We start from the raw sequence: 57,671 nt of genomic DNA, 5'->3' as shown, positions 1-57,671 counted from the left end.
ATCATCGATCTTTGGCCGTCGCTCGAATGCCCGATCTTCGCGACGCCCTTCACGGCGGGAATGCTGAAGACGAAGGTCGGCGAATATGGCGGCACGCTCTCTCTGCCGATCAAGGAAGTGCCGCTAAGCGGCCGCTTCAATGCCGGCCCCTTCGAAGTTGAATTCGTCAGCGTGACGCATTCGATCCCCGAACCGAATGGTCTCGCGATCCGAACGCCCGCAGGTCTCGTCTTCCATACCGGCGACTGGAAACTCGATCCGACCCCGGTCGTGGGTCGTCCGCACGATGCCGGAAGGCTCGAGGCGCTCGGCGACGAAGGCGTCCTCGCGATGGTCGGCGATTCGACGAACGCGATGCGGGAAGGCCGATCCGCCTCGGAATCTGATGTCGCCAAGACGCTGCACAAACTCATCGCCGACGCGCCGCGCTGTGTCGCCGTCACGCTCTTCGCGTCGAACGTGGCGCGCGTTTCGTCTATCGCGGCGGCTTGCCATGCTGCGGGTCGCACGCTGGTCGTCGCCGGCCGGGCGCTTCATCGCATCATCGAGGTGGCAATCGAAACGGGTTACCTGCCGAAGGGTTTCACGTATCTCGACCAGCAGCGGTTTTCCGATCTGCCGCGAGACAAGGTCGTCGTTCTGTGTACCGGCAGTCAGGGCGAGACGCGCGCCGCAATGGCGCGCATCGCGGAAGACGAACATCCGGACATCTCGCTCGACAAGGGCGATCTCGTCATCTTCTCCTCGCGCACCATTCCCGGGAATGAAAAAGCCGTTTCGCGCATCCAGAACGGGCTGGCCCGGCTCGGCGTCGACATCGTCACCGATGGCGAAGCGCTCGTGCATGTAACCGGTCATCCGCGCCGCGATGAGCTCAAGGATATGTACGGTTGGATCCGCCCGAAGATCGCCATTCCGATGCACGGTGAGGCGCGGCATCTAAGGGAGCACGCGAAGCTCGCTCGCGCGTGCGGTGTCAGCGAAACGTTCACGATCGTCGACGGAGACGTTTTGAAGTTGTGGCCGGGGCCCGCAGCCGTCATCGATCAAGCGCCGGTCGGCCGCCTCTATCGCGACGGCAACCTTATCGTTCCAGACGCCGAAGGACCGGTCAAGAGCCGCCGCAAACTATCGTTCGTCGGCATAGCGGTGGTCGCGATGGCGCTATCGCGGCGCGGCGAAATCATTGGTGAACCGGGCGTCGTCCTCGAGGGCATCCCGGCCGCGGATCGTGACGGCGAATCGATGCGCGAAATCGTGCTCGACGCCATCGACGGAACGCTCCGCTCAATTCCGCCGAAGCGGCGCGGCGACCACGGCATGGTTCAGGACGCAGTGCTCCGTGCAGTGCGGTCCGCCATCAACGAGGCCTGGGGCAAGAAGCCAGTTGTCAAAGTGCTGGTCTCCGTGGTGGATGGCAGAAACTAATCGCCGCAACAATTCGATCGCCCTTGCCGTGCTGGAGACCAGAGCATGATTGGACGCCTTAACCACGTCGCCATAGCCGTCAAAGATCTCGCAAAGGCCTCGGCCGTTTATAAAAACGCTCTCGGAGCGCAGGTGGGTCCGCCGCTTGTCCAACCCGAGCACGGCGTTACCGTCGTTTTCATCGAGCTTCCAAACACCAAGATCGAGCTGCTCGAGCCGCTGGGCGAAGGTTCGCCGATCGCGAAATTCCTCGAAAAATCTCCCGACGGTGGGATTCACCATGTATGCTACGAGGTAGATGATATTATCGCGGCGCGCGACCAGTTGAAGTCTCAGGGGGCTCGCGTGCTTGGCGATGGCACTCCGAAGATCGGTGCACACGGAAAGCCCGTGCTGTTTCTTCATCCGAAGGACTTCTGCGGCACCCTCGTGGAGTTGGAGCAGGTCTGAAGAGGCCCTGGCGAAACCTGGAAAGCAAAGGGCGGTGTAATGCGTACGTCGGTAGCGGTGGCAACGTTCTTTTGCCTTTGGTTCATCACGCTGTTCGCAGTGCTGCCCTTCTTTGCGAAAACTCAGGAGGAGGCGGGCGACGTCATTCCCGGTACTTCTGAAAGTGCGCCTCACAAGATGAACGTCGTCAAGCTTCTGTGGGTCAATACGGTGGTCGCGGCCGTCACGTTCGCAGGTGTCTATGCGGTGATCGCGAATATCTGAGATCGTTCGCGGTCTCGCATTGGGATCCCCGGGGATCGATGCCCACAACTTCAACGCGACCGCCGATTGCCAGTCCAGCACTTACCCGCTATTGCGCCCTGTCGATCTCGCAGGCCCCATGCCGCATGTCTTTAGCAGGTTGATCCCTTCGCGCGCCGGCTTTGCTCCGTTGCAACGCCAGCATGAAAAGGCTATTCGGCTTGGGCTCAATTCCTGACTGCCGAGAGACTTGAGGCGCGGCTCGCCCGCGCGAATTTAACGAGCGAGCTCGCAATGCGAATTTCACATGCCTTCCCGTGCAATCCATCCCACGCGCCGGGGGTAGCACGATGAGCAAACGCGCCCTTTCCGTCACCCGCGAGCAGAACTTCCCGGATTGGTACCAGGCCATCGTTCGCGACGGCGACATGGCCGAGACGAGCCCCGTCCGCGGCTGCATGATCATCAAGCCGTGGGGCTGGGGCGTTTGGGAACGCATCCAGGCCGAACTCGATGCCCGCATCAAGGATACGGGCCACGACAACTGCTATTTCCCGCTCTTCATCCCGATGAGCTTCCTCGCCAAGGAGGCGGAGCACGTCGAGGGGTTCGCCAAGGAAATGGCGGTCGTCACGCACCACCGGCTGAAAAACGAGGGCGGCAAGCTGGTGGTCGATCCCGACGCCAAGCTCGAAGAACCGCTGATCGTGCGCCCGACGTCGGAGACGATCATCGGCGACGCGTTCCAGCGCTGGATCAAGAGCTATCGCGACCTGCCGCTCCTTGTGAATCAGTGGGCCAACGTCGTGCGTTGGGAAATGCGCACGCGTCTGTTCCTGCGCACGACCGAATTTCTTTGGCAGGAAGGCCATACGGCCCATGCCGACCGTGACGACGCGGTAGCCGAGACGCTGAAGATGCTCGAGGTCTATCGCACGTTCGCGGAAGATGTCCTGGCGATGCCCGTCGTCGCGGGCGAGAAGCCGCCCAACGAACGCTTCCCCGGAGCCGACAATACCTATTCGATCGAAGCGATGATGCAGGATGGCAAAGCCCTGCAAGCGGGAACCTCGCATTATCTCGGCACGCACTTCGCCGAAGCGCAGAACATCCAGTTCCAGAATGCGCAAGGCGCGCTCACGCATTGCCACACGACGAGCTGGGGTGTCTCGACGCGGCTGATCGGCGGCGTGATCATGACTCACGGCGACGATGACGGCCTGCGCTTGCCGCCCATGATTGCGCCGCGCCAGATCGTCATCGTGCCGATGCTCCGCGAGAAGCCGGAAGACGCTGAACTGATCGAATATTGCAAGTCGCTCGAGAAAGAACTGAAAGCGGCCGGCATCCGTACCCTCGTGGATTTGAAACTGACGAAATCTGCCGAGAAGCGCTGGAACTGGGTGCGCCGTGGCGCGCCCGTCATTGTCGAGATCGGCGGTCGCGATGCCACCGGCGGCAACGTCACGTTCATGCGCCGCGACCGCTTGCGCGACGGCGATAAAGTCATCTCCAATACCAAGCCGCGCGCCGACTTCGTGGCCGAGGCGCCCGCGCTTCTGAAAGAGATTCAGTCGACGCTCTATAGCGAGGCGAAGGCGCGCCTCGACAGCAACATCATCACGAACATTAAGTCGTTCAAGGAACTCGAAGAGTACTTCGGGCCGGCGGCCGAAGGCGACGACGAGGCCGGAGCATTCAAGGGCTGGGTACGCGTGCCTTGGTCGCGCCCGGAAGGCGCAGCACTCGACGCCATCGCCGATCGGCTGAAGGCATTGAAGCTCACCATCCGCAACGCGCCCCTGGCGCAGGAGGCGGTCGCGGGGACGTGTCTCTTCACGGGTGAAGCGGCCAAGGAATACGTGTTGATCGCACGCGCATACTAAAACGGCTGGAATTCGGTCGATCGGCCTTAACTGCGACACAGGGAGCTGCGATGCGGCGCGCGATTGGGGTAACGGCGGTGAGGCCACGATGACTGTTTCAGGGCACAGCGAAACGGCGGCTGGACTCGGCGGAGAACGGGCGGCGTCCAGCGGGACGAAACCATTCTCGGCCTTCGAATGGATGATCGCCGGCCGCTATCTGCGCGCTAGGCGGAAGGAAGGCTTCATCTCCGTCATTGCCGGGTTCTCGTTTCTCGGCATCATGCTCGGCGTCGCGACGCTGATCATCGTCATGGCGGTGATGAACGGCTTCCGGCACGATCTGTTCGGCAAGATTATGGGCCTTAACGGCCACGTCATCGTCCAGAAGCTCGGCGATCCCTTCACTGACTACACGGATGTCGCCAACACGATTTCGCGCGTGCCCGGCGTCCAGACGGCGATGCCCGTCATCGAAGGCCAGGTGATGGTCTCATCGACATCACAGGCGCTCGGCGGTCTGGTTCGCGGCGTGCGCGAGAACGATTTGAAATCGCTGAAGCTCGTCGCCAGCAACGTCCGCGCCGGCACGCTCGATGGCTTCGACAATCAGACCGGCATCGCGATGGGCGTGCGCCTTGCGAACCAGTTGCGCGTCGGGCTCGGCGATACGGTGACGCTCGTCTCGCCGCGCGGCGCAGCAACCCCGTTCGGCACGGCACCGCGATCTAAAGCCTATCAGGTCACCTCGATTTTCGAATTGGGTATGTCCGAATACGACCGCATGATGATCTTCATGCCGCTCGCCGAAGCCCAGAGATATTTCTCGAAGAACGGCGAAGTCGATGTCGTCGAGGTCGTCGTCGACAATCCGGAAGATGTCGATCGTTATAATAAGCTGATCCAGGATGCGACGGGGCCGTCGACCACCATCAACGATTGGCGTCAGCGTAATGAGACGTTCTTCAACGTGCTCGCGGTCGAACGAAACGTCATGTTTATCATTCTCTCGCTGATCGTGCTCGTCGCGGCGTTGAACATCATTTCCGGCCTGATGATGCTCGTGAAGGACAAGGGCCGCGACATCGCCATCCTGCGGACGATGGGAGCGACCAAGGGGGCCGTGATGCGGATATTCCTGATCACCGGCGCATCCATCGGCATCGTCGGCACGCTTGCCGGATTGGTGCTCGGCGTCGTCTTCTGCTGGAACATCGAGAACATCAAGAACTTCGTATCGTGGGTATCGGGCACGACGGTCTTCGATCCGAGCGTCTATTATCTGACGAAGTTACCTGCTGAGATCGATGTCCATGAAACGGGAGGCATCGTCTTGATGGCACTTGTGCTGTCGGTCATCGCCACGCTCTACCCGTCGTGGAAAGCTTCGAAGCTCGATCCAGTCGAAGCATTGCGGTACGAGTGAGACCCATGGACACCACACCCATTGCTCCGATTTTGCAGCTCGAGAACGTCAGGAGATCCTTTCGCCAAGGCGAGAAGGAGATCACGGTTCTATCGGGCGTCGACGCCGTTCTATGGCCCGGTCAGGCCGTGGCGCTCGTCGGGCCCTCGGGAGCCGGCAAGTCTACGCTTCTGCACATAACGGGATTGCTCGAATCTCCGACGAGCGGGCGCGTCATCATCAACGGCCACGACTGCGCGACACTCACCGAGGCCGAGCGCACGAAGCTCCGGCGCAAAGAGATCGGCTTCGTCTATCAGTTTCATCAGTTGTTGCCGGAATTCAGCGCTCTCGAAAACGTCGTCATTCCTCAGCTCATCCTCGGCACCAGCCGGAAGGCCGCGGACAAACACGCACGCGAGCTTCTTACAACCGTCGGTCTCGCCGGACGAGCCGAGCATCGTCCCGCGGAACTTTCGGGCGGCGAGCAGCAGCGCACCGCAATTTGCCGTGGACTGGCCAACAGCCCGCGGCTTCTGCTCGCCGATGAGCCGACCGGCAACCTCGATCCCCATACGTCCGAACACGTGTTCCGTCAGCTGATCGATGTCATCCGCCGCCAGGGGGTTGCAGCGTTGATCGCCACCCACAATCTTGAGCTTGCAAGCCGCATGGACCGCGTTCTGCAGGTTCATGATGGCCGCCTCGTCGAGATCTCTCTGGCACAAACGCGCTGAAAATCCTCGGATTATTGGTTCCGCGAACGACGGCTCGTTCTGAGCTGTGCGGCGCCGGCGCGTTTAGCTTGCGGCATGCCCTCGTGTACATAACGTAGGCACATGGAACACCCGATTCGGCCACCCGCGCGAAACCCGAAGTTTATTCACCTCAAGGTGCATTCGGCTTACTCGCTGCTCGAAGGCGCGCTTCCGATAACGAAGCTCGCCAAGCTCGCGACAGCGATGAACCTTCCCGCGCTCGGATTGACCGACACGAACAATCTCTTTGGTGCTCTCGAATTTTCCGAGAAGCTGTGGGGTGCGGGCGTCCAGCCGATTTCGGGCACGACGCTGGATATCGATTTCGGCGACAATCGAGACAACGGTACGGCTGTGCTCAAGGCGATGAGCAACGAGCCGCGCGTGAAGCCGGCCGGCAAGCTTGCGCTTCTCGCCATGAACGCCGAGGGTTTCGCCAACCTCATGCGGCTTTCGAAATCCTTGAATTTCGAGCCGTCGGCTGACGAGCCCGCGCACGTGAAAATCGCGCGCCTCGAGGAACTGTCGGAAGGCATCATCGCGCTCACCGGCGGCCCGCAGGGTCCGATCGATGCAGCCCTTCGTGACGGCCAGCACGAGCAGGCTGTCGAACGCCTGAAGACGCTCGAGAAGATTTTCGGCGACCGGCTCTACGTTGAACTCCAACGCCACGGCCTTCCCGAAGAAGCCGAAGTCGAACCGCAGCTCATCGAACTCGCCTATACGCGCAGCCTGCCGATCGTCGCGACGAACGAATGCTATTTCGCGGTGCGCGGCGACTATGAGGCGCACGACGCGCTCCTTTGCATCGCGGACGGCCGCTACGTCGTCGAGGATAATCGCCGCCGTGCGAGCCCCGAGCATTATCTGAAAAGCGAAGACGAGATGGCGGCGCTGTTCGCCGATCTCCCCGAGGCTTTGGCGAACACGGTCGAAATCGCCATCCGCTGCGCCTACCGGCCAGAGGGTCGGAAGCCGATCCTGCCGCGCTTCGTTGTCGCCGACGACAGCTTGAGCGAAAACGAAAACGTCCGCCTCGAAGCCGCCGAACTGAAGAACCAGGCAATCGAAGGCCTGCGGGTTCGGCTGGAAGCGCATGGCCCCGCGCAGGGCTTCACGGTCGAAGATTACGAGAAGCGCCTCGCCTATGAGGTGGACGTCATCACGCAGATGAAGTTCCCCGGCTACTTTCTGATCGTGGCCGACTTCATCAAGTGGTCGAAAGCGAACGGCGTCCCGGTCGGGCCGGGCCGCGGTTCGGGCGCGGGTTCGCTCGTCGCTTACGCTCTGACGATTACCGATCTCGATCCGCTGCGCTTCGGCTTGCTCTTCGAACGCTTTCTCAATCCTGAGCGCGTCTCGATGCCGGACTTCGACATCGACTTCTGCCAGGAAAAGCGCGATCGCGTCATCGACTACGTGCAGAAGAAATACGGTGACGATCGCGTCGCGCAGATCATCACACACGGAAAGCTGCAGGCGCGCGCCGTGCTGCGCGACGTCGGCCGCGTCCTCCAGATGCCGTATGGGCAGGTCGATCGGCTCTGCAAGCTCGTACCGAACAATCCCGCACAGCCGGTGACATTGCGCGAGGCGATCGACGGCGAACCCAAGCTTCAGGAAGAGCGCGACAGCGACCCGCTCGTCGCGCGGTTGCTCGAGATCGCCGAAAAGCTCGAAGGCCTGTATCGCCACGCTTCGACCCACGCCGCCGGTATCGTGATCGGCGACAGGCCGCTCGAAGAGCTCGTGCCGCTCTATCGCGATCCGAAATCCCACTTCCCGATCACCCAATACAACTGGAAAATGGTCGAGGCCGCGGGCCTCGTGAAGTTCGACTTCCTCGGCCTCAAGACGCTGACGGTCCTCGCGAAAGCGCTGGAACTGATCAAGCGCGGCCGCGGAATTGATATCGACCTGGCCGCACTGCCGCTCGACGATAAGCCGGCTTACGACATGCTGGCCAAGGCCGATACGGCCGGCGTGTTCCAGCTCGAAAGTACGGGCATGCGCGAAAGCTTGAAGCGGCTGAAGCCCGACCGCTTCGAGGACATCATCGCCATGGTGGCGCTCTATCGCCCGGGCCCGATGGACAACATCCCGACGTACATCAACCGCAAGCATGGCGAAGAGCCGGTCGACTGCCTGCATCCGATGCTCGAAGGCATCCTGAAGGAGACGTACGGCGTCATCATCTATCAGGAGCAGGTTATTCAGATCGCTCAGGTGATGGGCGGCTACACGCTCGGACAAGCAGACTTGCTGCGCCGTGCCATGGGTAAGAAAGACAAGGCCGAAATGGCGAAGCAGCAAGCGCGCTTCGTCGAAGGTGCGCTTGGCAATGGCGTCAAAAAAGAAGACGCGATCTACATCTTCGAGCTGGTCGATAAATTCGCGGGCTACGGCTTCAACAAATCGCACGCAGCCGCTTACGCGCTCGTCAGCTATCACACCGCCTATTTGAAGGCGAACTTCCGCGAGGAATTCTTCGCAGCATCGATGACGCTCGATATGGGCAATACCGACAAGCTCGCGATGTTTGCGTCCGAAGCGCGAAAGTCCGGAATTAGAATGCTGCCGCCGTGCGTCAATCAGTCGGGCGTCGATTTCGGCGTCGAGCCGCCGGCGGGCGATTCCAAATTGGGCGCTATCCGCTATTCGCTCGCGGCTTTGAAGAACATCGGTTCGGGCGCGGTTGAAACGATCGTCAGCGAGCGGAGTAACGGCGGACCCTACAGTGCGCTCGGCGATTTCGCGGGCCGTGTCGATGCCAAGGCTTTGAATAAGCGCGCCGTTGAAACGATGGCCAAAGCCGGAGCATTCGATTCTCTGAATTCCAACCGTGCTCTTGTTGCCGCGAACGCCGACACCATCCTCGCGTCGGCGCAGCGTCGAACGTCCGATGCAGCGCAGGGCATCACGGATCTTTTCGGCTCGGGCGGAAAGCCTGCCGACCTGGTGCTGCGGGCGACGCCCGCCTGGACCAGCATGGAAAAGCTGTCGGCTGAATTCGAAGCCATCGGCTTCTATCTTTCCGGTCATCCCCTCGATCAATACGACCGCGTTCTAGGCAAGCTCGGCGTCAAGCGGGTGAGCGAGTTCGAGGCGCTGGTGATGCGCGGAGCAAGCGCGGGGCGTCTTGCGGGCATTGTGATCGCGGCCCGCGAGCGGCGCTCCCAGAAAGGCAACAAGTTTGCGTTCGCCACATTCTCCGACGCAACCGGACAATTCGAGGCCATCATTTTCTCGGACACGCTGGCAGCGAGCCGCCATCTTCTCGAGCCTGGAACGCCCGTCATCGTTTCGGTCGAAGCCGAGCGCGATGGCGAGACGATGAAACTGCGTGTGCAGTCGATCGAAGAGCTCGACAAGGCCGCCGCCGCCGTTCCGCGCAATCTGAAGCTCGTGCTTGATCGCCGGTCGGTTGTCGCAAAAGCTGCGCCCGTTTCCGATGTCGCAAAATTTCTGAAGCCGAATGCGCGGGGTGGCGAAATTCGCCTTGTGCTGGCGCTCGATGATCGCAATCGCGAAATGGAATTTGTATTGCCCGGCCGATATGATGTTTCTCCGCGCGAAGCCCTTCGCATTGAAGCGCTGCCAATCGTGTCGGAAATCATCGAAATTTAAAACTAGCGGTTGCGGATCGGCCGTTTTGCTCCGGCCAGAGAATATTTTAATCAAATGAGCGACGGCTTTCTCCTCGGATAGGCGTTAAGGGACCAGACGTGAGAGACGCGTCTAGTTTCGATAGGAGCCTATCAATGAAAAAGAGCTTGATCGCTGCAGCAACGCTCGCAGCCATCACCCTCGGCCTTGCCGGCGGCGCTAACGCCGGCGTTGCCGGCGCCGGCCTGAACGGCATCGGCGCCCATGCTGAGAAGTCTGTTGTCGAACACGTCGACTACAGGAAAAAGCGTTACTACAAGCGGTACCACAAGCGGAACTGGGGTCACCAGAGACACCACAAGAAGTGGGTCTGCCGCTACCGTCATGGTCACCGTCACTGCGCTTGGCGCTAAGCGCCTGTAATGCAAACGAAGGTAGCGCGCCAGCGCTGCCTTCTTCTGACACAGTTTGCGTTCATAGCTCCGCTCCTTTGAGCTAGCCAAATAAGAGGCAAAACATGTCGAAGTTCTCCGCCGCCTTGGTCGCTGCTTTGCTGCTCGCCCCCGCTGCTTATGCCGCCGACCAGAAAATGGCCGCGCCCGATATCAAGAAAAATCTTGAAGCGGCAGCATCCGACCCCGCGAAGGTCAAAGCTTATTGCTCGATGTCGAAAAAGATGGACGAGATCGGCGACGACGAGAAGAAGGCTGAAGCCGCAGGCGACGAAATCGACGGCTACTTCAAAACGCTTGGCGACGATTTCGAGAACGCCTGGGATGCAGGCCAGGACGCTGCCGACGGTTCGCCTGAAGCAACCGCGATGGACGAGTCCGTTGCGGCGCTCGACGCGAAGTGCAAGTAACGGCGAAAGCCGGAAGACGCAGCCGGTAGCGCAGCGGAGCGATCCGCGCCGGTTGATAAAAGACCTGAAAAATCATGAACGCACTGCCATCCGCCCCACGCCGGTCGGTTGCAGTGCGTTCTGCTTTTGGCCGTCGGCCGAAGAGTGGGGCGCTCTGTCCCTCGTAAGGGCATACAGAAGGCGACCCCTCATGGGTTGCGCATTTGGGCAATCCCCCGTATATAGCCGCCATCTCACACGCGAGACGCTCGCGCAATGCGGATGAAAAGCCCCGCATCGCGCTCCGGTGGAGATTAGCTCAAGCCTCTGAAACGGCTGGCAAATCTCTTCTCAAGTCTCGCGGAGGTCTAACCGGAAAAGGAAACGATACGATGGCACTTCCTGCCTTCAACATGCGTCAGCTATTGGAAGCTGGCGTTCACTTCGGCCACCAGGCACACCGCTGGAACCCCAAGATGGCGCCGTTCATCTATGGGTCGCGCAACAAAATCCACATTCTCGATCTGACGCAGACGGTGCCGCTGTTGCATCAGGCGCTGCTCAAGGTCTCCGACACGGTCGCAGGCGGCGGTCGCGTTCTTTTCGTCGCGACGAAGCGCCAGGCTTCTGAGGGCATCGCCGACGCCGCAAAGCGCAGCGCCCAGTACTTCATCAATCACCGTTGGCTCGGCGGCACGCTGACCAACTGGAAGACCGTTTCGCAGTCGATCCGCCGTCTTCGCCAGCTCGACGAGATCCTGGCTGACCCGCAGGGCCGCACGAAGAAGGAAATCCTGAACCTCACGCGCGAACGCGACAAGCTCAACCAGTCGCTCGGCGGCATCAAGGACATGGGCGGCACGCCCGACCTCCTCGTTGTGATCGATACGAACAAGGAAGCGATCGCCATTCAAGAGGCGCGCAAGCTTGGTATCCCGATCGTCGCGATCGTCGATACCAACTGCGATCCGGACGGCGTTGACTATCCGGTTCCGGGCAACGACGACGCGGGCCGCGCGATCACCCTTTATTGCGATCTGATGGCTCGCGCTGCTCTCGATGGTCTCGAGCGTTCGCAGGGCTCGTCTGGCGTCGACATCGGTGCATCCGAGACGCCGCCGGCAGAAGAGCTGCCGAAGGTCGTCTTCAAGGGCATCGAAGCGCCACGCGGCGAAGCTGATGACCTCAAGCGGATCACGGGCATCAACCCGAAGGTCGAGCAGCGCCTTAACGACGCCGGCGTCTACCACTTCTGGCAGATCGCCGACCTCACGCCCGACTATGTTGAGTCGCTCGACCGTCAGCTGAAGCTGAGGGGGCAGATCGCCAAGGAAGACTGGGTCGCCCAGGCCAAGAAGCTCGTTGAAGCAGCCACCGTCTAATTCCGGCGTTGGTGTCCGACATCGAACTGTCGTGCCGTTGAAGCGCGACTGTGAATGAACTGATATGAGGCGCCCATCGTGGCGCCTCGAACCTCATAGGTGACAGAATGACGACGATCACCGCTGCAGATGTGAAGAAGCTGCGCGATATGACCGGCGCCGGCATGATGGATTGCAAAACGGCGCTGACCGAGACGAACGGCGATATCGAAGCAGCTGTCGATTGGCTGCGCAAGAAGGGCCTCTCGAAGGCCGCGAAGAAGTCCGGCCGCGTTGCCGCCGATGGCCTCATCGGTATCGTCGCGAAGGGCCGTGAAGGCGCCGTTGTCGAGGTGAACTCGGAGACGGACTTCGTTGCCCGTAACGAGCAGTTCCAGACGCTCGTCCGCGAGGTCACTGCGCTGGCTCCGGCCGCGAAGGGCGATCTCAAGACGCTTCTGGCTGCAACCTATCCCGGCAGCAAGAACACCGTTGAAACGACGATCCAGGAAGCAGTCGCGACGATCGGCGAGAACATGACCGTTCGCCGGACGGCAGCACTTGCCGTCAAGGAAGGCGTCGTCGCCGACTACGTTCATAACCGCGTGGCCGATGGCCTCGGCAAGATCGGCGTTCTCGTCGCTCTCGAAAGTGCCGGTGACGAGCCGACGCTGTTCGAATTGGCGCGCATGATCGCGATGCACGTCGCAGCCGCAAGCCCCGTCGCACTCGACATTTCCGAAGTGCCGGCCGAAGTGATCGAGCGCGAGAAGGCTATTCTCGCCGACAAGAACCAGGGCAAGAAGCCCGACGTTCTCGAGAAGATCATCTCCGGCGGCATCAAGGCGTTCGGCAAGGAAAACTGCCTGCTCGAGCAGCAGTACATCCACGACACCACCAAGACGGTCGCGCAGGCCGTCAAGGAAGCCGAGGGCAAAGCCGGTGCACCGATCAAGGTCGCAGGCTTCGTCCGCTTCGCGCTCGGTGAAGGCATCGACAAGAAGGAAGAAGACTTCGGCGAGGAAGTCCGCAAGCTCGCAAGCGGCGGCTGAGCGCACGCCGGGCCGAATGGCCCGGCAAACGCTAGCCGGAATCGCTCGAGAGCGTTAGGTATCAGCCGGCCGGTCCTCGCGACCGGCCGTTTTTTGTGCCATCTCAGATTGTCATGCCAATTGAAGTGCCTAGGGGAGTTATGCCGATGCCTGGAGCGCAGGGTCTTAAATACAAGCGGCTGCTGGTGAAGCTTTCCGGCGAAGCTCTGATGGGCTCGCAGCCCTATGGCATCGACATGGGCGTCGCCGACCGCTTGTCGAACGATATCTCCGCCGCCGTGGCCGAAGGCGCCGAGATCGCGATCGTCGTAGGCGGCGGCAACATCTTCCGGGGCCTGAGCGGTGCGGCCAAGGGGATGGACCGCGCCACGGCCGATTACATGGGCATGCTCGCGACCGTGATGAACGCGCTCGCGCTTCAGAATTCGCTCGATCATCGCGGCGTCCAGGCTCGCGTCCTCTCGGCAATTCCGATGCCGACGGTCTGCGAAAGCTACGTTCGCCCGAAGGCCCTGTCGTACCTCGGCCGGGGCAACGTCGTGATATTCGCAGCCGGCACCGGGAACCCCTTTTTCACGACCGATACGGCAGCCGTTCTGCGTGGCATTGAGATGAACTGTAATGCGGTCCTGAAGGCGACGCAGGTCGATGGCGTCTATTCGGCCGACCCGAAGAAGCACAAGGACGCAGTCCGCTACGACCAGCTGACCTATTCGGAGGTTTTGGCCAAGGATCTCAAAGTGATGGATGGTGCGGCCATTGCCCTTGCCCGAGATAACGGACTTCCGCTAATTGTGGTTTCAATCGACGAACCGGGAAATCTCTTGAAAGCTCTGCGCGGAGAAGCTCGCCAGACCCTTATCGAGGGAGCCGGCTGAACGCCGCTGAAAGCCCAATCTTGCGCCGCCTTGTTGACGGCAGCTGCAGTTTGAGGTTTCGCGCGCTGGGAGGAATAGGAAAATGGCATTGGTAGTTCACGACATCAAAGAAATCGAAACGCGCATGCGCGCCTCGATCGACGCATTGAAGCGCGAATTTTCAGGGCTTCGGACAGGACGCGCCAGCGCCAACCTGCTCGACCCTGTCCAGGTGATGGTCTACGGCTCGAGGATGCCGCTCAATCAGGTCGCGACGGTCTCCGTGCCCGAGCCGCGAATGATTAGCGTTCAGGTCTGGGACCGCAGCAACGTCATGGCCGTCGATAAGGCGATCCGTGAAGCCAATCTCGGTCTCAATCCGATTATGGACGGCCAGATTCTTCGCCTTCCGATCCCGTCGCTGACGGCCGATCGCCGCCAGGAATTGGTCAAGCTTGCGCACAAGTATGCCGAGCAGGCCAAGGTCTCGATCCGCAACGTCCGGCGCGAGGCAATGGACGTTCTGAAGAAACTTGAGAAAGACGGCAAAATGAGCCAGGACGACCATCGGGGTAATTCCGATAAGGTCCAGGAGCTGACGGATCGCCTCATCAAGGAGATCGACGCTACTCTCGTCACAAAAGAAGCCGAAATTCAGAAGGTTTGATCTCCCGGCCCCTTCGGGGGCAGTAAGTCGTGTAACTGATTTTGAGATTTTGATTCCAGAGGCCATTCGACAGTGGCGCCAGCAGCTAAGCCTACCGACGATGGGTCCGGCGTACTGGTCCCGCCGCGTCACGTCGCGATCATCATGGACGGAAACGGGCGGTGGGCGCGGGAGCGCGGGCTGCCGAGAGCGTTGGGCCATCGCCAGGGCGTCGAGGCCGTTCGCCGCGCCGTCCGTGCAGCGATCGAACTCAAAATCACTTACCTGACGATCTTCAGCTTCTCCTCCGAGAACTGGAACCGGCCGGTCGAAGAGGTCGACGATCTCATGGGGCTGATGAAGCGCTTCATCCGCCGCGATCTTGCCGAACTGCATGAGGCGGGCGTCTGCATTCGCGTCATCGGCCAGCGGCAGCACGTTGACAACGAGCTGACGACTTTGATCGACGAAGCCGTCGAGCTGACCCGCGGCAACGATGTTTTGACGCTCGTCATCGCCTTCAATTACGGCTCTCGCACCGAGATCGCGGGAGCGGCGCGAAAACTCGCCGAGCAAGTTGCGGCGGGCGAACTCGATCCGTCCGAGATCACCGTCGAGCGCATCGCCAACGCCCTCGATACGTCCGGCATTCCCGATCCCGACCTGTTGATCCGGACGTCGGGCGAAATGCGGCTTTCCAACTTCTTGCTGTGGCAGACGGCGTATTCGGAATTTGTGTTTTTGGACTGCTATTGGCCGGATTTCGACAAGGCCGCGTTCGAAGTCGCCCTCGCAGAATTTCGCTCGCGCGAACGTCGCTTCGGCGGCCTGTCCAAACGCTCGACAGCTTGAAGGTTTGGAAAATGCCGGCCGATAATCCCGACAATCAACGGCCGTTTCTCGGAGCAGTGCTCGATTTCATTCCGCAAGAGTTGAGGCTGCGCATCGCGTCGGGCGCCGCTATCGCTGTCGTTGCATTCGCCATGCTCTATTGGAGCCCCGCCGCCTTCGCCGTGCTGACGTTTCTGATCGCGGCGGCGATGAGCTGGGAGTGGGGCCGGATCGTTCGAGGCGAAATGCCGGACGCCGCACTCGTAGTCCACATGATCGCGGTTTTTATCGTGGCTGTCCTCGTGACCACAGATATGGCCGGCCTGAGTGTCCTGACGGCAGTCCTTGGCGCTGCCGTCGTTGCGGCCCTGGCGATAGGATCCGGCCGGGCGCGGCTCTCTGGTGCCGGCGTGATGTACACGGCGCTGCCGGTCGTTGCGCTCGTTTGGCTGAGATCGGACGAACCTTTGGGATTTCTTGCAACGCTGTTCGTTTTGATCGCCGTCGCGGTGACCGATATCGCAGCCTATGTCTCGGGGCGGACGATCGGCGGACCGAAGCTCTGGCCGGCGATTTCCCCGAACAAGACCTGGTCGGGCCTTCTGGGCGGCATCACGGCCGCGGGGGTTGCTGGCCTGCTTTTTTCGTTTTTCACCGGTTCCGGCACGCCGCTTTGGCTCGCGGGCCTCGGTCTTGCCACAGGATTGGTGGCGCAGTGTGGTGACCTGGCGGAATCGGCCTTGAAGCGGCACTTCGGATTGAAGGACTCGGGCGGCTTGATACCCGGCCACGGCGGGTTCATGGATCGCATGGACGGCATCGTGACCGCGAGCGTCCTTGCGGCCCTGATCGGCCTTGCGATTGATGCCTATGCGCCGGCGCGCGCTCTTCTTTACGGGTCATAAGCGAATGGCAGTGACAACGAGCGTTCCTTACCGGTTGCCTGAGAAAGCGTCAGCGGCTCGTCTTGGTTCGCCCGCCGCGTCCCGGGTTATGCGACTGACAGTTCTGGGCGCCACAGGGTCCATCGGAACGAGCACGCTCGATCTCGTCGGCCGCACGCCCGAGCGCTTCGAGATCGTTGCTCTGACCGCGCAATCGAACGCCCAGGAACTGGCGAACCTCGCCCGACTTCACAAAGCCAAGCTCGCGGTCATCGGCGACGAAAGCCGCTTGGGCGAGCTCAGAGATGCCCTCGCGGGAACCGGCATTCGGACAGCGGGCGGCGCCTCGGCGCTCGTGGAAGCGGCTCTGGAGCCCGCCGATTGCGTCATGGCGGCGATCGTCGGCGCGGCCGGGCTGCAGCCGACATTTGCAGCCGCGTCCCAGGGCTCCCGCGTCGCACTCGCAAACAAGGAATGTCTCGTTTCCGCCGGCCACGTCTTCACTGCGGCGGTCGCGCGCTCCGGCGCTGAGCTTTTGCCCGTCGACAGCGAACATTCCGCAGCCTTCCAGGCGTTGGCCGGAGCCGACCCCGGCTCGATCGAGAAGATCGTTCTGACGGCGTCGGGCGGACCCTTTCGAACGTGGACCCGCGAACAGATCGCGGCGGCAACGCCCGAGCAGGCTCTGAAGCATCCCAACTGGTCGATGGGCGCAAAAATCACGATTGACAGCGCCAGCCTGATGAACAAGGGCCTCGAGCTGATCGAGGCATTTCACCTCTTCCCCGTCTCGGTCGATGCGCTCGATTGCATCGTGCACCCCCAATCGATCGTTCATTGCCTTGTGAGCTACGTCGACGGCTCGGTGCTGGCCCAGATGGCCGCGCCCGACATGCGCACCCCCATCGCCGTCGCATTGGCATGGCCCGACCGGATGATCGCGCCGACTGAAAAGCTCGATCTCGCCCGTCTCGCAACGTTGACGTTCGAGCCACCCGATGAAACCCGTTTTCCGGCGCTCCGCGTCGCCCGCGCAGCGATGCGGCGAGGCGACACGGCCCCCGCGGTACTGAATGCCGCAAACGAGATCGCCGTTAAGGCTTTTCTGGACCGCCGGATCAAGTTTTTGGACATCGCCGCCCTCGTCGAAGAGACGCTCGAGGCGGCGGAGCGGCAGGGTGCCATTTGCCCTGCAGAAACACTGGACGATATACTGGCCGTGGACGAGCTCGCTCGCTATCTGTCGGAAGACAAACTCAGTGGCTATTAGGGCGGCGCGCGCTTAGGCTCGGGCTTTCCGCTGTTCGATTCAGCACTCAAGGGATTTTCAGATGGAATTTTTGACGTCGCTCGCAGGTGGGATCTGGCAATACGGGATCATGTTCCTCCTGGTGCTGACGCTCGTCGTTTTCATCCACGAGCTGGGGCATTTTCTGGTGGCCCGCTGGTGCGGCGTCACTGTTAAAACCTTCTCTATCGGGTTCGGGCCTGAAATCTTTGGCTTTTACGACAAGCACGGAACGCGCTGGCGCTTCGCGTGGATTCCCCTCGGTGGCTACGTCAAGTTCATCGACGACGAAAACGCGTCGTCTTTCGGCGGCGAGAAGCAGCTGAAGCCGGCCGAGCGGGCAGGGGCGTTTCACTCGAAATCCGTTGGCGCACGCGCAGCTGTCGTCGCGGCCGGACCGATCGCCAACTTCCTCCTGGCGATTGTGCTCTATTCGGCAATCAACGCCACGGTCGGCATCCGCATTTTGCCGCCGCTCGTTGACGCCGTCGTCGCCAATTCTCCGGCCGAGCGGGCGGGCTTCAAGTCGGGCGACACGATCCTCGCGATCGACGGAACCAAAATCGATAAGTTCGACGACCTCCAGCGCATCGTGGGCTCGAGCGCCGGCGAAGAACTGAAGTTTACCGTGCAACGCGGCGGCGACACGATTACGCTCAATGCGACGCCAAACGTTGACGAGCAAAAAGATGCGATGGGCCGGACGTTTAGGCGTGGTCTCATCGGCATTCAGCGCGCCATTTCCCCGGACAAGGTCAAAACCGTCCAGGTCAGCCTGCCGGAAGCGGTAGCTCTCGGCGTTTCGGAAACCTATGTCAATTTAACGCAGACGATTGCCGGTCTGCGGGACATCGTCACGCGTCGCCAGTCTGCCGAGCAAATGGGCGGTCCGATCATGATGGCCGAGGTGACGGCCAAGGTCGCCGAGCTTGGAATTGAGCCGATGCTGCGGTGGATCGCCTTCATCTCGGCAAACATTGGCTTCCTGAATCTGCTGCCGATTCCCGTCCTCGACGGTGGTCACCTTATGTTCTACGCGTTCGAGGCGATCCGCAGAAAGCCCGCGAGCGAACGCCTTCAGCAGATGGGCTTCCAGGTCGGTTTGGCGTTGCTGATGATGTTGATGGTTTTCGTCAATTTCAACGACATTTTGAACGTTTGGCGACGTTTGGTCGGCAACGGCTGAACGCCTGCAGATTCCCTGTAGAGTGACGTAAACTTACCACTTTCCGGAGGCTTTCTGAATCGTTAAAAGCGGTATGGTGCGCAGCAGGTTAAGTCTTCGAATCGGGGGGCCGAGTTGAAGTCTTGGATCGGCTGCGGTGGGAACTAAGAGCCTTAACGACCATAAGAAACGACCGACAAGAACAATAAAAACTCTAAAAACAACACTACGCATGAGTGTGACGCTGCCGCCGACAGCGCGCATGTGAAATTGGGGGTCGGCGGCACACGGGGGCTATTCCGCGTATGCAGAAATTTAAGATCATCTTGGCGGGACTGCGCCTTGTTTTGGCGCTTCTAGTTCTCTCGCCGATGGTCGCCATGGGTGATGCCGCCTGGATTTCAGGTGCTGCGTCTGCCCAAAGCGTGATCAAGAACATCGAAGTCGTCGGTAATCGGCGCGTCGAACCTGAAACCGTGCGCTCGTACCTGCAGTTCAGTGCGGGCGATGCATACAATGCCTCCAAGATCGATGCGTCGATCAAGGCCCTGTTCGGGACCGGCCTCTTCGCCGACGTCTCGATGGACTACAAGGGCTCGACCGTCGTCATCACGGTCAAAGAAAATCCGGTCATCAACCAGGTTGCCTTCGAAGGCAACAGCGAGGTCGACACCGCGACCTTGACGGGTGAAGTCCAGCTGAAGCCGCGCTCCGTCTTCACCCGCGCCAAGGCGCAGGGCGACGTGCAGCGTATTCTGGACGTCTACCGCAGGCAGGGCCGCTTCGCTGCCAGCGTCGAGCCGAAAATCATTCAGCTCGAGCAAGACCGCGTGAACCTCGTCTTCGAAATCGACGAAGGCAACGCGACCAAGGTTAAGGGCATCAACTTCGTGGGCAACCACGCATTCTCCGATAGCCAGCTCCGCGACGTCATCTCGACGACGCAGGTCGGCTGGTTCGACTTCCTGAAGGGCACGTCGATCTACGATCCCGATCGTATGAATCTCGATCGCGAGCTCGTCCGTCAGTACTATCTCAAGAACGGCTATCCCGACGCGACCGTCACGGCCGCGAATGCTGAAATCGATCCCGATGGTTCGGGCTTCCTGATCACGTTCGCGATCGACGAAGGCCAGCCATATACCTTCGGTGCGATCAACGTCGAAAGCTCTCTGCCGGATATCGACGGCAGCTCGCTCACGTCAGATCTGCTGACGCAAAGCGGCACGGTCTACGACGCCTCTCAGATCGACAAGACGTCCGAGCGGCTGACGCTCAGCATCGCGGATAAGGGCTATGCCTTTGCGCGCGTTCGTCCGCGCCCGATCCCGGATGCCGCGAGCCACACGATCGCGATCACCTACGTCGTTGACGAAGGCCCGCGCGTTTACATCGAGCGCATCAACGTCATCGGCAACTCGCGTACCAAAGACTTCGTCATCCGTCGCGAATTCCGTTTGGCTGAAGGCGACGCCTTCAACAGCCTCATGGTCGACCGCGCGAAGAAGCGATTGCAGTCGCTCGGCTTGTTCAAGAACGTCGACGTCAAGCGGCGTCCCGGATCGGCACCCGATCGCGTCGTTCTCGACGTGGTTGTTGAAGAACAGTCGACAGGCGAACTCTCGTTCGGCGCCGGCTATTCGACGAGTGAAGGCGTGATCGGCGACGTGTCGATCACCGAGCGCAACCTGTTCGGCAACGGCCAGTTCGTTCGACTGAAACTCGCAGGCTCCTTCGAGCGGTTGCAGGCGGACTTCTCGTTCACCGAGCCGCGCTTCCTCGACCGCAACCTCTCTGCTGGCTTCGATCTCTTCTATAAGCAGCTCGACTACACGCAGCAGTCCGGCTTCGAACAGAAGAAGATGGGCGGCGCTGTCCGTCTCGGCTTCCCGATCGCAGAAAACCTTTGGATGCAGACGGCCTACTCGATCTCGCGCGACGAAATCTTCGACGTCTCCAACGACGCTTCTGCTGCGATCAAGGAAGCTTGCGGCGCGACTAATTTCGCACTTAATACTACTCCCGACTGCAAAGACAGCGGCTACTGGACGTCGCTAATCGGCACCACGATCAGCTACGACAAGCGTAACAACGCGCAGAACCCGAACCGCGGCTATTACATCGAGGTCGCCAACGACTTCGCCGGCCTCGGTGGCGACGCTCAGTACTGGCGCGTCAATGCTGAAGGTCGCTTCTATTACCCCATCACCGACAAGATCACCTTTGTCGGCCGCGCCATCGGCGGCGTGATCCAAGGCTGGGGCGGCGAAGACGTTCGGCTACTGGACACCTTCTTCAAGGGCGGCGAAACGGTCCGCGGCTTTGACCGCTCGGGCTATGGCCCGCGTGACATCGGTCCAGGTTCGCCGAATTCGGATGCGCTTGGCGGCCAGAAGTACTGGGCTGCGACTGCTGAAGTCCGCTTCCCGATCCCTTACGTGCCTGACGATCTCGGCATCAGCGCCGCCGTCTTCGCCGACGCCGGTTCGCTGTGGGACGCGACGGCAGGTGCAAAGCGTGCAATCGCGTCGGTTGGCACGGACACGTTGGCTGACAGCGACTCCGTCCGTTCGTCGGTCGGCGGCAGCTTGATGTGGAACTCGCCCGTCGGCCCGCTGCGTATGGACTTCGCGAAGGTCCTGACGAAGCAGGCTTACGACGAGACGCAGTTCTTCCGCTTCGGCGCCCAGACGAAGTTCTAAAGTCTGAGCCGAACGGTCGAGCGACTTGACTTTTGAAGAGCGGCGTCAAAAGCGCCGCTCTTTTTCATTGAGTTATCACCTACTTGAATGGGCTATTCTCCCCAGGGTCTTGCCAACATCCTTCGGGTCGTTCATTCAACGCTTCCAACATTGACAGATCTGAAACAAAAGCGGACCGGAGGCGGCGTTATGGAGCATCCCGGATTCTTTGAACGTGCCGGGCCGTATGCACTCTCGGAAGTCGCGGCGGCTGCAGGCGCGGAAATCGCGAACGGCGCAGATGCGACGGTCAAAATCGATGACGTGCGCCCGCTGTTCGAAGCGGGTCCGAGCCACATCTCCTTCATCGACAACAAAAAGTATTTGTCCCAGCTCGACGCGACGAAGGCTGGCGCCTGTCTCGTCATTCCGGCGATCGCCGACCGCGTTCCGGCCGGAACGACGGCGCTGATCACCAAGCAGCCCTATCACGGCTTCGCCCGCGCCCTGGCGCTGTTCTATCCCGCCGCCATGCAGCCGCTGGTGACGACTGCCGGCGCGCCGCCCGTCGATCCGACAGCGATCCTTGAAGCTGGCGTCATGATCGAACCTGGCGCCATTATCGGCCGTGAGGCTCAAATCGGGGCCGGAACGCGTATCGCGGCCGGCGCGGTGATCGGGGCGCGTGTCACAATCGGGCGCGGTTGCTTCATCGGCCCGCTGGCGACCGTTACGCACGCGCTCGTCGGCGACCGGGTCATCATCCATTCCGGCGTCCGGATTGGTCAGGACGGCTTCGGCTTCGCCATGGGACGCACGGGCCACCTCAAGGTGCCTCAGATCGGCCGGGTGATCGTCCAGGACGACGTGGAGATTGGGGCAAATACAACCATAGACAGAGGTGCCCTTAAGGATACGATCATCGGCGAGGGCTCGAAAATTGATAATCTCGTCCAGATCGGGCACAACGTCATCATCGGTCGCCATTGCGTGATCGTATCGATGTGCGGCATCTCGGGCTCGACCGAACTTGGCGACTTTGTCGTCATGGGCGGCCAATCGGGAACTGTGGGCCACATCAAGATCGGAAGCGGCGCACAAGTCGGCGGGGCCTCGCACCCGACGCACGACGTGCCGCCGGGCGCCCGTTATTTCGGCACTCCGGCAAAGCCGCTGCGTGAATCCGCCCGTGAACAGGCCATGATCAAGCGGCTCGTCGCGCGCGATAAAGACAGCTATGAGGACGGTACGCCGGAGCCTGAAGAAGGCTGACGCCCGGCAGGCTCGGTCGGCGAGCATAAATTTTTTGGAGCACACGACGATGGAAGGCAAGGCAACGGCGGTCAAATCCCTGGGCACCGCGGATATCAACCGGGTGATGAAGCTTCTGCCGCATCGCTATCCGTTCCTGCTGGTCGACAGGATGTACGACATGGATGGCGACGAGAGCTGCGTCGGCGTCAAGAACGTCACGATCAACGAGCCGTTCTTTCAAGGCCACTTCCCGCAGTTTCCCGTGATGCCGGGCGTGCTCATCATCGAGGGCCTCGCCCAGACGGCAGGCGCGCTCTGCGTTTCGAATGTCGGCCACGATTACAAAGCCGAGCTCGTCTATTTCATGGGCATCGATAACGCCAAGTTTCGCAAACCCGTCCTGCCCGGCGACCAGCTCCACTACCACGTGCGCAAGGTCCGCAATCGTGGCCGCGTGTGGCGCTTCAAGTGCGAAGCGAAGGTCAACGGTAAAACCGTAGCAGAGGCCGAAATCAGCGCCATGCTGGCAGACACCGCCGACGCCCGCGCATTTGCGAGCCAAAATGGCTGAAGTGGAAGTCCATCCGACGGCCGTCGTCGAAGACGGGGCTAAGCTAGCCGCAGGCGTAAAGGTCGGGCCCTTCTGTGTCGTCGGCCGCGATGTAACGCTCGGCGAGCGCGTCGAGCTCGTGAGCCACGTCGTCGTCGCCGGAACGACGGAGATCGGCGCTGGAACGCGCATTTTCCCGTTCGCGTCGATCGGCCATCAGCCGCAGGATTTGAAATACAAGGGCGAGCCCTGCTCGCTGACCGTCGGGTCGGACTGCATCATTCGCGAAGGCGTAACGATGAACCCCGGCACCGCGGGCGGCGGTTCGGTCACGATCGTCGGCAACGGCTGCGCATTCCTTGCGAACAGCCACGTCGGCCACGATTGCCACGTCGGTGACGGGGTGATTTTTTCCAATAACGTCATGCTCGCGGGCCATTGCAACGTCGGCGATTTTGCGATCATCGGCGGCGGCGCCGCGGTCATTCAGTACGCCCGCGTCGGTCATCACGCCTTCGTCGGCGGCATGTCGGGTCTCGAGAACGATCTCATTCCGTACGGCATGGCGATCGGCAATCGCGCCTATCTTTCGGGCCTCAACATTGTCGGCCTGCAGCGGCGTGGTTTTTCCCGCAACGATATTCACGATCTCCGCCGCGCCTACCGGCTGTTGTTCGCCGCTGAAGGCACGCTGAGCGAACGCGTGGAAGATGTCGCCGAAGAGTTCGCGGGCCATGCCTCCGTGCAGGAAATCCTCGCGTTCATTCGCCAGGGCGGCAAGCGTTCGCTGTGCACGCCGAAGAACGGCGAAGAGAGCTGAAAACGCCCATGGACGGTCCGATGAGGCGCATCGGGATCATCGCTGGCGCAGGCTCGCTTCCTCTCGAAGTCGCTCAAAGCGTTACGCGCCGCGGCGGCGAGGTTCACGTCGTCATGGTCGAAGGCGCAGCCGACCCGGCGCTGGCGGCGTTTCAACATACGATCGTCAACTGGGCTCAGCCTGGCCGCGCGATGGCGGCATTCAGACGGGCCGGCATCAGCGATGCGCTGTTGCTCGGCGGTTATCGGCGGCCTTCGTTTCTGACCGCGCGTCCGGATCTCGCATTTCTCCGTCTCGCACCGGCAGTGGTGAAGCTCCTGAAGGCCGGCGGCGATGATGCGGTCCTCAGGGGCGTACTCGCCCAATTCGAAGCGCTCGGCCTTCGCATCGTCGGCGTCGATGAAGTCGCGCCGGAGCTGCTCGTCGGCGGCGGCAACCTGACGAAAGCCTCGGCCTCGGCGGAAAACGCGGCAGACATCGCACGCGGCTTCGATCTCGTCGCCGCTCTCGGCCGGTACGATATCGGTCAAGCGGTGGTCGTCAGCCGCGGCCGCATCGAGGCGATCGAAGGCGCCGAAGGCACCGACCGCATGCTGAAGCGCGTCGCCGAAGCGCGCGCGGCCCGCGGCGATCGCGAACGTTACGGCGTTCTCGTGAAGCGTCCGAAGCCCGGTCAGGATTTGCGGGTTGATCTTCCGGCAATCGGACCGAATACAGTCGCCCTGGCCGACGCAGCCGGGCTTTGCGGCATCGCCGTCATGGCCGATCACGTCCTCGCCGCCAACCGTTCTGAGATGATCGCGCTCGCCGATGAGCGGGGGTTGTTCGTCGCCGGTATCAAGGCCGGGGAAAGCCAAACGGAACCGGCACGCGCTCCGAATATCCAAACACGGACCTTGGGCGATTTTCCAATGAACCCCTCGGCCGAAGCCGATATCGCACGAGCGACTGGCGTCTTATCGGCGCTCTCATCGTTCGGCGGCGGCTCGGCTGTAGTCATCGACGGCGGGCGCGTCTTCGCAGTCGGCTCCTCGGAAGAACCCATCGCCGTCGCAGAACGCGTGCGGACGCTTCGCGGTAAAAATACGCGTCGCCGTGGCGTCTTGGTCGTCGGACCGGGTTACCGGCTCGACGAAGCTCTGATCAGTGCAGCTCAAAACGCTCACCTGATCGGCGTCGCAATCACGGCGAACGGCTCCAGTCTCGCAAAATCCTCCCCAGTCATTCAGTTGGCAAACCGATCCGCGATGTTTGTCGCGGCGCCTGAGGGTTCGAAGCCTAGCGAGGCGTTGGCAGAGGGACCAAAGCCATTGAAAATATTCCTGGTGGCCGGTGAGCACTCGGGCGACGCGCTCGGCGGCAAACTGATCAAGGCCCTCGCGAACCTGCATCCCGAGCCGATCGTCTTCTCCGGTGTCGGCGGCGAGGAGATGGCGCACGAAGGCTTTCGCTCGCTCTTTCCCATCGAAGACGTGGCAGTCATGGGCCCGCTGTCCATATTGCCGAAGCTTCCGCGTATCCTGCGCCGCGTCTATCAGACCGTCGATGCAGCCGTCGCTTTCGCACCCGACGTCGTCGTCATCATCGACAGCCCTGAATTTACGCACCCGATTGCGAAGCGCATCAGGAAGCGCGCGCCGCATATTCCGATCGTCGATTATGTGAGCCCGAGCGTCTGGGCCTGGCGTCCAGGACGCGCCAAGAGAATGCGGCCCTACGTCGATCATATCTTAGCGCTTCTGCCGTTCGAGCCGGAAGCGCACGCGCGTCTCGGCGGCCCGCCGTGCACCTACGTCGGTCATCCGCTGATCGAGAAGCTCGACGACATCCAAAATGCGGATGCGAGCGGCCTCGCTGCGCGCCTCGGTATCGCACCGGATCGCCCGGTTCTTCTCGTCTTGCCCGGAAGCCGGACGTCGGAGGTCGAGCGGCTGATCGATGTGTTCGGCGAGGCGGTCGCGCGCGTCTCATCGGCCAAGGGCCCGATTGAGGTCGTCATTCCGGCGGTCCGCCACTTGCGAGACCGCATCGCCGCCAAGACGGCGGCATGGACGCCGAAACCGCGCATCGTCGACACGGACGATAAGTACGCCGCCATGCGTCTTGCGCGCGCCGCGCTTGCGGCATCGGGCACCGTAACGCTTGAGCTTGCGCTCGCGGGCACGCCGTCCGTCGTTGCCTACAAGGTCGACGCGGTAATGGCGAACCTGCGGTTCCTGCTGAAGGTGCCGAGCGTCGTGCTGGCCAACCTCGTGATCGGCAAGAACGTCTATCCGGAATATCTGCAGGAAGCGTGCACGGCCGAAAATCTCGCGAACGCCATCGAGCCGCTTCTGGGCGATACGGCTGCCCGCTCGGCGCAACTCGATGGCCTTACCCTGGCGCCGGAAAAGCTTCGCCTCACCGCCTCGAGCCCGAGCGAGGCTGCGGCAAATGTCGTTTTATCGGTCGTCGCGGGTCAGGCGGCCGGGAAATCGCGCCGCGGCGGTCCGATGTAGAGCTGGCGCGGGCGGCCGATGCGCTGCTCCGGATCCTCGATCATTTCCTTCCACTGCGCAATCCATCCGACCGTGCGCGCGACTGCGAACAGCACAGTGAACATATCGACCGGGAAGCCCATCGCTCTGAGCGTGATGCCCGAATAGAAGTCGATATTCGGGTAGAGCTTCTTCTCGATGAAGTATTCGTCCTGAAGCGCAATGCGCTCGAGCTCCAACGCGACCTTTAGCAGAGGATCGTCGCCGTGGCCGAGTGCATCGAGCACTTCGTGACAGGTCTTCTGCATCACCTTGGCGCGCGGATCGTAGTTCTTGTAGACGCGATGGCCGAAGCCCATCAGCCGGAAGCCGGACGACTTGTCCTTGGCGCGCTTTACGAATTCAGGAACGCGATCGACGGTGCCGATTTCCTTCAGCATGTTCAGCGCAGCTTCGTTGGCGCCGCCGTGCGCGGGACCCCAAAGGCAAGCGATGCCGGCCGAGATGCACGCGAAAGGATTGGCTCCCGATGAGCCTGCCAGACGCACCGTTGAGGTGGAGGCATTCTGCTCGTGATCGGCGTGCAGGATGAAGATGCGATCCAGCGCCCGCGAAATAATCGGATTGACGATGTAGGGCTCGCACGGAACGGCGAAGCACATCTGAAGGAAATTGGACGTGTAGTCGAGATCGTTGCGAGGATAGATGAAAGGCTGACCCATCGAATATTTGTAGGCCATTGCCGCGATCGTCGGCATCTTGGCGATCATGCGCTGGCTCGCGACCTCGCGCTGCGCCGTATCGTTGATGTCCGTCGAGTCGTGATAGAACGATGACAACGCACCGACCGTGCCCACCATGACCGCCATCGGATGCGCGTCACGCCGGTAGCCGGTGAAGAACCGCGTCATCTGCTCGTGAACCATCGTATGGTTCGTGATGGTCTTGCGGAAATTGATGAACTCGCCGTTTGTCGGCAACTCGCCGTAAAGCAGCAGATAGCAGACGGCCAAGAAATTGGTATTTTCCGCAAGCTGATCGATCGGATAGCCGCGATAGAGAAGTTCGCCCTTATCGCCGTCGATATAGGTGATCGAGCTCTTGCAGTTCGCCGTTGAGGTGAATCCGGGATCGTACGTGAAGCAGCCGGTATCTTTGTATAGATTGGCGACGTCGATCACGTCAGGGCCAATGCTGCCGGAACGCACCGAAAGCTGGACCTGCTTGTTGTCGACGGTCAACGTCGCGCTCGGCTTGGTCCCGCCCTTGGAAGCTTTGTCGTGAATGTTCATGTTCGCCACCTTCGCCCCGGAAGACACTGCCGACGCCTGAAGTTAACTTTCGCAATTCCCGTCGCAATAGACTAGGACGTCGGCGGCCCGGAGAACTGTCGGCGGCCTTCAAAAAGCAGTCGGCTATTGAAGGATTTAACGGATTTTTTGCGGTGCGGCAAGAGATCGTTAAGCCATCGATATTCCGGATTATCCCGCTGCATCTCCGATACGGCCGAGGCTCTCGTCACGGCCAAGCACCTCAAGGACATTGAATACCGGCGGTGAAACCGAGCGTCCGGTGAGCGCTGCCCGAAGAGGTTGCGCAACATTGCCGAGTTTCAAACCCTTTTCCTCGGCAAAGGATTTTACCTTCGCTTCAAGGAAGGCAGCCGACCATTCCTGCTCTGAGACGGCCGACAGCAGTTTGAGAATCTCGGCGTTCGATGCACGGCCTTCCGGCCCGAGAAGCTTCGCGGCCTTATCCTCGAGTTTGAGCGGCCGCTCCGCAACGATGAATAGTGCTCCGCCAAGGAGTTCCGCGAGAGTCTTCGAGCGCTCTTTGAGGGACGGAATGGCCGCCGTGAATTTTCCCCATCCCTTGGCGGCGAAAAGATCCGCGAGTTCCTTGCCCGTCGAAACAGCAGGAAGCTGGCGCAACACTTCGCGCGCCAGTGCGATGTCGGGACGTGCCGGCGCTTTCGGATCGGACGGGAGTTCCACGAGCGCCTGAAAATTGAGATGAGGCAGCATTCCGCGCACGTGCGCTTCGAGTTCCTCGTCCCCTGAAGCGCGGATGTAGTGCCCGTTCAGATCGTCGAGCTTCTTGAAGTCGAGCCGCGCCGGGCTCTTGTTGATTCCGTCGATGTCGAACCAGCGGAGAAGATCGTCGGTCGAGATGATTTCGTCGTCGCCGTGGCTCCAGCCGAGGCGCACGAGATAATTGCGCAGAGCGACCGGCAGGTAGCCCATATCGCGGTATTCTTCGACACCTTGCGCGCCATGACGCTTCGAGAGCTTCGCACCGTCCGCGCCGTGAATGAGCGGCACGTGCGCGAACTCCGGAACGGTCCACCCCATGCCCTGGTAGATCTGCGTCTGGCGTGCGGAGTTGGTCAAATGATCGGCGCCGCGGATGACGTGCGTTACCTCCATGTCGTGATCGTCGACGACGACGGCGAGATTGTACGTCGGATTGCCGTCTGATCTGAGAATGATCAGGTCGTCGAGATCCTTGTTCGGAAACGCAACGCGGCCCTGCACGTGATCGTTGACGATGGTCTCGCCCTCGCGCGGCGCCTTGAGGCGGATCGTCGGCTTCACATCTTTTGGTGCGTCCTGCGGATCGCGATCCCGCCAGGGCGAAAGGAAGATCTGCGGCCGGCCCTCGGCCTTTGCCTTTTCACGCGCCGCGTCGATCTCGGCGGGCGAGGAATAGCAGTAGTAGGCAGCGCCGCGCTTTAAGAGTTCGTTCGCGACCTCCCGATGCCGATCGGCCCGCGAAAACTGCGAAACGACATCGCCATCCCAGTCGAGGCCGAGCCATTTGACGCCGTCGAGGATCGCGGCCACCGCGGCCTCGTTGTTGCGCTCGCGATCGGTATCCTCGATGCGCAGAAGGAACCGTCCGCCGCGGCCGCGGGCATAGAGCCAATTGAAAAGCGCCGTGCGGGCCCCTCCGATATGCAGATACCCAGTAGGAGAGGGTGCAAATCGTACGATGGGCGCACTCGGTGTAGTGGTCACGGACATTGGACCTTTTTGCTCGCCTGCCATTGAGGGAATGAGGTTCCGCTCGTAGCATGTGAGGTGGGACAAGTTAAGAGGGCGGAAATACCGGCCTTCGGCAGCGCGTTGGGCGGGGCATGTCGGTCGAAGCGGCGGGACCGGAATTAGGTCGGGAGGCGGCGAAAGAGATCGGATTTCCGGCGCTTCCCGAGCGCGGGATCAGCCGCGCTGCGCTTCTTCTCGAAGCCGAGCGGGAAAGCTTTTTCCTTTGGGCTCCGGTTTGCCTGGGCGCGGGCATCGCGGCTTACTTCGCATTACCCATCGAGCCCGCAGCGATCATCGCCTGTGCGCCCCTCGTGCTGGCGCTCATCTCGCGCATGGCTGTCCGCGGAGGAACGCTCGCTGCGACCGTGATGACGGCCTTTGTCTTGGCCGGAACCGGATTTGCAATCGCGAAATTGCGCGTCGAAGCGGTGCGCGCGCCGGTTTTGACCAAGGCGCTCCACGGCGTCGAAATCACCGGCACCGTGACGATGGTCGAAGCGAAGATCCCGCGCGGCCAGCGCCTGACGATCAAATCGCCGAGCATCGCGGGCCTCGCGGCCGAGCAAACGCCGGCAGTCATTCGCGTGCGCACGATGTCGGCGCGTTCGCCCGCGGCGCCCGGCGACCGCATCCGGATAAAGGCAAACCTGTCGCCGCCCGCGAAACCACCGCTTCCGGGCGGCTTCGATTACGCCCGCACGGCATGGTTCGATTCCGTCGGCGCTGTTGGCTACGCGTTCGCGGCGCCCCAGATCGAGGGCCAGAGCGATAGCGGCACGCTTTCGCAGTGGTACCGCCGTTCCATCGAAAACATTCGCCAGGCAATCGCCGCGCGCATTCGCCAGGCGCTGCCTGGAGAAACCGGCGAGATCGCACTGGCGCTGATCACTGGCGAGCGAGGAGGGATCACCGCGGCGACGAATGACGCCTTCAAGAATTCGGGCCTATTTCACATCCTGTCGATATCGGGCCTGCACATGGTGATCGCGGCCGGCGCCGTATTCTATTCGGTCCGCCTCCTGCTTGCGGCCATTCCGCTCATCGCGCTGACGATGCCGATCAAGAAGATCGCAGCTGTACTCGGAATAATAAGCGCGATTGGCTATCTCGCGATCTCCGGCGGACAGTTTGCGACCGTGCGCTCGGCGCTGATGATCCTCATCATTTTCGGAGCCGTCCTTCTCGATCGCCCCGCGTTGGCGTTGCGGAACGTCGCTCTCGCCGCGTTCCTGATCCTCATCGTCTGTCCCGAAAGCCTGCTCGACGCCGGCTTTCAGATGTCGTTTGCTGCCGTCACGGCCCTGATCGCGTCGCACGAAACACTGAGTAATTTTCTCGGACGTCAGTCGCGGCCGCACCCGGCGCTGAAGGTGCCGAAATTCTTCGGCGAGATCATCGCCTCGACACTCATCGCGAGCGTGGCCGTCGCTCCGCTCGCTGCCTATAACTTTCACCAGAGCCAGCAATATGCCGTGCTCGGCAATATGATCGCCATCCCGATCTGCAACATCATCGTCATGCCCGCAGCATTGCTGGCGATGGTGCTGATGCCGTTCGGACTTGAATGGTTCGGCTTGAAGCCGATGGGCTGGGGCATCGAAGGCATGGCCTGGTGCGCGAACAAGGTCGGCGCGCTGCCCGGCGCCGTCGGCCACCTTCCGGAAATTCCGGCATTCGCGTTCATTCTCATGCTTGCGGGAGGAATTTGGCTTTCGCTTTGGCAAACGCGAATCCGCCTCTTTGGCGTCGCTCTTTGCGTTCTGGGCCTGCTCGGAGCGCCATTGATGTCACGACCGGATATTCTCATCGGCCAGAAAGGCCTGATCGCCGTGCGCGATACGTCTGGGAAACTCTCCGCACTGCCGAACAAGGGCGCGAAATATGACCTGGATCGCTGGCTCGAATACGACGGAGACGGACGGACGGCCCGCGAGGCGCAATCCGGCGACGCGTTCTCGTGTGACGCGGTCGGATGCATTGCCCACGTCAAAGGCGCAACGGTCGCGGTCGCCCGGCATCCGGCAGCCGTGACCGACGATTGCCTCAATGCCGATGTGCTGGTGATCAACGACCCGAAGCCCGAGGACTGCGCGGTGCCGGCGACCGTCATCGACGTCTTCGACCGTTGGCGCAACGGCGCCTACGCCCTATACATCGATCGCAGCGATGATAACCCCGAGCCGCGCGTGCACCTTGAGACGGTCGCATCCCGCCGCGGCGAACGGCCGTGGAGCGTCATGCCCGAAAGGAAAACGCCCGGCGGCCTTCCGAAACCCCGCATACGGGAGACACCCGGCGCAGCGCCGCCGGCTGCGGCGCCACCGCGGTCAATGGCGGAAGCTGAAGCCGAGCCGCGAACGCTTGCCGAGAGCGATCCGGGCGAGGAACCGGACTTTGAGCCAGAGTTTACGAATGCCGTGCCGGCCGCCAACGACGCCCAGTAAGACCTCCTAGCGCTGAGTAGCCCAGTAGCTCAGTAGCGCCGCAACAGCCCCACGAGCCGGCCCTGGATGTCGATCTGGTCGGGCCCGAATATGCGCGTCTTGAATTCGGGGTTCGCCGCTTCGAGGGCAATCGTCGAGCCTTTCTTGCGAAGCCGCTTCAACGTCGCTTCCTCGCCTTCGACGAGAGCAACGATGATGTCCCCGTTCTCGGCGTTATTGCACCGGCGGATAATGACGGTATCGCCGTCATGAATGCCCGCCTCGATCATCGAGTCGCCCTTCACCTCGAGCGCGAAATGTTCGCCGTTCGTCAGGATGTCGGGCGGCACGGCGATATCGTGCGTGTGGTTTTGAATGGCGCTGATCGGCGTACCGGCAGCGATCCGCCCCATGACGGGGATCGATACGGTCCGCGCATCGATGATGTGCGACGGCGGCGGCGGAGAAACGCTCGCCCGTGGTCCCGAGCCCTCGATCACGCTCGGCTGGAAGCCGCTGCGTTGAGGCATGGATGCGACGGACGCGCCTGAAGAGTGGCCCGCGTGTTGGCCGGCACTTGGCCCAATGTTCTGTCCGCCGTTCTGGGCGCCTGTCTGGCCGCCGGTCTGATTGTCCGGCAGCTTGATGACCTCGATCGCCCGCGCCCTGTGCGGCAGCCGGCGGATGAAACCGCGCTCGACCAGGGCCGTGATTAGGCGGTGAATGCCGGACTTAGACCTCAGATCCAGCGCATCCTTCATTTCGTCGAAGGATGGGGGCACGCCGCGTTCCTGCATGCGCGCATGGATGAAAAGCAGGAGGTCTTTCTGTTTCTCGGTGAGCATCGCGTTTCGTCTCAAGCCTTCCATGGCTGCGCGGGGACCGTGGGCCGAAACGCTGACCACCGATCGGACCCCCGCTGAATGACGGTACAAATCATGTATGTACGCTACACGTTCTTGTCTCGTTCCGCAAGCGCGCCCCGCGTTATCCCTATTCGACAGCGTCAATGGCCACGCGCGAGTGGCTCGAATGCCTCGCATGGCCAAGCGGCCAGATTGAACGGCTCCGCGAATCCAAACTCCGCTGATGAGCGGTAACGGGAGAACGCGAAATGCAGATGAAATGGTCTCCGCTGTTCCTGACAGCCGTGGCGGTGCTGGCCGTTTGCGGAGGAGAGGCCCGCGCCGACGGCTGCGACGACATGAAGGCGCTCTGCAAGGAAGCGACCGCGAAGGCCTTGAAATGCACGAACGAGCAATCGGCCGCCGAGTGCAAGCCGCTGATCGACGTGCGCAACGCGACGTGCACGCAGATCGATCTCGTCTGCAAGCCGGCGGCCCCAGAACCGGAATAGACGCGCCGGAATAGACCGCGCCGGAATAACCCGCGCCAATAGGGGTGCCCGAATTCCGCCGCGACGCGGCCGCGCAAAAGCACGCGTGCCGTGCGACGGAAACTTGGTCGCCGCTGGTTCAACACCGGACGCGCCATTGGGACTATGGGCTGTTTGAGCGGGCATTGTCGGGCCATGCAGGGTTGGTTCTCGCAGATCGTCATAGGCGTCATCGTCACCGTTCTCGGAACGCTCATCGCCAACGCCGTCACCGGCGGCCGCGCTGGACACCATTTCGTCCCGAGCTTCCACGCTTCCTCTCAACGCTGAACCTTTCGCGCGCCAACACCCACAACGAAGAACGGCGCAACATCGAACGCGCACGGTGGCCGGCTCCCCGGAGGGGACCGAAGGACGACGCAACAAGCGTGCGCAACCGGCCGGCTCGCGGAACGCGAGTCGGTTGCGCCAACCAAAAAGCACGAAGCGGACGGGTTCCGCGGCTGGGTCGTGCAGCAATGAAGTCTCGGAACCGATCCGCTCCGTGACAGACCGAGAACAGGGTCTCGAGCGCGGTCACTTTACGTCAGCGGGATGCTCCGCACACAGGCTTCTCACCCTGTGCGAACCGGTCGATCGCCTTGTCCGGAAGCGCGCGTCACGCCCCGGGTCGGGCTGCCCCACCCGAGCCCGGCGCAACGCCTTGCGCACGAACCCTTTGCCGGATGGGCGAAACGATTATGCGAGCGGAGGCGAGAGCGGGGATAAGTTTTTTGAGTGAGGGGGGGAATTGGGGAGAATTGGTACGTCGCGCAGTTGCAAGCGGCAATAAAACGAGTCCTTCGGATGAGGTGATGCCTGAAATGATTGAGGCCGGAGCCGCAGAGCTAGTCGGGTTCGACTGGATTAAGAGCGATGCGACCGACTGTGCTAAGCGGGTGTTTCTTGCGATGGCAACATTAGTCCACACTTCCACAAGCAGGTCGTCATTGCCCCACCGGCGTTGAAAATCGCGGTGGCGGCTGCATAAAGTTCGCCAATTTCTGTTGGAACCTCTTCTTGTTTGAGACGTCCCCCGGACAAACGAAAATCAACGCGCAAAGGGCGCGTCGTGTCCGGTCCATCTATCCATCGTGCGTGTACGAATTTGTTTCTCAGTGTGTAGGCGTCCTTGACTCCTTCAAGGGCGGAAACGAACTCTTTCCATTTTAGCGGATCGCCGCTTTGGAACTGGCGCGCGTAGGCCATAATAATTTCCGTCTTGCTGCGAAAACCAATCATATCAGTTAAAATGGCGATGCCGCCGCAGTCAGTCATGGTGATTTCTGCTACAGCGCGCTGAAGAGACAAATCGACCGCCTCCCAGTGAAAGGCGATGATACCGACGAGTCTCATATGTTCGTCAGGCAGAAATGAATAAGGGCTTGTGTAGGACATAGCTAAGGACCCAAAGAAAGAAGGAATTGAAGATAAGCCCCGCGCAGAAGATCGTTTATGCGCAGGATAGGGAAGGCCTTCAGCACCCGCCGATGCCGTCCTGGCATCGACAACATCCTGCGCCTCGAATCATCAGCGTCGAGACTAAGTTTGATCGTCGCTGAGGATTTGACAAACGTGCGCAGAACGATTTCGGGGGAGGACGACCCGAGAGAGGTCGCCACCCCAAGCCCGCGCTCGGGCAGCACTTAGCCCACCCCCAAATAAAAAAGGCAGCTTGCGCCGCCTTTTTCATTCTCGTTTGGGAGGATCGGTAAACGGAGTTTGGGGAAACTCAGGATTCGAGCTGCCAGATGCCCGTCGGCAAACGGCAGGCAACGATTTCGGTCTGCTTCGTCGCGTCGAGGCCGGTCAGCGAGACGACGGCATGGCGGCAAACGCTGCCGCGCGTGTCCTTGAACGACGAGACGGGTTTGACGACGCCGGAGAGGCGGCCATGCGCGCGGTGCCAGATATAGCTCGAGCCGTCGGCGACCTCCGTCAGGGCGAATTGCACGCTTTCCAGCGCCGCATATTCGTCCTCCTGGTTGAGGGCGACCTTGATGTCTGTGAAATTGGGTATGTCGCCGAGGGCGCCGGGTTTCGGACAAGCCGCCGTCGCGAGCGCCCGGTCTAGGGGCTGGTCTCCCGCCCAGGCAAACCCGTAAGGTAGGAAAATCGCCGCAACCAACGCGAAAGCCGTCACGCCGGCCGCGGCAGTCGAGAAAAGAGACGCATTTGTGGACATGACGCTACTTTCTTACGCGGACCGAACTCGATATTTCGCCCAACAAGACGATAAGGGTACTCTGCCTCAGTATGGTTAAAAGGTACTGAACACATGCAAGCGCTGTGTGCTGGAACGGCGCGCCGCGGAAACGAAGATCAAGCATTGAGCATGCAACATGAGTGATAGCGAAAGCGCTTCCAAATCGGCCCCAGTCACGGATCAAGCCTCGGCCCCGGATTTTTCGGCGGCGGAAGATCCGTTCCGGCTGTTCGAAGCCTGGATGTCGGAGGCGGAGAAATCCGAGCCGAACGATCCGAACGCGATGGCGCTCGCAACCGTCGACGCCGGCGGCATGCCGAACGTTCGCACGGTCCTGCTGAAGGGCCTCGATGCGGCGGAGAGCGCCGATCGCGGCTTCGTTTTCTACACGAACTTCGAAAGCGCGAAGGGCCGCGAGCTGCTGGCCAACCCGAAAGCCGGGCTGCTCTTCCATTGGAAGAGCCTCGAACGGCAGGTCCGCATTCGTGGGCCCGTCTCGCTCGTCTCCCACGGCGAGGCCGACGCCTATTACGCGACGCGGCCGAGGCTGAGCCGGATCGGCGCCTGGGCGTCGCATCAATCGCGGCCGCTGTCGTCGCGCGAGGTGCTCGAAGCCAAGGTTCATCATTTCGAAGCCAAGTTCCCGGAAGATTCGATTCCGCGCCCCGCCTACTGGTCGGGATTCCGCGTTCTTCCCGTGGAGATCGAATTCTGGATGAGCCGGCCGTATCGCCTGCACGATCGCATCGTTTTCCGCCGCGACGCCCCGCGCGACTCCTGGCAGAAAACCCGGCTCTATCCTTGAGTGACCACAAAAGGCACGGGTTGTGGCATAACGAAGTATGGTCGCGAGGTTCGAGTTTTGAGGCTTGAATGGTAACGGATCGCATCGACGAACGCCGCCCGAGAAGGCGGGTACGCGACCGCTATCAGTCGACGCGGATCTATTACGCCGCCGGACGGCCGCCGTCCTTTCTCGCGAAATGGACGAGCCGCATTGCGCTCTTCGCGGCCGTCGCTGCCCTCGTGACGGCGGTACTGCATCGCCTCCATTTGCTGCCGACGCCGGTCGCCTTGACGATTGCCTACATCGTCATCCTCTGCGCTGGGCTGTCGCTCCTGATGGCGTTCGTCGCCGGTCTCGATATTTGGGTGACGGGACGGCTGGGTGCCGCGCGCGTGTTCTGCGGTGCGATCGTGGCTCTGGCGCTGCTCGCGATTCCCGCGGGCGTTTGGGCGATGAGCTTCAAGTGGCCGCCGATCAACGACGTCTCGACCGATCTCGCTGAGCCGCCGGAGTTCACCGAGGCGAAGGATGAGCGCGCGGCTGACGCCAATCCGACCGAATATCCGGGAGACGAGTTCGCGACGCTCCAGCGCGAGCATTATCCCGATCTCAAAAGCCTGATCCTTCCGCGCTCGACCGAGGAAGGCTACGAGCTGGTGCTCCAGGCGCTCGCCAAGCTGAAGATGAAGACGACCCTCGAAGTCCCGCCGGAGGACGAGCAGGACGCGCCGGGCTTCATCGAGCTGTCGGACCAATCGCCCGTGCTCGGTCTGGTCGACGACATCATCATTCGCGTGCTGGGCGAGGACGGCGCGTCTCGCGTCGATATCAGATCGGCGTCGCGCTACGGCGCTAACGACTTCGGCCGCAACGCCGCGCACGTGCGCGCGATCCTGAAGGAAGTTGCGAGCCGCTTCGAAGCTTCCGTTCCCGACGTCGACAAGGATACGCGCGCCGTCATCGACAAGCGGAATAAGCTCAAAGCGGAGAAAGGTCGCGGTCAGGCGTCAAAGGCAGATCGGAAGCGACCAAACCTTTCTCGATCAGATATTCGACGTGCGCCTGAACGGAAAGCGTCGCAGCCGGGATCAGCTGGGGGGCAAGGCCGCGGTAAATCTCGGGGACAATTCGACGAATAGTCGTCGCGCCGCCGGTTAGCGCATCGAGTACGGATTTCTCGCGCCACGTCCGGTGCAGCAGATAGGCTTTCACGGTCCGCTGCGGATCGTTGAGGCGGTCGCCGTGACCCGGCAGGAAGACGTCGTCGTTGCGATCGAGCAGAATTTCGAGCGATGCGACGTAGTCGGCCATTCGCCCCTCGGGCGGCGCGATGACGGTCGTATTCCACGCCATCACATGATCGCCGGAAAAGACGACGCGGCGGCCTTCGAGCGCGAAGCAGAGATGATCCGGCGCGTGCCCCGGCGTGTGGATCGCTGTCAGCGCCCAATCGGCGCCCGCGATCGTGTCGCCGCCATTGAGCGCGATATCGGGCATGAAGTCGTAGTCGACGAAGTAGCTTCCCGAGGGACTGTTCTCGAGCGCCATTTTCCCGGTGGAGGGATCGCGCGCGTAGGCGGCGGTTACGGCGCCGGTTTTCGCCTTGAGCTTGGCGATGCCGTCGACGTGGTCGCGATGGGCATGCGTCGAGAAGATGTGCGTGATCGGCCGGCCGGCCGCCGCTTTCAGAATGGCCGCGCGATGCTCCGCGCTATCCGGTCCGGCGTCGATGACGGCAAGTGACGTCGAGCCGACGAGATAGGTGTTCGTGCCCTTGAATGTGAAAGGGCTCGGATTGTCTGCGACGAGACGAATGACCCCCGGTCCCATCGGGGACGGCACGCCGTAGGTGAAGGCCATCTCTGTTTTGAAATTAAGTGAATCCAAACCCCGTGACCCCTCGTTGAATTATCGCCCGCTTATAGGGAACACCGGCAAACAACGAATACCCCGAAATTCGACGCAGGTTAATGCCGCGCGCGAATTCGCACATGTTCCGGACGAAACCCGAGACCGATCAAACGGCCCGCAAGGTGCGCCAGAATTGGCCATCGGGCGATGCCGAGCACAAACCCCGGCGGACCGGATCTCGTTGCCTCGTCGGCTTCCCGTTTCCGACGATCCCGGCGCATCATCAGTTGCAATTTTTGTGTGGCCTTCGTGGGAAACGTGCGGCGCATTTCCACAGCCGCGAGATGAGCATTGGAAAGACGGCGTTCATTCAGCGGCGCCGTAAGAATGTTCGCTGCGGCAACGGCGTCCTGGATTGCGAGGTTAACGCCGACGCCCCCGATCGGCGACATCGCATGCGCCGCATCGCCGATGCAGAGAAGGCCCGGCCGCCACCAGTGCTTCAAGCGATCGATCCGGACGCAAAGGAGCTGTACGTCGTCGAACGATCGAATTTCCTCGAGCCGCTCCGGCGGCAGCGGCGAGATAGCGGCGACCATGTTGCGGAAAGCATCGATCCCGGCGGCCTTGATGTCCTCGTATGTTCCCTTGCGAACGATATATCCGCACTGCCAGTAGTCGCCGCGATCTATCATCACGAAGCCCTGGCGCGGCCCCGCATGACCCATGGTCTGCACCGGATCGCCGGCGGCGTGCGAAAGCTTCATCCAGAGCACTTCGCTCGGATTGCCGAAGCTCTCGACTTCGAGCCCGGCAAGCTTGCGAGTCACCGAATTGCGCCCGTCGGCGCCGACGACGAGCGACGCATGGAGTGTCAGCGGCCCCTTGGCTGTCATTGCACGAAGCCCGGTGATCCGGTCACCTTCGATGATGAGGTCCGTCAAGTCGCTCTGCATAAGCAGATGAAAATTCGGATAGCGCTTCGCTTCGCGCGCCAGAAAATCGAGAAAGTCCCATTGCGGCATGAACGCGATGAAGCGGTTCCGCGTCGGCAGCCAGGAGAAATCCGCGATTTTGATGTCCTTGCCGCCGACCTCCGCATGCAGCGTGCGCGCTTCCGTATGCGGGAGCTTCAGAAGTTCATCCGCAAGACCGAGCTCGTGCATCACCTGCAACGTCGACGGATGGATCGTATCGCCGCGAAAATCGCGCAGGAAGTCGCCATGCTTTTCGACCACGGTCACATCGAGGCCCGCGCGCGCGAGCATAAGGCCGAGCATGAGACCGGCAGGTCCCGCGCCGACGATGGCGCACGTTGTGCTGATCTCGCGTTTCGCTGCAGTTTCCTCTTCGGGTTCTGACGGTTCCGGACTAGGCGCGGCGCCGGCTTCGAGCATCATACCGGACTCCCGAGTGCCAACGATTTGAGATCGACGACGTCGCGCTTTGGCGACATGCCGAACATGCGCGCGTATTCGCGGCTGAACTGGGAGGCGCTCTCATATCCGACCTGATACGCGGCGCCTGCCACGTTGATATCGCCGGCCGCCATCAGCCGTCGCGCTTCGAGAAGGCGCAGCTGCTTTTGATATTGCAGCGGCGTCATCGACGTCAGCATTTTGAAATGCGCATGAAACGACGACGGGCTCATGCGTGCAACGGAGGCGAGCTGCTCGATGCGGATGGGACGAGAGAAATCCTCGCGCAAGACTTGGATCGCCTCAGCGAGCCGCCGCGTCCGGCTGTTGGGCAAGACGAGCTTGCAGAACTCGCCGCCGTATTCGCCAGTCAGCAGCCAGAACGAGATCTCGCGCATGATCGTGGGATAAAGAACGGAAATGGCGTTCGGCGTCGAAAGCAATCGCGCGAGCCGCGCTATGCAATCGGCGAGCGGTTCTTGGAGCTGCCGCTGATCGCCGATGGCGGTCGCATCGTGAATCTCTCGTCCGGCCTGGCGCGCTTCACGATGCCGGGATACGCCGCGTACGGGGCGATGAAGGGCGCTATCGAAGTGATGACGCGTTACATGGCGAAGGAACTCGGACCGCGCGGCATCGCCGTCAACGTCGTGGCGCCCGGAGCAATCGAAACCGATTTCGGCGGCGGCCTCGTGCGCGATAATGCCGAAATCAACAAGCACATCGCGTCAGTGACGGCGCTAGGGCGCGTCGGCGTTCCCGACGACATCGGACCGATGATCGCGCTTCTGCTTGCCGACGAGAACCGCTGGATGACGGCGCAGCGCCTCGAAGTCTCGGGCGGCGTGAACCTCTGATCGCGCGGCTAACGTCCACTGTCATCCTCGGCTTCATGCCGAGGATCCATGGTTCAACTTGCGCCTGCTGCCTGATGGATCCTCGGGCCAAGCCCGAGGATGACATTGGAACGATGCTTCACACGCCGTAGTACGATCGATACCACTCGACGAAACGGCCGATGCCCTCGGCAAGTGGTGTCGAGGGCCGGAAGCCGACATCGCGCGCGAGATCGTCGATGTCGGCGTATGTCTTTGCGACGTCGCCGGGCTGCATCGGCAGAAAGACTTTCTTCGCCTCGCGACCTGTCGCCTTTTCGATCGCAGCGATGAAATCCATCAGTCCGATCGAATTGTTGTTGCCGATATTGTAGAGCCGGAAGGGCGCGTTCGAGCTGGCGGGATCGGGCCGGGCGGCATTCCAATTCGGATCGGGCTCGGCAATCCGATCGACTGTCCGAACGAGGCCTTCCACGATGTCGTCGATATACGTGAAATCGCGTGCATGATGGCCATTGTTGAAAACGTCGATCGGCTCGCCCGCGAGAATTTTCCGCGTGAACGAGAAATACGCCATGTCTGGCCGCCCGAACGGCCCGTAGACCGTGAAGAAGCGAAGGCCCGTGACGGGAAGTCGGTAGAGATGAGCATACGCGTGCGCGGCGAGCTCATTGGCTTTTTTCGTCGCGGCGTAGAGGCTCAGAGGATGATCGACGTTATCGTGCGTGCTGAACGGCAGCTTGGTATTGGCGCCATAGACCGAGCTCGATGACGCGAACACGAGATGCTTGACGCCGTTGTGGCGGCATCCTTCGAGAACGTTCTCTGTGCCGACGATATTGGAATCGATATACGCGCTCGGGTTTTCGCTGCCGTAGCGAACGCCGGCCTGCGCCGCGAGGTGAATGACCTTGTCGAACCGCTGCACCCTGAACAGCTCATGCATCGGCGCTCGATCGGCGATATCGAGATGCTGGAACGAAAAGCCCTCTCGGCCCCCGAGCTTCGCCAGCCGCGCTTTCTTGAGAGCCGGATCGTAGTAGCTGTTGACGTTGTCGACGCCGACGACTTCGTCGCCGCGGTCCAGCAGACGGGCCGCCGTGTGATAGCCGATGAAGCCGGCAACGCCAGTGACCAGAAACTTCATTGGCGAGCGAGTCCTTGTCTGATTTCTGGCCCGAGGGGATAGCGAAGGCCCGGTTTAGTAGGTCCGCTGAAACTGTCAATCACGCCCAATAGCCGAGCCTTAACGCCGCGCCGGGCGCCCCACCCAAAAAACTTATCCCCGCCCATTGGCTGGCCCTTATCTTCCTGCGTGGGAGCTTCGTTGCAGACATTTAGCGTGAACATGAACGATACGCCGAACCTCGCACTGCCCTATATCCTGGCCGCCCAGGCGCAAAAGCATGTCACGCACAACGAGGCGATCCGCGCGCTCGATTGCCTCGTGCAGCTCTCCGTCGAAAGCCGGGCGCTGACGGCGCCGCCCTCGGCCCCGGCCGATGGCGACAGGTTCCTGATCGCCGCGTCGCCGACCGGCGCATGGTCCGGCCACGCCAACGAGGTCGCGGCATTTCAAGACGGCGCGTGGGCCTTCTATAGGCCGAAGGACGGCTGGAGCGCCTGGGTCGCGGACGAAGGCGCCCTCCTTATCTACACCGCAGGGGCCTGGTCGCTGTTTGCGGGTTCAGGCGGGGGCAGCGGCCTTACGGGACCCATCGCCAACGCCGATCTCGCCAATGTGTCGCCAGGCACGATCAAGGGCCGAAAGAGTTCTGGCAGCGGTTCGCCGGAAGACTTGAGCGCGGCAGACGCGACGGCGCTGCTCGATGTCTTCACGGGCTCCGGCGCGAGCCACAAGAAAGGTCTTGTCCCCGATCCTGGCGCGACTGCTGGAACGGCCAAATACTTGCGCGAGGATGGGACATGGTGGGACCTGAGCAATGTCCCGCTCGTCGGCGTCAACGCGACCGCGGATGCAACGAACAAGCTCGCCATCAAAAGCCAGGCCAGCCTTTTCGATAACGCCGGCAACGGACATCAGCAGAAAATCAACAAGGCCGCAGCGAGCGACACGGCGAGCCAGCTTTATCAAACGAACTATTCGGGCCGCGCTGAAATTGGCCTGACGGGCGACGACGACTTTCACTTCAAGGTCAGCGCCGATGGATCGACGTGGCGCGAAGCTATAAAGATTGATCGCGCCACGGGGAAAGTCACGTTTCCTCAATCGGGCGGTCCGCGCGAAGTTTTGACGGCCAACCGGACTTACTACGTCAACGGCTCCACCGGCAGCGACTCGACGAACGACGGGCTGTCGATTGGCTCACCGTTCGCAACACTCCAAAAAGCCGAAAACGTCGCCCGCACGATCGATTTCAACGGCTTCTCGGTAACGATCAGCATTGGCGATGGGACGTATACGGCCGGCGTGACAGTCGGGCAGAAGGTCGGGCAGGCAGGCGCGACCAACTATCGTTTCACATCGACGAGCGCCGACGCCACGAAGGTCATTGTTTCGACGACGAGTGCATCTTGCTTCTCGTGCCTTGCGCCGTGTCAGATTGACCGTGTAACGATGCAGACGACAACGAGCGGCAGCGGGATATGGATGCAGGTAGCGGGCCTCGTCCAGTACTCGCTCGTTATTTTCGGCGCTTGCGCAACGTACTGTCTCAACGCGTCAGCGCCCGGCGCGAAAATTCAATGCGTTGGGGCCTTCACAATCGCAGGGAACGCGGGCGCCTTCGCGGTGGCGTCTGATAGCTGCCAGATCCAATGCGAGAGCGTCACGATCACCCTCACGGGAACTCCGGCGATAACGCAGTTCGTACTAGTGACGCGGGGCGGCGGTATCCTAATGCGCGCGCTGACATTCTCAGGAAGCGCAACCGGTCTACGCTATGTCGCGACAATGAACGGGACGATCGAAACCGGCGGCGGCGGCGCGAGCTACTTTCCCGGAAGCTCGGCCGGCGTCACCTCGACAGGAGGACAATGTAACTGATGGAAGAATACTCACCGAAAGATTGGTTTTGGATTGTCGCCGGCGACGAGAGCAAGGCTTGGTCGAGCGCAGTCGGCGCTTATGTCTCCGAATATTCGTCCGACAGGGTGACCCGTATCGCCAACGAGGTCGAACTTTTCGACGTGCTCTCGCGGCTGAAATTGACGGCAAGAGCGCCGTCGCGGACGTTCACAGTCGCGGAGGTGCGCGAAGCATTGTTGCGGATCGACGCCGAAGCGACCGGAACAGCGTCGAGTGCAACCGAGCTTTTAGCCGTCGCAGAAGCGATCGACTTCAATTTGCCGCCGGAGCTTTGAATCCCAAGCCAGGGGATGGCAACTCGCGTTCATCACTAAGCGGGTCCGTTTTCGGCTCGGTGAGTGGTTCCGTCTGGTAAGAGCGGCGGCCGTATCGCATCAGGAATGGCCTTTCGAAGAAGTGCCATGAGACCGCCGCAAGAAGCGCCGTGCTTCCGAGGATCACGGGAAGTGCGCGATCGGCTGTCAGCCATTTGAACTGCATCATCGGTACCAGCACGACCAAGTGCCAGAGGTAAATGCCGTAGGAGATCTTGCCGATGTATCGAAAGGGAAGCGACGCCGCCATGAGGATCGTTCCCGAAAGATGACACGCGAGTAGCAAAAGAGCGCCGAACCCGCTCGCAAGGAACGTTCGGAAGAAGAGGTAATGGACAAGCGGATTTGCTGCCAGCGTCACCGCTGCGATGCCCACGATACTGACGGCAAGGAGCAGCGCCCCCATCGCTAAATGTTGCGAAGCGCTATCTGACGGTGACCGGATGAGCTTGGCGACCAATATGCCGATGGCGAATTCATCGAGCATGCCCGGCAACTGCGTTTGGAAGAAGAACATTCCGAATGAGGCAGGTGAAACCTCCGGTGCGAAATAGAAGTACGAAGTCAGCCGCCATGCCCACGATATGGCGATAAAGATAATCACGATTGTGATTGACTTGGCACTGCGAAGCCACGGCGCCGCCAAGAGAATAAGCAGGTAGAATTGCATCTCTGTGCCGACAGACCAGTTTGCGCCGTCAATCGATCCATGGAATTTCGGGAAGAGGTTGTGCGCGAACAAGGCGTGCGCCAGCCAGTTCATCCATGCGTTGGTTTCGAAGAACAATGCCGGCACGAGCGTCACGGCGAAAATAAACCCGGTCAGATAGTAAAGCGGCGCTATTCTCGCGAGCCGCTGACGGGCGAAGTCCATTCGGAATCCGGTCGATCCAAGTCGATCGATGCCTCGGAAAGCCGAAAGGCTGATGACAAATCCCGAGATGACGAAGAAGAGGTCGACGCCCGTCCAGCCGTACTGGACCCATCGCGGGCCGCCCGCCGGCGCGCCGGGAAGCGGAAAATAGTGCATCACGTGATAGACCACGACGAAGGTCGCGGCGAAACCACGTAGGACATCGATCATGGGAAAAGAGGCGTGATCCTCCTTATGCCGCATGGCGCCCGTCAACGGTGATAGCAGTCGGGAAGCAATAACTTGCGATTGTCGGCGGAATGCAACGCGCGCCGCTCTCGTTCGGTCTCATTGTTCGAGTGAGCCCCCAGCTTTTGACCAGCGCAGCAACGCGAACCGAATTCGCGGATGCGTCTGTTTTACGTGCGATTCAAAGAAGGTGCCTTGAGCATCCGTTCTTCGCATTATCCATGCACGAATGAGACGGAAGAACTAGGGGGAAATCGAAATAGCGCGCACTTCAATAGCAGGTGTCTGCTCGCCGAGCGCCCTGTCGAACTTTGACCTGAGTTCGCTCGCCCTGTCGACCCAGACATCGATCGATCGGTCGTCGTCGCTGTCGTTGAAATCGTGCTGCGTCCAGAAGGCTTCAGGATCGGCGAATTTCCGATACTTGAATCCTCCCTCTTGGGGTTCGGGACTCCCGCGTTCCACCTTCCACTGATACTCTTCCCGCGATCTCAAGACATAATGATTGAGCTGCGCCGTTTCATATGTGTAGTTCGCGTTGAAAGCGCGCTGTTCGAGCGTGATGGGTTTCAGCTCGCCATCAACGAATCTGAAGCGTTTCCTCAATTTGGGCGAGTGACAATGGGACATGCGCTTTGCGCCCGCCTTTCGCACGATACTTTTGACATGTTGATTGATGCTCGCCGTTAGTGAGCATCGGCGGAACCGTCGAGCGACCAACTCGGGCCGATAACGAGCTTCTCCGCTGGAGCCGAATATGACCCAGTTGATGCAGACGGCACCGGCATCGACCGGCGCGCATTTGAGATAGCTTTGGATCGAGGCGTGCTTTTTGAGAACGAGGAATTCGTCTGTGTCGAAGAATGCGATCCAATCGGTCGCGCAGCGCGCGAGCGCATCTTCGTAAGCCGTTATTTGTGAGAATCGCGACGGAACGTCGGGCCAGGGGATGACGGTGATCCGCGCGTCTTGCTGGCTGCAGATGCGTTCGACGGCCAGCGTGTCGGGTCCGGAATCATTGTCATAGACGACGATGCGATCGAACCCGAGCGCGAGGTAGTGAGCGATCCATTCGGGCAGATACCGGCCTTCGTCCTTGATGATCAGGCAAGCCGTGACGCTCGGATCTGGCCAGCCGCGAAGCTGCCGAGTTAAGCGGGAAATCAACCCCCTCATGCGTGATCCTTAGCGCGGCCAGGCGGATATGCCCGCATTCACGATATCACGGGTCCCGGAACCGGCCATCGTAAGATGCGGATAATCGCCGTTGGGCAAGCAAGCCGTGCCGCGAAATAGCGCCGGCCTCTACAACAGAAATGAAGTCCGAAAAGCCCATCGGGCCCGAACCGCAAGCCCGATCTTGCGAACCCACCTCAATGGTTTCGAAGGAAACTGGTCGGAGCGAGAGGATTCGAACCTCCGACCCCTTGCTCCCGAAGCAAGTGCGCTACCAGGCTGCGCTACGCTCCGCCCGACCGTCAGCCTAATAAAGGCTTCCCCCGGCACCGCAGGGGCACCAGGGAGACCGGGGTTATAGCGACCCCGATCACGTCCCGCAAGCGCCTCTTCGCGGAATGTTGCAGGTTCCTCGTGCAACAACCCGGACAGCTTTTATGGGGGAGTGGAACAGGGAAGCGACCGACGACTGGTATGCGGCGGCAAGCGCAAGGGCAGTTCAACGGCGCCGCTCGTATCGCGACACGAATGCACTTGGGCAAAGCACGTTCAAACGAGCGCCGATCTCGACCGATTAGAGCGGCGCTGCCGCATGCCATTCTTCTGAAAATACCGATGGCGGGATGAGCAACAGGCCGGGCGCCAGATCGCTTTGCTGGGCCGTTGTGCATCAAATCGCCGCCCGCAAGTGCACCTTGATACCCGGCTTAAACACTGCTATCGCCCCGTCTCCGCGTTGGGATGTCGCCAAGTGGTAAGGCAGAGGATTTTGATTCCTCCATTCCCAGGTTCGAATCCTGGCATCCCAGCCATTTTCAATGTGTCGGAGCGACGGCGCGGCGGGCGATCGATCAGCGCCTCAAGTCCCTGAAAACAAGCCCTTACAACTTCGGCATCGCCGTCATCCGGGCTCGCCGGCATGTGAGCGACCTGCATCGCTTGACGTTTCTTTGAGGCGCTCTTCGCTCTGGAGAAACGCACGCAACTTGCGCTGGGCTTCGACGATCGCCGCGTCCGCCAGAACTCGCTCCAATAAATCGCGTTCCGCAGGACTCAACCGCTGGCTGCGCTGCAAGAGCGAGCTTGGGTCCGTTCCGGCGACCTGGGCGCGACCGTCGAACGAGCTTCCGCCTCCGGCCTTAGCGCGCGAAGCTCTCGGTTGCGCGACAGCTTTGAAGCCTAGCCGGTTGGCGATTGCCTCGCGATAAGAAGGCTTCGTCACCCAATCGTCGAACACGATGCCCATGAAATCAGGCTGTCCGCTGTTTTCGAGCAGCGCGTCGACGTGATCGACCCACACAGTCATGGCCCGGCGCATCACGTGGTTGAGCTCACGAGGATAATGACCCGCCTGAGCGTTGGTTTTTGGGCCTGAATCTTCGCCTTTCACGATAGTCGCGAAAGCCGTTTGTGTTCCCGGGCAAATCCATCCACGATCCGGTGGCAGCTCGGAACAAGCGGGAGAGGCATTCCTAAAATGCCAGTCGAAGTCGAAACGGTGGTCATCGGATCCGGCGTCGTCGGTCTCGCCATCGCGGCCGAACTCGCGAGCCTCGGACAGGACGTTCTTGTCCTCGAACGGCACCACACATTCGGCACCGAGACGTCTTCGAGAAATTCCGAGGTGATTCACGCTGGAATTTATTATCCGGAAGGGTCGCTGCGAGCCAAGCTCTGCGTCGAGGGCCGCGAACGCCTCTACGCATTCGCCGAAGACTACAAGGTGCCGGTCAACCGTTGCGGCAAGCTTCTCGTCGCAACGAGCGAAGCGGAGATCGCACAGCTCGCAGTCATCGAGGAAAGGGCGGCGCGCAACGGTGTGCACGATCTCACCCGTTTGACGGCAGCGGAAGTCCAACGGCTCGAACCTGATATTCGGTGCGTCGCCGCGACCTTGTCACCGTCGACCGGGGTAATCGATAGCCACCTGTTCATGGCAGCGCTCGAAACCCGGCTTCTCGACGCCGGAGGCCAAATCGCCTTCAACTCCGAAGTCGCCGGCGTAAAGCTGACGACCGAGAGCGAATTCCAGCTGTCCATCCTATCGGCGGGCGAGGTCTCCGAACTCTCGTGTGCTCGCCTCATCAATGCCGCCGGATTAAGCGCAACGCGCGTCGGACGAATGCTCCAGCCCGCAAAGTCCGAATACGTGGTGCCGAGCCTCTATCCGGCAAAAGGCCATTACTTCGCACTGTCGGCGCGGGCGCCCTTCAAGCACCTCATTTATCCGATGCCGACGCCTGACGCGCTCGGCATCCACTTGACGCTCGATATATCGGGCGGGGCACGATTTGGGCCCGACATATTTTGGCAGGACGACATTGATTACGCGTTTGTCGACGCGGACGCGCGGCGCGAGATTTTCGCGAAAGAGATAAAGCGGTATTGGCCGGGGCTCCCCGAAGGCGCGCTCGTCCCCGCCTATACCGGAATCCGTCCGAAGATTTATTCGAATGGCATGCCGCCCGCCGACTTTGCGATCCACGGCGAACAGCAGCACGGAATTCGGGGCTTTGTGGGACTATACGGCATCGAAAGCCCGGGGCTCACGTCGTCGCTGGCGATTGGGGCCAACGTGGCCCGCCTCCTCGCTTGAAATCCGAGACTTGTCAAAAGTCGATTGGGATGTTTTCGGCCTCAAAGCCGACGGAGATTTCGAGTTGCAATTATTGTTCGCGAGGGAGACTTTCAGTCTTCGCAAATGGCGAATTTGGCTACGCCCCGTAAATCAGGGACGAAAACCGAGGCGATCAGTGGCTACGGCGTGTTACCTCGACTCGCCCCCACTGCCAATTGCGCTCCAATGTTAGCGTCATTCTCTCGTTGACTTTCGAAGTTACCTTCGACCTCAACGCATAAATATGCCTTGCTGACCTCGTGAATAATGACTTGCTGATTCGCTTTTCTGAACAACCTTCAACGATGGTAAATCTTCTGTGCGCGCTTGCTCGGACGGGCGTTAGCCGGATGGTCACGGTCGGCTTGTTTGTCGAGCCGAACTCGCGATCGATCCTGCCGTTAACGGAAATTCCGTCGACATCGCAGGTCTGGCTCGATAATTGCTACGGGAGACCTTGTGGAGAGAATGGCTGGCCCATTAGAGCTATCGGCGCGGCGAAAACAGCGGAATTGGAGCTTTCAATTAATTGGTCGCCGACTACGACTCGGCATTCGTAAGGCGATCGAATGGTACGGAGGGGATTGAATTGAATCAGTACATCAAGGATTTTCAAATCGAAAGGGAATTAGTGTTGAAACTCGGCAATTGGCGGCAATCCCGTCGAATTGGTGGTCGCTCAAGAAGGAGGAAATGACGTGCAACCCATTGCTGTGCTCGGAAGTGGTATGGCAGGTTTCGGCGCATGTCATGCGCTTGATGGGGCCTCCGTTCCTGCAGTCTGCTACGATGTGAATGCTGTTCTCGGCGGTCACACGAGGTCGTTTCGATATAAGAGCGGATTTGTCTTCGACGAGGGAGGACATATCTCTTTCACCAAGAACGGCCACGTGGCGGATGTCCTTGCAGACAGCGTCGAAGGCAAGTTCGAAGAGCGAACCTTCAAGATCGACAATTACTGGCAGGGTTACCGTATAAAGCATCCCGTCCAATGCAACTTGCGTGGGCTCCCTCCGGATTTCGTCACCAAGGCCATCGCAGACTTCGTCGCGGTCCAGAACGTCGAGCCGAAGCCCGGCGCCACATATGCGGAATGGCTGCTCGCGACATACGGGAAGACGATCGCCGAGACGTTCCCGCTCGTCTACGGCCACAAATATCACACCGTCACGATGGATCAGCTGACGACCGACTGGGTCGGTCCGCGCATGTACCGTCCGAGCCTGGAGGAGGTTCTGCGCGGCGCTCTCGGCGGCATGGAAGTCGCCGGTGCCCACTACGTCGACAAATTTCGCTACCCGACGACGGGCGGCTTCCAAAGCTACCTCGACCCGATGGCTAAGCGATTTCAGCTCAAGGTCAATCACCGGCTGGTCAATCTCGACCCGAAGCAGAAAACGCTGCGTTTCGAAAACGGAACCGTGGTTGGCTACGACCAGGTCATCTCATCGATCCCGCTGCCCGATCTGATCCCGCTGATCGAAGGCGCGCCTCAAGACGTGCTGGACGCAGCCGGCAAGCTCGCATTCACGCGAACGGTGCTGGTCAATCTGGGCATCGATCGTGCCGACCTTTCGGAAACGGGGGTTACCTATTTCTACGACACCGACATCAAGTTCTCGCGCGTGAACCTGCCCCACATGTTTTCGGATAACAACGCGCCACCGGGTTGCGGGACGATCCAGGCGGAATACTACTTCTCGGACAAGTACAAGCCGTTCACGGGCGACCCGCAGGATCTGATCGAACCGGCGATTGCCGACCTGCGCCGCTGCGGCTTCATTCGTGACAGCGACACTATCATGCTGAAGGACGCCGCCATCATTCCGTACGGGAATGTCATTTTCGATCTTGATCGTCGGAAAGCGATCGCGACCGTGCACGGTTATCTAGACGACATAGGGGTTATCTATTGTGGCCGCTACGGAGATTGGGATCATGCCTGGACAGATCAGGCGTTCCTGAGTGGAGAGCGGGCGGCCGAGAAGGCGCTCGGCGGTCTGCGAACCTCCCCTGATCCGGTTGGCGCGCGCGCTTCCAATGCCTGATCTCACTGCGGAGGAATTTCTGGAAAGGAACGATCGAAGCGGATGAGTCGCCATTAACCTGCACACTGGCCCTTAGTTGACCTGCTTGAGCACGACGACTACGTGTACAGCCAAATTCGCACCGCGACGGCGTGCGGTGTCCGCGGACAATTGGTGGATCGTGAGCGGAGTATTTGAACTTCGTTGCATTGAGCGTCGCGTGGACTGCCGAATGCTATTGCTGAATGGTGTCGACTAATGATCATTCACTCAATGGCGGTGTGTAGAGGTTGCGTACACCGGCGCTTCGGTGCTGCTGCCCGGAGCGGTGTCCATAATGTGTGAACTCCACGATTCTCCGCAGTGCAGAGTTCGTTCGACGATCGGGTCCCCGGTCGTCGGCGAAAATGGGGCGGGCTGTTAGAAGCGTCAATTGGATCAAGGGAACATCGTTTGACATCGCACGCAGCTATCTCAGCACCCGCATGCCGCCTCTGCCGGAACCCACTGCACCACATTTTCGTCGATCTCGGCATGTCGCCGTTGTGCGAGAGTTTTGTGCCGGCCGACCAGATCGATTCAATGGAGCCCTATTATCCTCTCCGCGTTTTCGTCTGCGATAAATGTTTCCTGGTGCAGCTCAGCGAGTACGTCCGGCCGGATCATATTTTCACCGAGTATGCTTATTTTTCGTCCTATTCCACCTCGTGGATCGCTCACGCAAAAAATTATTGCGAGATGATCACGAAGAGGCTCCAACTGGGCGGCGACAGCCTGGTGGTCGAGATTGCCTGCAATGACGGTTATCTTCTTCAGCACTTCGGACCTCTCGGCGTGCCGGTCCTCGGCATCGAGCCGGCAGCCAATGTCGCAAAGGTTGCTCAGTCGAAAGGGATACCGATAAAAGTAGAGTTCTTTGGCGTCGATCTCGCAAAATACCTATCAAACGAGGGCTACGCAGCCGATCTCATCGTCGGCAATAACGTTCTCGCCCATGTCCCGGATATCAATGACTTCGTCGGAGGTGTGGCGCAGCTCCTCAAGCCGGACGGAGTAGCTACTTTCGAATTTCCCCATCTTGAGCGCTTGATGGAGGAGAATCAATTCGACACCATCTATCACGAGCATTTCTCGTACCTGTCGGCAGTCGTTGTCGAACGGCTTGCGCGTATGCATGGTTTGCGGTGTTTCGACGTGGAGGAGCTTCCCACGCACGGCGGCTCATTGCGAGTCTACCTCGCTCACGCCGCCGCAAGGCATGAAGTCAGCTCACGGGTGACGGCGCTGATCGAGCGAGAGAAACAACTCGGGTTCTGCAGCGTCGAAGGGTATCGCGCATTTTCCGCGAAAGCGCAGCGGACGAAGCGTGAGCTGCTAACTTTCCTGATCAACGCCAAGAAAGAGGGCAAAAGTGTCTGCGGCTACGGTGCACCGGGTAAGGGCAATACGTTGCTCAACTATTGCGGCATCGGCACGGACTTCCTGGACTTTACGGTGGATCGCAATCCTTACAAGCATGGGCGCTTCACACCGGGCATGCATATCCCAATTCTTTCGGTCGAAGAAATTGACAAGGCCCGGCCCGATTATTTGCTGATCCTGCCGTGGAATCTGAAAGACGAGATCGTCAAGCAAATGCGTCACGTGGGGGAATGGGGAGCAAAGTTCGTTGTGCCAATTCCGACTCTTGCCGTGATCGATCCCAAGAGCATTACTTAATGGAAACCCAGGAAGAGTCGGCTCACCATGTCGAAGCTCCCGCCGAGGCGATTGCAGTTTCTGGAGATTGAACTGACATTCGGCCAAGCTCTGGGGCTTGCGTCCGAGGTGATCGAGCCGGAGGCAGCGCAGCGTACCGTGCGAGGCGCTCTTTCTGGGCCATGCTTTGCGACCGCGGTCATCGCGTTCGCCGGCATGCTACGGAGGCAAATTTCGTGGGTCTCTGCGCTCCGCCCTGTCGGCTCGCCAGTGAGAATGCCGCCGTCTCCGCTCCCGGTTGCGTTGCCATCAAGCTTGTGCAGGAGGATCTAATGGAAAATCTCGAACTGCACCGAGGCGATCTCGTCGAGGTGAAGAGTCCGGGTGAGATTCTCGCCACACTCGATGCGCAAGGACGGTACGAAGGGCTTCCCTTCATGCCCGAGATGGCTCAGTTCTGCGGCCAGCGCTTCCCAGTGAGGGCGCGTGCCGACAAGCTGTGCGATACCGTGAACTACAGCGGCAGCCGCCGTCTACCCGACGGCGTTCTGCTGGGCGACGTGCGCTGCGACGGATCGGGGCACGACGGCTGCCAGGCAGCGTGCCGCATCTTTTGGAAGACGGCGTGGCTGCGGCGCGTTGTGCCGGATATGCCGGCGTCGCCGCCGTTTCCGCACGAGGATGTCGAGCTGCTGCGGCAGCGGACCCAGCCGTATACGCGCTCGGAGAGCGAAGCGAATGGAAAGACTGAGATCACCTACGTCTGCCAGAACACCGAGCTGCCGAAATGCACGGAGCTTCTGAACCTCTGGAATCCGGGCCCCTACATCAATGAGTACACCTCGGGGAACGTCTCGTTCAGGCATTTTCTGACGGTGACTACGCGCGCCGCCATCACCGAGCCTAAGCGCAAATTGGGCCTCGTGCCCGAGATCCATCTACCCGGCACGGCGAGCAAGGACGAGCGGTTTCCGGCACTTGACCTGCAACCCGGCGAATGGGTCCGGGTGAAGTCGAAGGAGGAGATCGCGCGCACCCTGACGTCCGATGGCAGAAGCTTCGGGATGTGGTTCGACAAGGATATGTTTCCACACTGCGGCAAGGTCTATCGCGTTCGGCAGCGCATCTCGCGCTTTGTTCATGAACCAAACGGCAAGATGCTGACGCCCAAGATGGCGTCAGTCACGCTGGAGGGCGTAGTCTGCTCAGGTGACTATGCGGTTTGCCGCTGGTTCTGCCCGCGGGAGATCTATCCGTACTGGCGCGAGTTCTGGCTGGAGAGGGTGGCTGCGCCGAAATAGCAAGGCGGCGAGAATGTGGGAATTAGGAGCAATGAACTGAGATGAGCTCGAAAGGGGCGGACGTGCATAAGGTTCTGTTGCTGTCGCAACGGCGTATCGCTCGCCTTGCCGCGTACTGTCTCACCTACGAGTTCGAGGACATTTGGTCCGCCGTTACGGACGCCCAGCGGATCGACGTGACCGATCTGCCGGCTCTCGAATTCTCGCGGCGCGCATACAAGCTCGGGCGCCTGGCGTCGGGCTCGCCGGGGCTTGCCCGTCAGCTTGCGCCTTATCCACGGGGCAAGGTGATGCTCGAGCAGGACTACGATCTCTTTTTCCCGGTCTTCTCCCACAGCTATGAACTGTACGCGCTTGCCTCGATCCCGAATTGGCGCCAGCACTGCCGCAAGGCGGCCTGCTTCATCGCCGAGGTCTGGTCTGACATGCTGCCGGAATACCTCTTCGAGCTTCTGTCCGACTTCGATCATATTTTCATCGGGCACTTCAATGCCGTGGAGAAAGTGGCGCGCATCAGCGGCCGGCCCTGCACATATCTTCCAATAGCTAGTGACGTTCTGCGCTTCACGCCGGCATCGCTCGACCAGCCTCGCCCGATCGACGTCTGCAACATCGGACGGCGCTCGCCGATCACGCACCAGGCGCTGCTTGATGATGCGGAGCGGCGGCAGAGCTTCTATTATTATGACACCGTGGCAGCCAGCGGCAGCGATCTGAAGGATCGCACATTCCGGGTCGACGTTGCGGCGGAGCATCGTCGAATGTTATCCGCAATTCTCAAGCGCAGTCGCTACTTCCTTGCCCACCGTGGCTACGTAAACAGACCTCAATTCACGCTTGGCCGGGAGGAGGTCTCTGCCCGGTTCTATGAGGGTGCCGCAGCCGGTACGGTGCTCATCGGAGATGCCCCGCGCAGCGAGGAATTCAAGCGGCAGTTTGATTGGCCGGACGCTGTGATTCACGCGCCCTTCGACGCACCCGATATCGCCGACATCCTTGCCGGCCTGGACAGGGACCCTGAGCGGCTGCTCTCGATCCGGCAAAACAATATCAAGATGGCGGCCGCGAGGCATGACTGGCTGCATCGAATAATGACGGTGCTCGACGTGCTCGGTCTTTCGCCGACTGAGAAAATGCAGGCGCGTGCGCAGCGGCTCGATGAGATCGTACGCCGGACATCGCTACCGGCGGTTGTCAACCAAGAGTGCGCAGCGAGTCCATGAGACGCAAGCCTTCGGTGGTGCATTGAGCCAGCACAGCGCTTTGCGCGAGTCCCGCCGCAGCCCGCATCAGGATTCGAGTGATTTCGAATAGGTAGTCAAACAACACTTAGCGCGAACACTGAACATCGCTCATTCGCGCGCAACATCAAGAATGCCAACATCACTTCGCACATGGATGGTCACTCCGTTCAATGGATGCCGACTGCTGTGAGACCCGCTCGTTCAGATAGTGCAGGACGTTTGCAGGGCATTGCGCTTGTGGTTCAGCAACGCCAGTTGTTTTAACCTTCCCTCGATGTGCGTACAGAAATCAATTGCCGGTCGTCCGAGTCGTGCGATACACCTGGATTATTCGGGACTTGGGTCCGAGTATTGTTGGTAAGGGGCCTAATTGCATGACGACGCATTTGCGCGAGTCCGACAATTACGCGATCGAAGTTGCGCTGGGTGGAGATATCGACGCTCTCGAAATGACAATGCGCGTTTATAACGGCGCGCTAATAATTCTTCCGCCGACACCGGAGAGCCTTGCGCTCGTGAACTGGGCTCGCGAACTGGTCGAGGAGGCCTTCCATCCGCTTGATCCGACCACCGCCCAGCACGAACTCGATGTCGATCGCTTCGTCGAGATCGCCGGACCTCTCAAGCCGCGCTTCATCCATCATCCGAAGACACGTGAGCTTCAGAAGGCGTACTTGAAATCGCTTGGCTTCGATGCAAACCGCACTTATCTGGACGTTCCGCGAATGCGCGTCGTCACCAGCGACGGATACCTCAAGTCTGGAATTGGCTTGAATCTGCCGTTGCACCGCGACACGTGGTGGTCGGCTCCGCTACAGCAAATCCAGTTCTGGGGACCGCTGTTTCCGATGTCGCGGCATTCGTCGATGGATTTCTACCCTTACTATCATCGGATGCCGATGCCGAACACGTCGGAAGAGTTCAACGTGTATAAGTGGAACACGACCGGCCGCAAGAATGCTGCCCAGCATCGCAAGGGCGAGGACAAGCGGGGAATTCCCCGTCCGCTGGCAGCGCCCGAGCATCCAGGCGCGGTGCAGATCGTCCTTCCGGTGGGAGGCATGGTCCTCTTCTCGGCCAACGAGATGCATTCGACGACCGCGAACGTCACCGGCAAGACGCGATTCAGCATCGATTTCCGTATCGTCGATGCCGACAACGTTCGCGACGGGATAGGAGCCGTGAACGTCGACGATTCAAGCCAGGGCGTTGCATTGCGCGATTTCCGCCGCATCTCCGATGAAGCGGACTTCCCACCCGAGTACATCGCCAAGTATGACAGTGGGCTCGAAGAGGCCGATCCGGAGATGCTGGTATTCAAGCCTGAGGGCGTGGGCATGTGATTAAGGGGCCCTTCGCCGGCTGCCCTCGCCTCATCAGTGGACCGACGAGTTTAGGTGCAACCCCGCAGCGAAGTGGCATTTCCTTCAAACGGCTCGCGGTTCGGGCTTTGGCTTTGGTGAGTCGGTCTACAGAAACAATGGTTGGGCGGTTGCGCGGGGCGTCGTTGGTCCCCTGTCACTCATTATGTTAGATCTAGTATTCTTATGGTGACTTTCCGTGCCGAGTAAGCTCGTCCTGGTAACGGGAGCCACTGGATTTCTCGGACAATACATTGTCGAACAACTTCGCTCGCGAAATTGGGAGGTCGTGGGGACATCCAGTTCTGGATTCCAGGGCACCCGATGTTGCGATCTTTTGGACGCTCAGGCAGTACGGGATCTGCTCGCCTCGGTGCGACCTACACACCTTATCCATGCTGCCTGGCTCCCCGTGCGCGGAGCAGTCATGCAGTCGAAAGAAAACCTCAAATGGCTTGGCGCCAGTTTGGACCTCGTTCAAACGTTTCAAGAATATGGCGGCAGGCGAGCATTGGTGGTCGGCAGCTCCGCTGAATATGACTGGGCGGGTGGGATATGCCTCAACGGCGTGACACCGATGCGGCCTGCCACAATCTACGGCGCAGCCAAGCTATCCTTGAACATCGCTCTTGCCTCCTATGCTCGACATACAGGGCTCGGGCTAATTTGGCCCCGGGTCTTCTTCACGTATGGCCCTGGCGAGCACGATAGCCGTCTCGTAGCTTCGGTAATTAAAGCTCTGGTTCGAGGCTTGCCTGCTGAATGTTCCGAAGGCCGTCAGGTTCGTGATTATCTTTATGTCGGCGATGTCGCTTCGGGTGTGGTAGCGGCTCTAGAGTCTGATTACTGCGGATCGCTGGACCTAGTTTCTGGAACCGGCATCGCAGTTCGCGATCTAGTTAGCGAAGTCGCGGACCGGCTTGGACGTCCCGACTTGATCCGTCTGGGCGCTCTGCCAAGTAAAGACGACTATCCATTGGTTCTGGGCGATCCGAAAGAGGCGGAATCGTTGTTGCATTGGACGCCCACGACCTCTTTGGCCGCTGGGCTGGACAAAACTATTTCCTGGGGTCAGCAGACATTCGCGCAAGCTCGCGCCTGACCGAAACGCTTCGATCAAGCGAGTCGTGTCGTAAAAACACGCCTTCTTTTGCCTCGCACCTTCACGCTCTGTCCAGCAAGGCCAAGCATCAGACGGTCGGCCGTACATTGACGTTCTATTGCGTTCATTTTTGCGGAGGGCCGAGCCAATGCGGCTAGCCGGACAGTCCCGAGGACAGCTCAATTTCAAGGGTTTGGGGGAGACACGCCCGAATTGACTTACACCGGGCTGCTAGGAGTTACCAAAACGGCAGGTATTATTCGCCAGAAAACGAGTCC

At 60.6% G+C, this 57,671-nt stretch carries 45 protein-coding genes, 2 tRNA genes and 6 pseudogenes (1 of these 53 cut by a window edge); 40 read left to right on the top strand and 13 right to left on the bottom strand.

Annotation, left to right across the window (positions count from 1 at the left end; genetic code table 11):
* The 23 genes and pseudogenes from AACL53_RS13860 to lpxB form a co-directional block, all read left to right on the top strand.
* On the top strand, positions 1–1,428 hold the 3' portion of the coding sequence (locus AACL53_RS13860) for a ribonuclease J (RefSeq protein ID WP_339085118.1). It extends 285 nt beyond the left edge of the window; 1,428 of the gene's 1,713 nt are visible here — the last part of the coding sequence; the start codon falls outside the window, past its left edge; the stop codon is at positions 1,426–1,428.
* A gap of 45 nt (positions 1,429–1,473) precedes the next feature.
* Positions 1,474–1,878: a methylmalonyl-CoA epimerase gene (gene mce / locus AACL53_RS13855; RefSeq protein ID WP_045835627.1), complete on the top strand. Its 405-nt coding sequence runs from the start codon at positions 1,474–1,476 to the stop codon at positions 1,876–1,878.
* A gap of 39 nt (positions 1,879–1,917) precedes the next feature.
* Positions 1,918–2,142 (top strand): DUF1467 family protein, encoded by a 225-nt coding sequence (locus tag AACL53_RS13850; protein ID WP_339085117.1) that lies wholly within the window; start codon positions 1,918–1,920, stop codon positions 2,140–2,142.
* Positions 2,143–2,471: 329 nt separating this feature from the next.
* Positions 2,472–4,007, top strand: coding sequence for a proline--tRNA ligase (gene proS / locus AACL53_RS13845; protein WP_339085116.1), 1,536 nt, complete (start codon positions 2,472–2,474; stop codon positions 4,005–4,007).
* 181 nt (positions 4,008–4,188) lie between these two features.
* Positions 4,189–5,412 carry a lipoprotein-releasing ABC transporter permease subunit gene (locus AACL53_RS13840; RefSeq protein WP_339086944.1) on the top strand — a complete coding sequence of 408 codons (1,224 nt, stop codon included), beginning with the start codon at positions 4,189–4,191 and terminating at the stop codon, positions 5,410–5,412.
* Between the two features lie 5 nt (positions 5,413–5,417).
* Positions 5,418–6,128 (top strand): ABC transporter ATP-binding protein, encoded by a 711-nt coding sequence (locus AACL53_RS13835; RefSeq protein WP_339085115.1) that lies wholly within the window; start codon positions 5,418–5,420, stop codon positions 6,126–6,128.
* Between the two features lie 102 nt (positions 6,129–6,230).
* Complete coding sequence (gene dnaE, locus AACL53_RS13830) at positions 6,231–9,776, top strand: DNA polymerase III subunit alpha (protein WP_339085114.1); 3,546 nt, start codon at positions 6,231–6,233, stop codon at positions 9,774–9,776.
* 134 nt (positions 9,777–9,910) lie between these two features.
* Positions 9,911–10,168 carry a hypothetical protein gene (locus AACL53_RS13825; RefSeq protein WP_339085113.1) on the top strand — a complete coding sequence of 86 codons (258 nt, stop codon included), beginning with the start codon at positions 9,911–9,913 and terminating at the stop codon, positions 10,166–10,168.
* A 104-nt stretch (positions 10,169–10,272) separates the two neighbouring features.
* On the top strand, positions 10,273–10,617 hold the full coding sequence (locus AACL53_RS13820; protein ID WP_339085111.1) for a hypothetical protein: 345 nt from the start codon (positions 10,273–10,275) through the stop codon (positions 10,615–10,617).
* Between the two features lie 371 nt (positions 10,618–10,988).
* Positions 10,989–11,978, top strand: coding sequence for a 30S ribosomal protein S2 (locus tag AACL53_RS13815; RefSeq protein WP_339085109.1), 990 nt, complete (start codon positions 10,989–10,991; stop codon positions 11,976–11,978).
* Between the two features lie 107 nt (positions 11,979–12,085).
* Positions 12,086–13,009 (top strand): translation elongation factor Ts, encoded by a 924-nt coding sequence (gene tsf, locus AACL53_RS13810; protein ID WP_339085107.1) that lies wholly within the window; start codon positions 12,086–12,088, stop codon positions 13,007–13,009.
* Positions 13,010–13,149: 140 nt separating this feature from the next.
* Positions 13,150–13,887, top strand: a complete 738-nt coding sequence (pyrH, locus tag AACL53_RS13805; RefSeq protein ID WP_339085106.1) for a UMP kinase — start codon at positions 13,150–13,152, stop codon at positions 13,885–13,887.
* 82 nt (positions 13,888–13,969) lie between these two features.
* Positions 13,970–14,533, top strand: a complete 564-nt coding sequence (gene frr, locus AACL53_RS13800) for a ribosome recycling factor (protein WP_339085104.1) — start codon at positions 13,970–13,972, stop codon at positions 14,531–14,533.
* Positions 14,534–14,605: 72 nt separating this feature from the next.
* Entirely contained in the window at positions 14,606–15,364 is a 759-nt protein-coding gene (locus AACL53_RS13795; protein ID WP_339085102.1) for an isoprenyl transferase, read from the top strand.
* Positions 15,365–15,375: 11 nt separating this feature from the next.
* Positions 15,376–16,248 carry a phosphatidate cytidylyltransferase gene (locus AACL53_RS13790; RefSeq protein WP_339085101.1) on the top strand — a complete coding sequence of 291 codons (873 nt, stop codon included), beginning with the start codon at positions 15,376–15,378 and terminating at the stop codon, positions 16,246–16,248.
* Positions 16,249–16,252: 4 nt separating this feature from the next.
* Positions 16,253–17,497 carry a 1-deoxy-D-xylulose-5-phosphate reductoisomerase gene (locus tag AACL53_RS13785; RefSeq protein WP_339085099.1) on the top strand — a complete coding sequence of 415 codons (1,245 nt, stop codon included), beginning with the start codon at positions 16,253–16,255 and terminating at the stop codon, positions 17,495–17,497.
* A 61-nt stretch (positions 17,498–17,558) separates the two neighbouring features.
* Positions 17,559–18,701: an RIP metalloprotease RseP gene (rseP, locus tag AACL53_RS13780; protein ID WP_339085098.1), complete on the top strand. Its 1,143-nt coding sequence runs from the start codon at positions 17,559–17,561 to the stop codon at positions 18,699–18,701.
* Positions 18,702–18,985: 284 nt separating this feature from the next.
* On the top strand, positions 18,986–21,382 hold the full coding sequence (gene bamA, locus AACL53_RS13775; protein WP_339085096.1) for an outer membrane protein assembly factor BamA: 2,397 nt from the start codon (positions 18,986–18,988) through the stop codon (positions 21,380–21,382).
* Between the two features lie 189 nt (positions 21,383–21,571).
* The gene (lpxD, locus tag AACL53_RS13770) at positions 21,572–22,633 is read left to right on the top strand and encodes a UDP-3-O-(3-hydroxymyristoyl)glucosamine N-acyltransferase (protein ID WP_339085095.1); all 1,062 of its coding nucleotides are present in this window, start codon (positions 21,572–21,574) and stop codon (positions 22,631–22,633) included.
* Positions 22,634–22,682: 49 nt separating this feature from the next.
* Positions 22,683–23,186, top strand: a complete 504-nt coding sequence (gene fabZ / locus AACL53_RS13765) for a 3-hydroxyacyl-ACP dehydratase FabZ (RefSeq protein ID WP_339086943.1) — start codon at positions 22,683–22,685, stop codon at positions 23,184–23,186.
* A complete protein-coding gene (lpxA, locus tag AACL53_RS13760) occupies positions 23,179–23,985 on the top strand; it encodes an acyl-ACP--UDP-N-acetylglucosamine O-acyltransferase (RefSeq protein ID WP_339085094.1) in 807 nt (268 codons plus the stop codon). Before fabZ ends, lpxA begins: the two co-directional genes overlap by 8 nt.
* A gap of 8 nt (positions 23,986–23,993) precedes the next feature.
* A pseudogene (lpxI, locus tag AACL53_RS13755) lies at positions 23,994–24,803 on the top strand (UDP-2,3-diacylglucosamine diphosphatase LpxI); the annotation flags it as partial.
* A 429-nt stretch (positions 24,804–25,232) separates the two neighbouring features.
* On the top strand, positions 25,233–26,483 hold the full coding sequence (lpxB, locus tag AACL53_RS13750; RefSeq protein ID WP_339086941.1) for a lipid-A-disaccharide synthase: 1,251 nt from the start codon (positions 25,233–25,235) through the stop codon (positions 26,481–26,483).
* Here the strand turns inward: lpxB and gltA are convergent.
* Together gltA and gltX are read right to left on the bottom strand one after the other, a co-directional pair.
* Positions 26,444–27,754 carry a citrate synthase gene (gene gltA / locus AACL53_RS13745; RefSeq protein WP_339085092.1) on the bottom strand — a complete coding sequence of 437 codons (1,311 nt, stop codon included), beginning with the start codon at positions 27,752–27,754 and terminating at the stop codon, positions 26,444–26,446. The two genes, lpxB and gltA, sit on opposite strands and share 40 nt — an antisense overlap.
* A 189-nt stretch (positions 27,755–27,943) precedes the next feature.
* Complete coding sequence (gene gltX, locus AACL53_RS13740; RefSeq protein ID WP_339085091.1) at positions 27,944–29,485, bottom strand: glutamate--tRNA ligase; 1,542 nt, start codon at positions 29,483–29,485, stop codon at positions 27,944–27,946.
* A 113-nt stretch (positions 29,486–29,598) separates the two neighbouring features.
* Here gltX and AACL53_RS13735 point away from each other — a divergent pair, with 113 nt between their 5' ends.
* A complete protein-coding gene (locus AACL53_RS13735) occupies positions 29,599–31,950 on the top strand; it encodes a ComEC/Rec2 family competence protein (RefSeq protein ID WP_339085090.1) in 2,352 nt (783 codons plus the stop codon).
* A 29-nt stretch (positions 31,951–31,979) separates the two neighbouring features.
* Here AACL53_RS13735 and lexA read toward each other — a convergent pair whose 3' ends face one another.
* A complete protein-coding gene (gene lexA / locus AACL53_RS13730) occupies positions 31,980–32,774 on the bottom strand; it encodes a transcriptional repressor LexA (protein ID WP_339085089.1) in 795 nt (264 codons plus the stop codon).
* A 269-nt stretch (positions 32,775–33,043) separates the two neighbouring features.
* On the opposite strand from lexA, the gene AACL53_RS13725 reads away from it, so the two are divergent.
* Positions 33,044–33,286 (top strand): hypothetical protein, encoded by a 243-nt coding sequence (locus AACL53_RS13725; protein ID WP_339085088.1) that lies wholly within the window; start codon positions 33,044–33,046, stop codon positions 33,284–33,286.
* A gap of 174 nt (positions 33,287–33,460) precedes the next feature.
* Positions 33,461–33,595, top strand: a complete 135-nt coding sequence (locus AACL53_RS13720; protein ID WP_339085087.1) for a hypothetical protein — start codon at positions 33,461–33,463, stop codon at positions 33,593–33,595.
* Between the two features lie 600 nt (positions 33,596–34,195).
* Here the strand turns inward: AACL53_RS13720 and AACL53_RS13715 are convergent.
* Together AACL53_RS13715 and AACL53_RS13710 are read right to left on the bottom strand one after the other, a co-directional pair.
* Positions 34,196–34,702, bottom strand: a complete 507-nt coding sequence (locus AACL53_RS13715) for a hypothetical protein (protein WP_339085086.1) — start codon at positions 34,700–34,702, stop codon at positions 34,196–34,198.
* Between the two features lie 334 nt (positions 34,703–35,036).
* The gene (locus AACL53_RS13710) at positions 35,037–35,489 is read right to left on the bottom strand and encodes a hypothetical protein (protein ID WP_339085085.1); all 453 of its coding nucleotides are present in this window, start codon (positions 35,487–35,489) and stop codon (positions 35,037–35,039) included.
* Positions 35,490–35,646: 157 nt separating this feature from the next.
* On the opposite strand from AACL53_RS13710, the gene pdxH reads away from it, so the two are divergent.
* Both pdxH and AACL53_RS13700 read left to right on the top strand, forming a co-directional pair.
* Positions 35,647–36,315 carry a pyridoxamine 5'-phosphate oxidase gene (gene pdxH, locus AACL53_RS13705; protein WP_339085084.1) on the top strand — a complete coding sequence of 223 codons (669 nt, stop codon included), beginning with the start codon at positions 35,647–35,649 and terminating at the stop codon, positions 36,313–36,315.
* 68 nt (positions 36,316–36,383) lie between these two features.
* Positions 36,384–37,187: pseudogene (locus AACL53_RS13700) on the top strand (DUF1499 domain-containing protein); the annotation flags it as partial.
* Between the two features lie 88 nt (positions 37,188–37,275).
* Here AACL53_RS13700 and AACL53_RS13695 read toward each other — a convergent pair.
* From AACL53_RS13695 to AACL53_RS13685, 3 genes and pseudogenes are all read right to left on the bottom strand, one after another.
* Positions 37,276–38,184, bottom strand: a complete 909-nt coding sequence (locus AACL53_RS13695) for an MBL fold metallo-hydrolase (RefSeq protein ID WP_339085083.1) — start codon at positions 38,182–38,184, stop codon at positions 37,276–37,278.
* A gap of 80 nt (positions 38,185–38,264) precedes the next feature.
* A complete protein-coding gene (locus tag AACL53_RS13690; protein WP_339085082.1) occupies positions 38,265–39,548 on the bottom strand; it encodes an FAD-dependent oxidoreductase in 1,284 nt (427 codons plus the stop codon).
* A pseudogene (locus tag AACL53_RS13685) lies at positions 39,545–40,039 on the bottom strand (helix-turn-helix domain-containing protein); the annotation flags it as partial. The pseudogene AACL53_RS13685 and the gene AACL53_RS13690, both read right to left, overlap by 4 nt.
* 12 nt (positions 40,040–40,051) lie before the next feature.
* On the opposite strand from AACL53_RS13685, the pseudogene AACL53_RS13680 reads away from it, so the two are divergent.
* Positions 40,052–40,423 (top strand): annotated as a pseudogene (locus AACL53_RS13680) (SDR family oxidoreductase); the annotation flags it as partial.
* Positions 40,424–40,541: 118 nt separating this feature from the next.
* On the opposite strand, the gene AACL53_RS13675 reads toward AACL53_RS13680, so the two are convergent.
* Positions 40,542–41,549 (bottom strand): NAD-dependent epimerase, encoded by a 1,008-nt coding sequence (locus tag AACL53_RS13675; RefSeq protein ID WP_339085081.1) that lies wholly within the window; start codon positions 41,547–41,549, stop codon positions 40,542–40,544.
* Between the two features lie 201 nt (positions 41,550–41,750).
* Here AACL53_RS13675 and AACL53_RS13670 point away from each other — a divergent pair.
* From AACL53_RS13670 to AACL53_RS13660, 3 genes and pseudogenes are all read left to right on the top strand, one after another.
* A pseudogene (locus AACL53_RS13670) lies at positions 41,751–42,014 on the top strand (DUF2793 domain-containing protein); the annotation flags it as partial.
* A 306-nt stretch (positions 42,015–42,320) separates the two neighbouring features.
* Positions 42,321–42,620, top strand: a pseudogene (locus AACL53_RS13665) (DUF2793 domain-containing protein); the annotation flags it as partial.
* Positions 42,621–43,408: 788 nt separating this feature from the next.
* Entirely contained in the window at positions 43,409–43,726 is a 318-nt protein-coding gene (locus tag AACL53_RS13660) for a hypothetical protein (protein WP_339085080.1), read from the top strand.
* Here AACL53_RS13660 and AACL53_RS13655 read toward each other — a convergent pair.
* From AACL53_RS13655 to AACL53_RS13645, 3 genes are all read right to left on the bottom strand, one after another.
* On the bottom strand, positions 43,704–44,849 hold the full coding sequence (locus AACL53_RS13655) for an acyltransferase (RefSeq protein ID WP_339085079.1): 1,146 nt from the start codon (positions 44,847–44,849) through the stop codon (positions 43,704–43,706). The genes AACL53_RS13660 and AACL53_RS13655 overlap by 23 nt on opposite strands.
* Before the next feature lie 261 nt (positions 44,850–45,110).
* A complete protein-coding gene (locus tag AACL53_RS13650) occupies positions 45,111–46,043 on the bottom strand; it encodes a glycosyltransferase family 2 protein (protein ID WP_339085077.1) in 933 nt (310 codons plus the stop codon).
* Between the two features lie 217 nt (positions 46,044–46,260).
* Positions 46,261–46,337, bottom strand: a tRNA-Pro gene (locus AACL53_RS13645).
* 443 nt (positions 46,338–46,780) lie between these two features.
* On the opposite strand from AACL53_RS13645, the gene AACL53_RS13640 reads away from it, so the two are divergent.
* A tRNA-Gln gene (locus AACL53_RS13640) sits at positions 46,781–46,855 on the top strand.
* A gap of 89 nt (positions 46,856–46,944) precedes the next feature.
* On the opposite strand, the gene AACL53_RS13635 is transcribed toward AACL53_RS13640, so the two are convergent.
* Positions 46,945–47,433, bottom strand: coding sequence for a hypothetical protein (locus AACL53_RS13635; protein ID WP_339085075.1), 489 nt, complete (start codon positions 47,431–47,433; stop codon positions 46,945–46,947).
* 87 nt (positions 47,434–47,520) lie between these two features.
* Between AACL53_RS13635 and AACL53_RS13630 the strand changes: the two genes are divergently transcribed.
* The 7 genes from AACL53_RS13630 (at position 47,521) to AACL53_RS13600 (ending at position 57,393) form a co-directional block, all read left to right on the top strand.
* On the top strand, positions 47,521–48,639 hold the full coding sequence (locus AACL53_RS13630; RefSeq protein ID WP_339085074.1) for an NAD(P)/FAD-dependent oxidoreductase: 1,119 nt from the start codon (positions 47,521–47,523) through the stop codon (positions 48,637–48,639).
* Positions 48,640–49,358: 719 nt separating this feature from the next.
* Positions 49,359–50,708, top strand: a complete 1,350-nt coding sequence (locus tag AACL53_RS13625; RefSeq protein ID WP_339085073.1) for an NAD(P)/FAD-dependent oxidoreductase — start codon at positions 49,359–49,361, stop codon at positions 50,706–50,708.
* 432 nt (positions 50,709–51,140) lie between these two features.
* Positions 51,141–52,406 carry a class I SAM-dependent methyltransferase gene (locus tag AACL53_RS13620; RefSeq protein WP_339085072.1) on the top strand — a complete coding sequence of 422 codons (1,266 nt, stop codon included), beginning with the start codon at positions 51,141–51,143 and terminating at the stop codon, positions 52,404–52,406.
* Positions 52,407–52,717: 311 nt separating this feature from the next.
* Positions 52,718–53,686 carry a hypothetical protein gene (locus tag AACL53_RS13615; RefSeq protein ID WP_339085070.1) on the top strand — a complete coding sequence of 323 codons (969 nt, stop codon included), beginning with the start codon at positions 52,718–52,720 and terminating at the stop codon, positions 53,684–53,686.
* Positions 53,687–53,727: 41 nt separating this feature from the next.
* The gene (locus tag AACL53_RS13610; protein ID WP_339085068.1) at positions 53,728–54,909 is read left to right on the top strand and encodes a glycosyltransferase; all 1,182 of its coding nucleotides are present in this window, start codon (positions 53,728–53,730) and stop codon (positions 54,907–54,909) included.
* A 395-nt stretch (positions 54,910–55,304) separates the two neighbouring features.
* Entirely contained in the window at positions 55,305–56,273 is a 969-nt protein-coding gene (locus AACL53_RS13605) for a hypothetical protein (protein ID WP_339085067.1), read from the top strand.
* Between the two features lie 217 nt (positions 56,274–56,490).
* Positions 56,491–57,393, top strand: a complete 903-nt coding sequence (locus AACL53_RS13600) for an NAD(P)-dependent oxidoreductase (RefSeq protein ID WP_339085066.1) — start codon at positions 56,491–56,493, stop codon at positions 57,391–57,393.
* Positions 57,394–57,671: the final 278 nt, after the last annotated feature.

It is taken from the genome of Hyphomicrobium sp. ghe19, assembly GCF_902712875.1.
GTDB lineage: Bacteria > Pseudomonadota > Alphaproteobacteria > Rhizobiales > Hyphomicrobiaceae > Hyphomicrobium_B.
The sequence above is the reverse complement of the archived record's forward strand: the minus strand, read 5'-3'. Positions and strand labels throughout refer to the sequence as shown.

Excerpts from the sequence above, each read along its gene's own strand:
- pdxH (WP_339085084.1), top strand. The coding sequence starts at position 35,647 with ATGAGTGATAGCGAAAGCGCTTCCAAATCGGCCCCAGTCACGGATCAA.
- AACL53_RS13675 (WP_339085081.1), bottom strand. The coding sequence starts at position 41,549 with ATGAAGTTTCTGGTCACTGGCGTTGCCGGCTTCATCGGCTATCACACG.
- AACL53_RS13785 (WP_339085099.1), top strand. The coding sequence starts at position 16,253 with ATGGCAGTGACAACGAGCGTTCCTTACCGGTTGCCTGAGAAAGCGTCA.
- AACL53_RS13725 (WP_339085088.1), top strand. The coding sequence starts at position 33,044 with ATGCAGATGAAATGGTCTCCGCTGTTCCTGACAGCCGTGGCGGTGCTG.
- AACL53_RS13840 (WP_339086944.1), top strand. The coding sequence starts at position 4,189 with ATGATCGCCGGCCGCTATCTGCGCGCTAGGCGGAAGGAAGGCTTCATC.
- AACL53_RS13610 (WP_339085068.1), top strand. The coding sequence starts at position 53,728 with ATGAGCTCGAAAGGGGCGGACGTGCATAAGGTTCTGTTGCTGTCGCAA.
- AACL53_RS13650 (WP_339085077.1), bottom strand. The coding sequence starts at position 46,043 with ATGAGGGGGTTGATTTCCCGCTTAACTCGGCAGCTTCGCGGCTGGCCA.
- frr (WP_339085104.1), top strand. The coding sequence starts at position 13,970 with ATGGCATTGGTAGTTCACGACATCAAAGAAATCGAAACGCGCATGCGC.
- lexA (WP_339085089.1), bottom strand. The coding sequence starts at position 32,774 with ATGCTCACCGAGAAACAGAAAGACCTCCTGCTTTTCATCCATGCGCGC.
- AACL53_RS13815 (WP_339085109.1), top strand. The coding sequence starts at position 10,989 with ATGGCACTTCCTGCCTTCAACATGCGTCAGCTATTGGAAGCTGGCGTT.
- AACL53_RS13820 (WP_339085111.1), top strand. The coding sequence starts at position 10,273 with ATGTCGAAGTTCTCCGCCGCCTTGGTCGCTGCTTTGCTGCTCGCCCCC.
- AACL53_RS13715 (WP_339085086.1), bottom strand. The coding sequence starts at position 34,702 with ATGTCCTACACAAGCCCTTATTCATTTCTGCCTGACGAACATATGAGA.
- proS (WP_339085116.1), top strand. The coding sequence starts at position 2,472 with ATGAGCAAACGCGCCCTTTCCGTCACCCGCGAGCAGAACTTCCCGGAT.
- AACL53_RS13790 (WP_339085101.1), top strand. The coding sequence starts at position 15,376 with ATGCCGGCCGATAATCCCGACAATCAACGGCCGTTTCTCGGAGCAGTG.
- AACL53_RS13710 (WP_339085085.1), bottom strand. The coding sequence starts at position 35,489 with ATGTCCACAAATGCGTCTCTTTTCTCGACTGCCGCGGCCGGCGTGACG.
- AACL53_RS13720 (WP_339085087.1), top strand. The coding sequence starts at position 33,461 with ATGCAGGGTTGGTTCTCGCAGATCGTCATAGGCGTCATCGTCACCGTT.
- AACL53_RS13735 (WP_339085090.1), top strand. The coding sequence starts at position 29,599 with ATGTCGGTCGAAGCGGCGGGACCGGAATTAGGTCGGGAGGCGGCGAAA.
- lpxA (WP_339085094.1), top strand. The coding sequence starts at position 23,179 with ATGGCTGAAGTGGAAGTCCATCCGACGGCCGTCGTCGAAGACGGGGCT.
- lpxB (WP_339086941.1), top strand. The coding sequence starts at position 25,233 with ATGTTTGTCGCGGCGCCTGAGGGTTCGAAGCCTAGCGAGGCGTTGGCA.
- bamA (WP_339085096.1), top strand. The coding sequence starts at position 18,986 with ATGCAGAAATTTAAGATCATCTTGGCGGGACTGCGCCTTGTTTTGGCG.
- AACL53_RS13660 (WP_339085080.1), top strand. The coding sequence starts at position 43,409 with ATGGAAGAATACTCACCGAAAGATTGGTTTTGGATTGTCGCCGGCGAC.
- gltX (WP_339085091.1), bottom strand. The coding sequence starts at position 29,485 with ATGTCCGTGACCACTACACCGAGTGCGCCCATCGTACGATTTGCACCC.
- gltA (WP_339085092.1), bottom strand. The coding sequence starts at position 27,754 with ATGAACATTCACGACAAAGCTTCCAAGGGCGGGACCAAGCCGAGCGCG.
- mce (WP_045835627.1), top strand. The coding sequence starts at position 1,474 with ATGATTGGACGCCTTAACCACGTCGCCATAGCCGTCAAAGATCTCGCA.
- AACL53_RS13850 (WP_339085117.1), top strand. The coding sequence starts at position 1,918 with ATGCGTACGTCGGTAGCGGTGGCAACGTTCTTTTGCCTTTGGTTCATC.
- AACL53_RS13615 (WP_339085070.1), top strand. The coding sequence starts at position 52,718 with ATGGAAAATCTCGAACTGCACCGAGGCGATCTCGTCGAGGTGAAGAGT.
- lpxD (WP_339085095.1), top strand. The coding sequence starts at position 21,572 with ATGGAGCATCCCGGATTCTTTGAACGTGCCGGGCCGTATGCACTCTCG.
- AACL53_RS13690 (WP_339085082.1), bottom strand. The coding sequence starts at position 39,548 with ATGATGCTCGAAGCCGGCGCCGCGCCTAGTCCGGAACCGTCAGAACCC.
- AACL53_RS13605 (WP_339085067.1), top strand. The coding sequence starts at position 55,305 with ATGACGACGCATTTGCGCGAGTCCGACAATTACGCGATCGAAGTTGCG.
- AACL53_RS13825 (WP_339085113.1), top strand. The coding sequence starts at position 9,911 with ATGAAAAAGAGCTTGATCGCTGCAGCAACGCTCGCAGCCATCACCCTC.
- AACL53_RS13835 (WP_339085115.1), top strand. The coding sequence starts at position 5,418 with ATGGACACCACACCCATTGCTCCGATTTTGCAGCTCGAGAACGTCAGG.
- pyrH (WP_339085106.1), top strand. The coding sequence starts at position 13,150 with ATGCCGATGCCTGGAGCGCAGGGTCTTAAATACAAGCGGCTGCTGGTG.
- tsf (WP_339085107.1), top strand. The coding sequence starts at position 12,086 with ATGACGACGATCACCGCTGCAGATGTGAAGAAGCTGCGCGATATGACC.
- AACL53_RS13630 (WP_339085074.1), top strand. The coding sequence starts at position 47,521 with ATGCCAGTCGAAGTCGAAACGGTGGTCATCGGATCCGGCGTCGTCGGT.
- fabZ (WP_339086943.1), top strand. The coding sequence starts at position 22,683 with ATGGAAGGCAAGGCAACGGCGGTCAAATCCCTGGGCACCGCGGATATC.
- dnaE (WP_339085114.1), top strand. The coding sequence starts at position 6,231 with ATGGAACACCCGATTCGGCCACCCGCGCGAAACCCGAAGTTTATTCAC.
- rseP (WP_339085098.1), top strand. The coding sequence starts at position 17,559 with ATGGAATTTTTGACGTCGCTCGCAGGTGGGATCTGGCAATACGGGATC.
- AACL53_RS13655 (WP_339085079.1), bottom strand. The coding sequence starts at position 44,849 with ATGATCGATGTCCTACGTGGTTTCGCCGCGACCTTCGTCGTGGTCTAT.